A 55,261-nucleotide genomic window follows, 5' to 3' on the forward strand; every position below is an offset into this window, starting at 1 on the left:
CGGGGCCTGGGAGGCGCCCGCCCCCGGGGCGCCGGGGGCGGCGGGCTTGTCGCCGGCCACGCCGGTGAACGAGGTGCCGAGGATGACGACCACGTGGTCGGCGCCGGTGGAGGCCGACTCGGTGGCGGTCACGCCGTAGCGGGCCGCGATCTGCTCGGCCGCGTCCTTGCCGCCCTTGCCGTAGGTCACCGTGGTGGTCTTCGGCTTCGAGGCCGCCGAACCGGCCTTGCCCTCCTTGAAGCCCATCGCCGCGAGGGCCTTGGCCTCGGTGGCGGCGGCGCCCTCGACCTTGGAGGCGTTGTAGACGTCCACGGTGGCGGGCGTGGCGGCCTTGGCGGGGGGAGGAGTCGTCGGCGCCTGCGTCGGGGCGGGGGCCTCGGTGGTGGGCGCGTCGGCCGGGGCGGGCGCGGGCGCCGAGGCGTCGGCGTAGCCGAACACCTGCTTGACCACCTTCTGGATCTTGGACGGGGTGACGAGGTTGACGTCCTGCCCGTTCTTCTTGCCGAAGCCGTCGAAGGTGAGGGTGTTGAACTCGACGTTGCCGCCGGTCAGGGCCGGGGCCTGCTGGGCGAAGTCGAGGACGTTCCACTGGTTGTCGATGACCAGGTCCTTCTGCACGACACCGAACAGGTCCTTCAGCTTGCCGATGTCGCTGAGGATGCCGTCCTGCTTAAGCTTGTGCGTGACGGACGAGATGAAGGCCTGCTGGCGGTGGGTGCGGGCGAAGTCGCCGCTGTTCCCGTCCGGGCCGTCCAGGTTGTGGCGCTGGCGGACGAAGGACAGCGCCTGGGAGGCGTTGAGCTTGTTGATGCCCTTGTGGAAGTCGGCGCCCGAGCCCTGGCCCTCCATGGCCGGGTCCTTGGTGTCGTGGGTGAGGCAGACCTCGATCGGCTCGACCGCCTTGGCGATGTCGTAGAAGCCCATCAGGTTGACCTCGGCCACGTGGTCGATCGGCTGGTCGACGAAGGTCTGGACGGTGCGGATGGTGGCGGCGCGGCCGGCGTCGCGGCCGGCCTTCTCCAGGTCGGCGCCCTTGAGGCCCTTGGCCTGGAGGGCCGGGGTGGCCTTCTCCTTGGCGTTGCCGTAGGCCTCCTTGATCTTGGCCATGCCCATCTGGGTGCCGTCGCCCTTGAACGTCATGACGTAGTCGTCGCGGGGGATCGAGATGGCCTGCACCTTGCCGCCGTTGGCGGGTATGTGCAGCAGGATCAGGGAGTTGGTGTTGTAGCCGCCGACCTCGGAGCTGTGGCCGGCGTGCAGCTCGTCCTGGATGAACTGCCCGGGCAGGTCCGTGCCGTCCATGGCCTTGCGGCTGTCGAGGCCGATCAGCAGCAGGTTGACCGAGTTGTCCAGGTGCTTGGGCGCGTCCTTCTTCGTCTCGGCGATGGCGTTGGACGTCGTCATGCCGTCGGTGAGGGACGTGTACTCGTACCAGACCACCCCGCTCGACACGAACACCGCGAGCGCCAGCGAGACGGCCACCGTGCGGCCGGCGATGAGCAGGGGCGAGCGGCGCGCGGCCGGCGTCTGCGGCGCCTGCGCGGCGCGGCGGGCGGCGGCGCGGCCCTCGCCGCCGGCGGGGTTGTCAGCCATGCTGCTTCCTCCTGTCCAGGACCACTCGGACCACGATCACGAACACGGCCGCACCCGCGGCCGCGGCCATCACGGGAAAGCCGTGGACGACCCACTTCGCGGAGCCGGTCGCCAGGAGCTTGCCCTTGTACGCGTCGCCGTTGGCCACCAGTTCGGCGGCGGCCGTCACGCCGAGGACGACCAGCGGCGAGGCGCACAGCACCCACCACCAGCCGCTGCGGGTGCTCAGCGCCGCCGCCAGGCCCGTCCCAAGGACGGCGCCGGCCGCGAACGCGAAGCCCATGCCGGGGCCGGAGAGCTCGTCGACGCCCGCGCCCAGCAGGGGCAGGACGAGTGCCAGGGCGGCGGGCAGCAGGGCGCCGCCGGGGCGGCGGCTCGGCGCGGGTGCGGTGCCGCGCCCGGACGACGCGGACCGCCCGGACGACGCGGACCGCCCGGACGATGCGGACCGCTCGGGCGCCGCGGACGGCGCGGCTGCCGCGGACCGTCCGGGCTGCCGTTCCGGCTCCTGGGCGGAGGACGTCCGTCCTCGTCTTCCAGCCACGCACTCACCCCCGGGTGTCTTCCGCGTCCGTGCGCTACGGCGGCGGCCTCACCCGTTCCTCGGCGGGACGGCGTCGTGGTCGCTGTCGATGACTGGACGTCGGCGTTCGGCCGGCCGGTTCCCGCTGTCGGTCGGGGGCAGGCGCGCATACAGGTTGCTCTACAAGGGTGTAGAGATCGAGCGCAGCATATAGCACCCCTGTTCGGCGCAGGTTTCGGACCGGCGCCGCCCCGCGGTTTCCTCGTGGCTTCCTTACCCGGCGCTGGGGGTGTGCGGCCGATTGTCGCGGATGAGAAGGCGATGAGAAAAGCCTTCCCGAAAAGATGCCCCTGACCTGCGACGACGCCGGGCTTGCGAGGTCGTTCGGGGGCGTTCGCGGGCACGGCGGACGGCGGGCTCAGGAGTTGTTGAAATCCGGACCGCACAATAGCGCTCCCCACGGCACCCGGAGGCGAGAGGAGGGCGCGTGATGGTCGCCACCGTCACACCGGCGCCGCCCGCGGCGGTCCGGCACCGGCTCCCGGAGGGCCTCGTCCCCGGCGCGGTGCTCGCCGCCGTCGCCGCCGGCACGCTCCTGCTGCTCGCCACCGGCGCCGTCTCGGCCCGCGCGGCCCGCCGCCGGCTCGGCTACGACGCCTGGTACTACCTGCACCTCGTCACCTACCTCGCCGTCGCGCTCGCCTTCGGCCACCAGCTCACCACCGGCGCCGACCGCGCAGGCCTCGGACACCTCGGGCACCCGCGCGGTCACCGGCGACCCCGTCGACACCCGGTACGGGCCGGTGCAGGTCAAGGTGACGCTCGCGGGCAAGAAGATCACGAAGATCGACGTGGTCAGGTACCCGGCCGAGAGCGGGCGGGACCGTTCCATCAACAGCTACGCCCTGCCGGTGCTCAACCAGGAGGCCATCGCGGCCCAGAGCGCCGCGATCGACGTCGTCTCCGGCGCCACCTACACCAGCGACGGCTACACGCGCTCGTTGCAGAGCGCGCTCGACAAGGCGGGCGCATGAGCGAGCGGAGCGAGCGAATCATCATGAGGTGCGTATGGGCGAATGCCCCTGCCGAGCGAAGCGAGGCGGGCGCATGAGTTCCGGCGTGCGCAGGCATTCCGAGCACGTCATGGGGACGGTCTTCTCCTTCGCCGTCCACGGCGGCGGACGGGCGCTGGAGGACCTGCTCGCCCGGATCGTCGTGCGGCTGCACCGGATCGACGAGGTGTTCTCCCCCTACCGGGAGGACAGCGACATCAGCCGGTTCGAGCGCGGGGAGATCGGCCTCGCCGCGTGCGACCCGGAGGTTGCGGAGGTGCTGGCCCGCTGCCGCGAGGTGGCGGCGCGGACGGACGGCTTCTTCACCATGCGGCCCGGCGGGGTGCTCGACCCGAGCGGCTGGGTCAAGGGCTGGGCGGTCGAGGAGGCCTCGCGGGAGCTGCGGGAGGCCGGCTACGAGCGGCACTGCGTGAGCGGCGGCGGCGACGTCCAGACGGCGGGCGGGCCCTGGCGGGTCGGCATCGCGGACCCGCTGCGGCCGGGGGAGGTGGTCGCCGTGGTCACCGGGCGCGACCTCGCGGTGGCGACCTCGGGCGTCGCCGAGCGCGGCGCCCACATCATCGACCCGTACCGGGGCAAGCCGGCGGAGGGCCTGGCCTCGCTGACGCTGGTCGGCGACCGCCTGGCGACCGTGGACGCGTGGACGACGGCCGCCTTCGCGATGGGCCCCGACCGGGGCCTGGCCTGGGCGGCGGCCCAGCCGGGAATCGAGGCACTGGCCGTCCTGCCGAGCGGAGCCACCCGGTGGACACCGGGCTTCCCGGCCCACACGGACGCGGCTCGGCCGGTCGGATAAGGGAAGGACGAGGGGAAAGCGGCTCCGCCTCGGCCGGCCGTCGACTGCTATACCCTGCACCGGCTGGTTTCCAACTCAGGACAGGAGTCGCCGTGGCGGTGACGAGCGGCGCGGGCCGGCCCGAGAAGCGGGTGGCCATCACGCGGGCCGCGACGGCGGTGTTCGGGCGCGAGGGGTACGTCCGCGCGAGCATGGACGCCATCGCCGCGGAGGCCGGCGTCTCGAAGCGCACGGTGTACAACCACTTCGTCGACAAGGAGACGCTCTTCCTGACGGTCGCCCTGGAGAGCTCCGGCGAACTGGCGTGCAAGATCCGTGAGTTGGTCGACCGTCACCTCGGCGAGATCGTCGACCTGCGGCAGGACCTCACCGACTTCGCCGTCGACCGCGCGCACGCCGTCCTGTCCGCCGGTGACCACGGCGCGCTGGGCCGCGCCATCCGCGCCGAGGTGGCCAACATCCCGGCGGACGTCCTGGAGGCGTGGCTGGAGGCGGGCCCGGTCGCCTCGCTGCGCGACCTCGCGGAGAAGTTCGCGGCCCTGGCCGAGCGCGGCCTGCTGGCGGTCGACGATCCGGCGCTCACCGCCGAGCACTTCACGCTGCTGACCTTCCACGGCGTGGCCGACCGCTCCTTCTGGGGCGCGCTGCCGGTGCCGGAGCAGGAGGTCGAGCGGATCGCCGCCGCCGGGGTCGACGCGTTCCTGACGGTCTACGGAGCCTGACGGTCGACGGGGCCTGACGGTCGACGGAGCCTGAAGGTCCACGGGGTGCCCGCGGGCACCCCGTGGACCCGGGGCGTCACTTCCAGACGACGCCCTTGCCGATGGTGTACGGCTCGGCCGAGTACTCGGCGCCCGCGACCTTGGAGGCCGACGGCGCGAGCGACACGAAGCAGCCCTCGGCGGACTGGCCGTTGGTGAAGCCCGGGGGCATCGGCTTGGCCGTGCACTTCGGGAAGGACGTGAAGATCGCGACGCCCTGCGCCCCGGAGCCGTCCGCCAGGATGCCCCTGAGGTGGGTCAGGGTGGTGTTGGACAGGTCGGTGGTGCCGACGTTGGTGAACTTGTAGCGGATGTAGTACGGCACCATGCCCGCGGCCTTGTCGCCGAGCTTGAGGCTGTCGAGGTCGGCCTGGGTGCCCTGGTCGATCGCGGTGACGGTCATGCTGATGGTGCCCTTGGTGCTGCCGGAGCTGAACGGCACCTGGAGGGTGTCGCCGATCTTGGCGGTGGTCCCGGCCGGGGCGTCCGCGCCGGCGGCGGCACCCGCGCCGGCCGCCGGGGCGGAGCTGGTGGGCGCGGCCGCCGGGGTGCTGGGCGCGGCGGCGCTCGGGGTGGCGGACGGCACGGCCGCGGTGGTCGCCGGGGCCGCGGTCGTCGGGGCGGCCGGAGCCGCGGTCTTCGTCTTGTCGGACGACGAGCTGTCGTCGTTGCAGGCGGTCAGCGTCAGCACGCCGACGACGGCGAGGCCGGCGAGCGCGCGCAGGCTCGTTCTGGAGGTGAAGCTGTTCACGTGACGTTCCCCCGTGCTCGTGGACCGTCGGACGGCGGTCCTCTCGGTGAACGTTGATAGCGCACGCCGGGGCGCCAACACCACGGCTTTGACGGCCTTTTGACCCTGCCGTGACAGGCCGGGGACGCGGCCGGGACACCGCCGGCCGGGGGAGCGGAGCGGTGAACGCCCCGCTCCCGGCGGCCGGTTACGGCAGCGCGGCGTGTTCGGCCCGGCTGGCCGCGAGCCGCTGCCTGGCGAGCGCGCCGGACCGCCCGCGGTCGCCCCCGGTGAGCCGGGCGAGGATCGCCGCGAGGGGCCTGACCTGCCCGGCGGTGCCCCAGTGGCCCTCGGGGACCTCGGTGGGGAACACCCAGACCCGGCCGGGGTCGCGCGGCCAGGCGCCGTCCTCCGCGTCGAGGATCGCCTCGGTGACGTCGGCGATGACCCCGGCGCGGATCTCGGGGTCGAACTGCCCCTCGGGCACCGACGGGACGACCTTGTAGCGCGGCGCGTCGGCGGGCTTCCCGCCGACGTACACGGCGGCCGGCCGGTGCAGGAACAGCCAGGACACTTCGCGCACGGTCGGGTCGTCGGGGTCGAAGCCCTCGTGGCGGATCAGGATCGTGGTGATCCGGTCGAGCAGGGTGGCCTCGGCCTCGGGCCGCAGCGCGCCCTCGGGGATGTGGACGTCGAGCAGGGGCATGGTGGAGCTCCTCCTGACTTTATTTTCTCAACTCAGGTCGGGGAAGAGCCTGCCGGGGCTGGGTTCGGATTGTCAACCCAGGTCGGGCTATCATCGGATCCATGGACGAGAAGCGGCGGCTGGACCCGGCGAACTGCTCGGTGGCGCGCTCGCTCGCGGTGGTCGGTGAGCGCTGGTCGCTGCTGATCGTGCGCGAGGCCGTCGACGGCGCGCGCCGCTTCGGCGAGTTCCGCTCCCGGCTCGGCATCGCCAGCAACCTGCTGTCCGCGCGGCTGGACTCCCTCGTCGCGGCGGGCGTCCTGGACCGCGTCCCGTACCAGGAGCCCGGCGACCGGCAGCGCTTCGAGTACCGGCTGACGCCGAAGGGCACGGACCTGCGGCCCACGCTGCTCGCGCTGCTGGAGTGGGGCGACAAGTACCTCGCCGACGAGGAGGGCCCGGGGATCGTCGTCCGGCACACGGCCACGGACGAGGACGAGCCGTGCGACGAGCCGGTCTCGATCGTCCTCGAATGCGCCGCCGGCCACACCCACCTGCGCTCCGGCGAGGTCTACCGGGCCCCGGGCCCGGGGGCGCGCTTCCTCCCGGCCTGACGTCCTGGCCTGATGTCCCGGTGGCCGCGGCGGACGCCGAGTTGGGCCCCGCCCTGCTGGACGGGCACCTGTGGCTCCTGGTAGCCGGGCACTCCGTACCGTCAGTCCGTATCCTCACCGAGTGCCCCTCATCAGCCTGCACGACCGGTCCGCGCTCGCCGCCCGCCTCCTGGCGGACCCGGCGCTCCACCTCTTCGAACTCGGCGACCTCGACGACACGTTGTGGCCCAACACCACCTGGTACACGACCGGCGGCCCGGTGGCCCTGCTCTACACGGGCGGGGCCGTCCCGGTCCTGCTCGCCTTCGCCCGCCCAGCCGACGTCCCGGCGCTGGAGGCGCTCCTGGGCGAGCTGCGCCCGTTCCTGCCACGCCGCTTCATGGCGATGCTGCCGGTGGGGGCCCACCTCGCGCTGGAGCCCGACTACGGCGTCCGGCACCGCGCCACGCTGCTCCGCATGATGCTCCCGGCCGAGCCCGTGCTGCCCGAAGTCCCCGGCGAACCCGTGCCGTTGACCGGCGACGACATCCCGGACCTCCGCACGCTCCTCGCCGAGGCCTACCCCGAGTCCTGGTTCGACGAGCGGCTCGTGCTCGGCGGCGGCTACGTCGGCCTCCGTGGCACGGACGGCCGACTGCTCGCCACGGCCGGCGTGCACGTCCACTCCGCCGCGTACGGCGTCGCCGTCCTCGGCAACGTGACCACCCACCCCGACGCGCGCGGGCAGGGCCTCGCGCGGGCCTGCGTCACCGCGCTGTGCCGCCGGCTCGCGAAGACGACCGCCCACATCGGCCTGAACGTGCGGACGGACAACGCCCCGGCCATCCACCTCTACGAGCAGCTCGGATTCACCCCGATCGCCACGTTCGAGGAGCTGATGATCGAGGCGCGCTGAGCTGCGGGGGTGTGGGCATCGTCACCGTTACGGCCGGCTGATTGCGCGCCTACGATCGCGAGCGTGAACGACAGCTACTTCGAGCGCACCGGCGAGCGTCGCTTCAAGCCCACCGTCCACGCGGGCGGCGCCTGGAACGACGACGAACTGCACTTCAGCCCGGTGGGCGGCCTCGTCGTCCACGCGATCGAACGCCACCGGGCGGAGACGGGCGCGGCGGGCGGACTGGCGATGGCCCGGATCGGCTTCGACATCCTGGGCCGGATCGCCGTCGACGAGTGCGAGATCACCGTCGAGACCATTCGGCCGGGGAGGACGGTCGAGCTGGTGGAGGCGGTCCTGGTCATAGGCGGGCGGGCGGTGATCCGCGCCCGCGCTTGGTACCTGGCGACCGCCGACACGTCGGCCGTGGCGGGCAGCCCGCTCGAACCCCTGGCCGGGCCCGATGAGTTCGAGCCGTGGCCGATGAGCGAGCTGTGGGACGGCGGCTACATCGCGTCGATCGACGTCCGGCGGCGGGAGCTCGCGCAGGGCCGGGCCCAGGCCTGGATCAGCGGCGGCGTCGAGCTGGTGGCGGGGGAGGAGATCGGCCCGCTCGCGTCGTTCGTCGCCCTGGTCGACACGGCGAACGGCATCGCCGTGCGGGAGGACCCCACGGAGTGGATGTTCCCGAACGTGGACCTCACCATCCACCTGCACCGGCAGCCCGAGGGCTCGTGGACGGGGATGGACACGACGGTGACGTTCGGCCCGTCGGGCCATGGCCTCACCAGCACCGTCCTGCACGACGTCCACGGCCCGGTGGGCTCCGCGCAGCAGGCGCTCACCGTGCGGTCGCTGGGGGCGTAGAAATCGGCTGGGCAGCTGTCCGGCGGCGACCTACCATCGCGCGAATGATCACTCATGAAGCGATACTCGACGCCGCCCTCGCCCGAATCACCGCAGGCTACGTGTTCCCGGACAAGACGGCCGCGATCGAGACGGCGATCCGCGGCCGGCTGGCCGAAGGCGCCTACGAGGGCCTGGCGGAGCGGGAGCTGTGCGAGCGGGTCACCGAGGACCTGCAAGCGGTGTGTCCGGACAAGCACCTGAGGCTGCTGTGGAGCGAGGAGCCGCAGTCGATGGAGGAGGAGCCGGAGTCCGTCGCCCGCGAGCGGTTCGACCGGTACGCGCGGGCGAACAACTACGGCGTCCGGCGCGTGGAGCAGCTCGACGGCAACATCGGCTACCTCGACCTGCGGATGATCGCCCCGGCGGAGCTGGGAGGTCCGGCGTACGCGGCGGCGATGCAACTGGTGGCCCCGACGGACGCGTTGATCATCGACCTGCGCGAGTGCGCCGGCGGTTCGCCGGAGGGCGTGCAGCTGTGGTGCAGCTACCTCTTCGCGAACGACGAGGTGCACCTGAACGACATCTACGAGCGGAAGACGGGTGCCACGCGCCAGTACTGGACGCTGGGCCACCTCGCGGCGCCGCGCTACCTGGACCGCCGGGTGGCGGTGCTGACCAGCGGTTTCACGTTCTCGGGCGGTGAGGAACTGGCCTACAACCTGAAGGCGTTGAAGCGCGCCACGCTGGTGGGCGAGACCACGAGGGGCGGCGCCCACCCCACGGCCCGTATCCCGGTGGCCCCGCACGCGACGGTGACCGTCCCGACGGCCCGCGCGATCAACCCGGTGACGGGCACGAACTGGGAGGCCGTCGGAGTGGAGCCCGACGTGAAGGTCCCCGCCCAGGACGCCCTGACGGCCGCGCTGGATCTTCTGCGTTGAGCTCCCGCGCCCCGGCCGTTGGCTCGCCGCCGACCGCCGGGGCGTAGCGTTCACCGGCACCGCATTGCAACGATCGTTGCGTTACTCTCCAGGGCTCTGCAACGATTTAGATGCTCTGACCTGCTGTGATGTCAATTTCGCGCAACGAAGGTGTTGCCGAGAGTTGGAAAGCAACGTAGCTTTTCCATCGTCAGAAACGACGAGGGCAACCAGGCCCCCGCCGCTGATCGAAGGAGAAGACGATGCAGAAGTTCACCACCACCGCCCCGATCGCCGCCCTTCTCGACGTCCCCGCGGGCCTCATCCGGTTCATCGCGGCCGACCGCGCCGAGACCACCGTCGAGGTCCGGCCGGCCAACGCCGCCAAGGGCCGTGACGTGAAGGCGGCCGAGCGGATCGAGGTCGGGTACGCCGACGGTGTCCTGCGGATCGTGGCCCGGGAGGCGGAGAGCCGGATGCTCGGCAACTCCGGCGCGGTCGAGGTCACCGTCCAGCTGCCGTCCGGTTCCCGCGTCGAGGCGAAGGCGGCCGACGCCGAACTGCGGGGCGCGGGCCGGCTCGGTGATGTCGTGTTCGACGGCGCACGGGCCACGGTGGAGCTCGCCGAGGCCACGGAGGCCCGCATCACCGTCCAGGCCGGCGACGTCACGGTCGGCCGTCTGAACGGTCCGGCCACGGTGACCGTCCAGCAGGGCGACATCCGCATCGCCGAGGCGGTGCACGGAGAGGTCATGCTGACCACGCAGTCCGGGGACATCACGGTCGGCGCCGCCCGTGGGGTGTCCGCCTCGCTGGACGCCGGCACCTCCTACGGCCGGATCCAGAACTCGCTCCGGAACACCGAGGGCGCCGCCGACCTGCGCATCCGGGCCACCACCTCCTACGGCGACATCACCGCCCGCAGCATCTGAACCGCACCCGCCCACCCCGATCACGTCCGAACTCCCTGGAGAGAAGCACACCATGAGCATCAACCACGCTGCTTGGACCGGCATGGTGCAGGTCGAGGACACCGCCCTGGCCGTCACCGACACCGGCGGGTCCGGCACCCCGGTGGTCTACCTGAACGGCTCCTACGCGGACCAGTCGCACTGGCGGCGCGTGATCGCCGAACTCGGCCCCGGCTACCGGCACATCACCTTCGACGAGCGCGCCCGCGGCAAGTCGGGGAAGTCGGCGGACTACTCCTTCGAGGCGTGCCTGCGCGACGTCGACGCCGTCCTGGCGGCGCGGGGCGTCGAGCGCCCGATCCTGGTGGGCTGGTCCTACGGCGCGCTGATCGCCGTGAACTGGGCCGCCCGCAACCCCGAGCGCGTGGCCGGCGTGGTCGCGGTGGACGGCGCCATGCCCAGCCCGAGCGACTGGCTCGACGACGCGCAGCGGGCCAAGATCCGCAAGCTGTTCCGCCGCCTCAGCCCGCTCTTCCCGATCTGCCGCCCGCTCGGCATGGCCGCCCGGATGAACGCCGCCCAGCACGCCGACATCAACTTCCAGGCCATCGAACTCTGCGCGCCCACCGCCCTCGAACCGGCCCTCGACCGGCTCACCGCACCGACCCGCTACGTGGTCGCCACCGGCGGCAACCTCGGCGCCAAGGAGAAGGACATCGAGCAGTTCCGCGCCAACCTCGAACCGGTCCTCGCCCGCAACCCGAACATCAAGGTCAGCGCCAAGGTCCCGAGCAACCACTCCAAGATCCTGCGCAAGGACTTCCGCGCCGTCGCCGCCGCGACCCGCGAGCTCGCCACCACGTCCGCGGGACAGGCCGGTTGAGCCGGTGGCGCAGCCAGGCAAGCCCGTGTCGGCCCAGCGCATCCGCCCTGCTGTGGAGGGGGAGCCGGAGCCGATGGACGAGGAGCCCCGGCTGTCGGCGTCGAGCCGACAGCCGGGGAACCCGGTGGGGTTACTTCTTCACCGCCACCAGCGCGTTGGGCAGCCTGCGCTCGTACGGGTTCTTCTGGTCCGGGGTGCCCCAGTCGTCCATAGGGTTGTTGTAGAGGACGCCGTTCATGATCAGGCCGGTGTCGCCGCCGCAGCCCATCGAGAGGGCCTGCTTGGCGCCCAGCCACTTCATCAGCCGGGCCGTCTCCAGGATGGACATGCCGATGCTGGTGCTCGCGTCGCGGCCGTCCACGGTGACCATCTGGATCTTGCCCTTGTCCGTGATGCCGACCATCGTCCGGGCGTAGCGCTCGGCCGCCCAGTTGTTGAGGACGCCGCCCTTGTTGAAGATGCCGTCGGCCTTCATGGTGAGGTAGACCTCGCCGTCCCGCAGGAGGGACGGGCCGCAGCCGCCGGCGACGACCCCCAGGTCGGCACTGGTGATGGACTTCCCGGTCGGGGTGTCCAGGATGTCCCCGGCCGGCTTGAGCGCGGTGCCGGCCTGCTGGTACTTCTTCAGCCAGTCCGCGCTGGTGCCGATGCCCTGCAGCACGATCTGCCCCGGCTCGATCTTGTCACCGGGCTTGTGGACGTCCTTGACCACCCAGTTGGCATCCAGCAGGAGCTCGAAGGGTTCGTCCTTGAGCTGCGCCTTGATCTCCGGTGCGACCACCGGTGTGTTGGTGCCCCACTCCGACCTGATGACCGTGAGGTCGTTCAGGTTCTTGCAGGGGTAGTAGCGCAGCGCCGTCGTCACCTCGGTCGCGGCGCTCCCGCAGCCGACGACGTAGCCCGCCGGACGGTTCACGCCGAAGATCGTGCGCTGGTCGGGCTGGTGGGTGACGGGGTCGGTCGCGGTCACCTTGATCGTGGTGGAGACCTGGCCGATTCGGGCGGGGACGATCGCGCCGTTCGGATCCGCCGGGTCCCTGCCGTTCAGCACCAGGGCGCTGCGGCCGTCGGTGGCCTCGCTGTAGATGCCGTCGTTCCGCACCTGGACGCCCTGGACGTCACCGGTGTAGACGTCCGGGGCCGGCACACCCGGCTCGTACTTGCCGGGCACGCCTTCGGACGCGTTGACCCCGACCACGGCGCCGCTCGCCTTGACCAGCTCACGCACCGTGTCCGGGTTGGCTATGGTCCCGCCGAACGTGGTCTGCACGTTGTACTTCGCCGGGTCGATGGTGACCACCCGGACCGTCCACGGGCCGGTCGTCGGGCGCCCGTCGAGGGCGTCGTAGAGCACCCGGGCGGTGTAGCGGACCGGCTTTCCGTCCTTCATGACCGGCTTTCCGTCCTTGTCGAGGACGTAGCCCAGCTTGCCGTCATTGAGGAAGGCAGCAGCGTCGGCCTTCGTGTCGAAGCGGCCGACCCGGACGGCCCAGCCCACGGCGTCGGAGGCGGCTGGCACGTCCGCGTTCCAGCCGCTCGTGGGGGCGTAGATCGGCTCGGTGCGGGCCTGGCCCGCCAGCCCGGGCACGTCGTGGACAAGGTTGGCGAGCAGATTCTCCGCATCCGACTTGCTCATCCTCAGGACGTCGGCTGCCTTCCCCGCGGGGTCGTAGAAGACCGACAGCGTCCAGTGATCACCGGCTGCCTCGCCGTGCGGCGTGCTTGAGGGGAAGCCCTGGCTGTACGCCCGGTAGGTGAGGGCGTCGCCGTCGATCTTCTGCGGCCCGTCCTTCGGCCAGGCCACGGTCCAGGTCTTCGGGTCGGCCGGGTCGTACTGACCGATCGGCATCTGACTCAGTGGCAGGGAGGCAGACGGGGCGTCGGCGGCGAAGGAGCTGGACGGCACCGCGATCGGCACCAGTCCGAGCACCAGGAGCGCCGGCAGAAGGGAGCGGGTCTTGCGCATGTCACCCTTTGTGATTCGAAGGAGAGGAGAAGAGCCGGCCACATTGGTTCGTGGCCAGCGGAAATCCTCCCAGCTCCTTGGGCGCAGGGCGACGCGATATTCGGATCAGGCGGTGGTGCGGCTGGACCACCAGACGGAGCCGAAGAGGAGGACGCCGGGGAGGATCCCGGCGACGGTGGAGACGGCGGCTGCGGGGGCGCCGAGGAAGGCCAGGGCCACGCCGGCGGCGCCGCAGGCCGCCATGGAGCCGCCGAGGACACGGAGTTGGGGGCGGCTCCAGGCGGTCGCGAGGCCGAAGAAGTGGACGCCGACGACGAAGGCGATCCAGCCGACGGTGGCGGTGGGGGTGTGGAGGACGCTGTTGATGACGGCGAGGCCGACGGCTATGCCCACCACTTCGGCGGTGACGACCAGCCAGTAGCGGCCACCGAAGCGGGGGGTGGGGGCGGTGGTCGTCTCGGGTGCGGGGCGGCGGTTGAAGACCCCGAGGACGAGGAAGGCCGCGATAGAGGCGACGCGGAGGGGGATGGAGACGGGGGTCGGGAGGGCGGCGGCGTTGGCCTGGACGAAGACGAGCCCGAAGCTCGATCCGATGAGCCTGGAGGCTCGGACTCTGTTCATGATCGGAAGATACCGCCCGGTTGGACGAGGTGGTCGAACTCGCCGGTCTTGGCACCGAGGATGAGGGTTCGGAGCTTGGCGGTGGAAGTGGTGATGACGATCTCGGGGTCGTTGGACTCGCGGAGGTAGCGGACCTCATCGGTGCTGCTTGCCAGTTCTAGGCACATGCTGCCGTCATCTCCGCCGCTGAACGATGACTTCTGCCAGGAGACCTTAGGCACTAGTGGCGCCTCTCATGCTCGGAGTGGGAAGAGGAGGTATTGAAGAAGCCCCCAGGAGTCCTGAGACTCCTGTCGGCACGAGGTTGCAGCGTCGATAGCAGGCAAGGCGATCTCGCTCAGCTGTCGGAACTTCCTCTGATACGCCGCAATGTTCTCAGGAGTGCCATGGTGCCAAGCTCGTCCGGGCCCATCCAGAACGATTGTTGAGAGTTCTGCGCAGCCGGGATTGCACATGAGGAAGCCGCTTGGATGCGAGGGGTGCGTGGTCGCAGCGAACGGGAGGATCTGAATATCCACATTGGGGTGTTCGGCCATGTCAAGCAGACGGGTCAGCTGTGCTCTCATGGTTTCTTTGCCGGCAAACATCATCCGCAGTGCAGCTTCGTGGATAACGAACCGAAACTTTCGTTGGTCGTCATCCAAGATCTGTTGGCGATCCATGCGGAACTCGACTGCAGTTGCCAGATCCCATCGACCGTTGCGATAGGCATCCATGTAGATCGCCTCGGCGTACGCAGGCAGTTGAAGCAGCCCAGGGATGTAGAGCGTCTCGTAGGTTTCGAGCTGGACCGTGCGATCTTCCAGTTCTGCTAGATCGAGCGAGAGACCCGGAACCTTGCCCTCGTACTCGCTCCACCATCCCTTGCCTGTGCTTCGGCCCATCTCCGCAAGAACCTTGCGATAGGTCGGATCCGTGCATCCGTAGGCATCGAGCCAGACTTCGAGGCGCTCGGGGTTGAGCGTGATCCGGCCCGCCTCGGTGTGGCTCACCGCTGGGACCTTCATGCCGACCAGGGCGCCCGCCTCGGCGGACGAGAGGCCGGCTGCCGTCCGCAGGCGCTGGAGCTCTTCGCCGAATCGGCGCTGTCGCTGGCTGATTGGTCCCTTGTATCCCACGATCGTCCTTCCCTTCGGCGCAGTCTCGCGCACAACCCATGCGGAACGCCACCAACGAGTGATGGCGAGCATGAGGGCTTGCAAGTTTGTCAGGCATCCCCCTACTCTCAGTGTTGCACCGATCACATGACGGAGTGTCAGTAACGCCTGTTCTGGCTCACGGCGACGACTCCGTACCTCCTCCCCCCGCGAGGTCTCTCATGCGTGCCCTCAACCCTCCCGACTGGACCACCGCTCGCACCGAACTCCGTGAGCTCCTCCTCTCCTCCGGCTGGCCGCCCTCCACCACCGCCGACGCCGAACTCGCGCTCCACGAGCTGATCGTCAACGCCTGGATGCATGCGGGAAACCCCGCCCCCCTCGTCGTCCTCGCCCTCCGCCCCACCCGGCTCCGGGTCACCGTCTGCGACGAGAGCCCGACCATCCCCGAGCCCCGTCTCGCCCCCGACTTCGCCGAATCCGGCCGAGGCCTCCACCTCGTCCGCTCCCTCACCCACCGCTTCGGCGCCGACCCGCGCAAGCAGGGCAAAGCCGTCTGGTTCGAGATGGATGCCGCATGAACAACCGCCACCCCATGAAGCCCACCGACCCCCGCGTCCGGGACTACACCGAGTCCCAGGTCCGCACCCTCATCGCCGAAGTCCACGAGCGCGGAAAGAAGTTCGGCCTCGTCTGGCCCTCCGCCACCACCGACACCACCCTCGACGGCCGTGTCCTCGTCCGCTTCAACACGGCTCCCGTCACGACTCTCCTCAACCTCCTCAACCTCCTCCTCGACGCCGAACGCGACGACGACCAGTGCGTTTCCTGATCGCCGCCGCGTTCGCCGTCCTCCTCGCCCTCGCGATCGCCACCGTCGCCCTCGGGGTGATCACCGCTCTCAACATTGCAAAGCCCGACGAAGAGGAGTCCCGCGAAGATGCCTGACCCCCAGCCCCTCCCCAACGCCCTCGCCGCGGCCAACTACGCCGTCGCCGCCGCCTTCAACGCCCTCAGCCCCGGCTTCGTCGCCCCTGCTCCGCCCGACGACTTCGACTGGCCCGCACTCGAAGGCTTCGTCTACCAGCTCGGCTTCGCCGCCGACCACTCCGAGCTGGCCCTCAACCTCTACCGGCTCCTCACGGCCGTCCAGCGCATCGCCTACCGCGAGGGCGGCGGCCGGAACCTCTGGTCCCCGGCCCGCATCAACCCCCGCCCCAGACAAGCCGGCTGAAACGCAGGAAGTCGGCCCATCCGACTTCCTGCGTCACCGAAGCCGGGACGGATGCGGGAGCCGGTGGGATTCGAACCCACGGGCAGACTCGGAGCAGGGCCGCTCCTCCTCCGCCGATCGATGCGCGGGGTTCCTCCGGCGCATCGATTGCAATTGGCCGCTCTGCCACGGTCCGCATCCTGCGGGATTGCGCGGTCCCGCTGTCCGTGATCCTACGAAGTGCCGCATCGGCCGCGCGACCCGGTTTGCCGCCATGGCCGGGATGAGTCGCCGGATCACACGTCGCGGGCCGTCGTCCCCCTCGCCTCCAGGTTCCAGGTGATCACCCGCCGAGGGTGCACCCGGATGATGTCCTTGCTGAAGGTGTCCGGCGCGACCGGCGGCACGTCGACCGCCAGCACCTCCGCCCACCCCCGGATCTCGACGCCCCGCCCCCAACCGCCCGCCACCGGATCGTCGGCCGGCGCCAAGTCGTCGACCAGCACGGCGACGTCCGGCCGGGCTTCCGCATTGCGGTACTTCCGGCTGCGGGCGTTGTTAGGCCCGCCGATGTCGATCGTCCCGTCCGCGTTGAGCCGGAAGCCCACCGGGCGGATCTGCGGGGCGCCGTCGGGGCCCGTGGTGGCGAGGCGGGCCAGCGGTTGTGAGGCGAGGTACTCGCGCTCCCTCTCGGTGAAGGTCATACGGCCGACGCTAGAACCTCAAGTGCCCTTGATATCAAGGCCGAAGGCCCCGGCACCGCACGGGAAGTCGGCCCGCCCGACTTCCTGCGCAATCAGTCTCCCGTGAGCTGCTGGTGGACGCACTGCCGGTACTCGGCGAAGCTGTCGGGCCGGTAGCACGGCTGCGTGTGGTCGGCGTACCAGACGAAGGCGGATGCGGCGAGGACGGACACCACGATCGCGGCGAGGGACATCGCCGCGCCGGCGATGGCGGCGCCCCGGCCGATGCCGGTCCGCCCGGCCGTCCGCAGGGCAACGGCGCCGACGACCAGGCCGATGAGGCCGAGCAGCCCGCCGAAGACGACGACCGAGGTGACCAGACCGACGACGCCCAGCACCAGCGCGGCCGTGGCCGTCCGGTTGGTACCGGTGGGCGGCCGGAAGGTGGCGGCGTCCCGGGGCGGCGTCTTCGTCCCCTGTGCATGCATCGGCGGTGTTCCCCTCGACTCGGTAGCTACACGATCGTGCCGCCCGGGGCCCGGGGCGCACATCCCGGAAAGGCGGGAGAAGGGGCTCCCCCGATCGGGGGAGGTCGTGGCCGAACCATCCGGTCATACTGGCGGTCATGATCAGGGGAATCCGGCCGCTCCTGCGCGGCTCCACGTACACGGGGGCGCTGTTCGCCTGTTCCGGCGCCTTGGCGAGCCTTCCGCTGCTGCCGTTCGCCATGCTGCCGGCGCTGGCGTGGAGTTCCGGTCCGTACGGGGTGCATGCCGCGGTGACGCTCCTGGTCTGGGCTGTGCTGATCGGTGCGATCGGACTGGCCCGCACGACGCGGCGGGCGCTGGTCGTGGCCGCCCGCCGCCTGCTCGGGGTGCCGCTGCCGGATCCGGCCGCCCGTCGGTGGCCCGCGAACGCCGCAGCTCCCGCGAACGCCGCCGCTCCCGACGGCACCGACCGCTGGCGGACCCCGCTCTGGCTGGTGCTGCACGTGGCACTGGGGTGGACGGCGGCGCTCGGCGGCGGCGTGCTGCTCCTCATGGGGGTGTCGCTGCCCGGGAACTGGCTGGACACCGAGCTGCGGTTGAGCCTGTTCGGCCACGCGGTCGAGGTGACGGATGGGTGGAGCTGGGTGGCGGCGCCCGTGTGCGTGCTGATGGCGGCGGTCGTGGCCGTGGCGGTGACGGGCGCCCTGCGGTGGCTGGCGCCGAGGCTGCTGGGGCCGTCGTCGGCCGAGCGGCTCGCGCTCGCCGCCGAACGGGAGCTCCGGCTGGCCGAGCGCAACCGGCTGGCACACGAGCTGCACGACTCGATCGGGCACACGCTGACGGCGGCGACGATCCAGGCGGCGGTGGCCGGCGAGGTGCTCTCCGCCGACCCGGTGGCGGCGCGGGCCGCCATGCGCAGCATCGAGGAGTCGGCGCGGGCCGCGCTGGAGGACCTGGACTACGTCCTGGGCGTGCTGCGCGAGGAGCAGGCGGGCACGGCGCCGACCCGGACCCTGGCCGATCTGCCCGAGCTGCTGGACCGGTTGCGACACGCGGGCGCGGTGGTCGAGCCGGAGCTGCTCGGCGAACCGGCGCAGGTGCAGGGCACACTCTCCCGGGCGGCGTACCGGATCCTCCAGGAAGGGCTGACGAACGCGCTGCGGCACGGGGCCGGCGGTCCGATCACGGTCCGGGTGGTGGCAGGGGCGGACGGTCTGGAGCTTGGTGTGGTCAACCGGATCGCGGCGGTCGGCGGCCCGGGGCGTGCGTTCCCGACGTCCGGGCACGGTCTTCCCGGGCTGGCCGAGCGCGTGCGGCTGCTGCACGGTGAGATCGAGGCCGGCCCGGACGGCACGCAGCACTGGCGGCTGGCGGTCCGGCTGCCGGTACGGTCGTCCGCATGACCGAGCCCGCCGGCTGCCCCGCCCCCGCCGCCCCCGTCACCCCCGTCACCGTCCTGATCGCGGACGACGACGAGGTGACGCGCAGCGGGCTGCGCACGCTGCTCGCGCTGCAACCGGGCATCGCGGTGGTCGGGGAGGCCGCCGACGGGATCGAGGCGGTCGAGCAGGCGCGGCGGCTGCGGCCGGACGTGGTGCTGATGGACGTGCGGATGCCGCGGTGCAACGGGATCGAGGCGACCCGGCGCCTGCTGGCCACGTCAGCCGAACCCACTGGAGCAGCCGAACCGCCGAAGGTCGTGGTGATCACCACCTTCGAGAACGACGACTACGTCACGGCCGCGCTCGGCGCCGGAGCCGCCGGGTTCGTGCTCAAGCGGCGCCCGGTCCGGCAGATCGCCGAGGCGGTGCGGGTGGTGGCCGAGGGGGAGGCGATCCTCTTCCCGGCGGCGCTGCGCCGGATGGTCACCGCCCGCCCGTCGGCCTCGGCCGTGGCCCTGCCGCAGGCGGCGCTGACGGGTCGGGAGGAGGAAGTGCTCCGGCTGATGGCCACCGGACTGTCCAATCCGGAGATCGCGGAGTCGCTCGTGGTGAGCCAGGAGACGGTGAAGACGCACGTCGGGAACGTCCTGCTCAAGCTCGGTGCGCAGAACCGCACGCACGCGGTGGTGATCGCGTACGAGTCCGGCCTGGTGGTGCCGGGGTTCGCGGGCTGAAACCCACGAGGCTGAAACCCTCGCGGGCTGAAACCCACGAGAATGCAACCCTCGCGGGCTGAAACCGCTGAGCCGCTACACCGCCCGCAGCAGCAGGTGCCCGCGCCGGAAGCGCTCGTTCTCGCCCGGCTGCCGCAGCATACGGCCGACCTCCGCGAACCCGGCCCCGCCCGCGAGCCGCGCGAGCTCGTCGACCGGCCACCGGTAGGCCGTCGTGACCTTGTGGTCGAACGGCGTCACCGGCTCGCCCTCGGCCTCGAAGAAGCCGATCAGGAGGTGCCCGCCGGCCGCCACCACCCGCCTGAACTCGCCCAGGTAGGACGGGATGTGGGCGGGCGGCGTGTGGATCAGCGAGTACCAGGAGACGGCCCCGGCCAGCGACCCGTCCGCCGCCTCCAGCGCGTCCATCGACCCGACGTCGAACCGGATGCCGGGGTACGTCTCGCGGGCGATCCCGACGAGCGCGGGGGAGAGGTCGACGCCGAAGACGTCGATGCCGTGCCCGCGCAGGAACGCGGACACGTACCCCGGCCCGCAGCCGAGGTCCGCGACCGGGCCGGGAACGCCGGAGGACCGCACGACGTCCGCGAAGGCGGTGACGAACGAGCGGTCCAGCGGGAGGTGCGCGAGCCCGTCCCGGACAAGGTCGGCGTAGCGGGCGGCGACGGCGTCGTACGCGCCGGCGGTGGTCTGGTGATGTGACGAGAGTTCAGGCACGGTCGACGACCTTACGACCTTACGACCTCACGACCTCACGATCCCGGCGCCGGGTCGATCATCATGTCGTCGTATGCACGAGATAGCCTCGTCCGCGCGAATGCGGAGCACAGGCACGACGGGGGATCGGACCATGGAACGCAAGGGCGACGGCGACGAACGCCTGGCAGCCGAGGGTGAAGTGGCGGTCGCCCGCCTGGCGATCGACTCCGGGGACCTCCCGCACGCCGCCGACCACCTCGCCGACGCGATGATCACCGATCCCCAACTGCCCGAGCTGCACGAGGCCCTGGCCGAGCTGTGCGCCGCCGCCGGGGGGCCGGCCGCCGCCCGCGAGCTGTTCCCGCTCGACGGCCAGGTCTTCCTCGGCACGGTCGTCTGCCGCGCCCACGTCGAGGCGGCGGCCGGCGACTGGGACGCCGCGATCGGCATGCTCGCCTCCGCCGTCCAGTTCGAGCCCGGCAGACCCTGGGCGCACACGGCCTGGCTGGCCCGCGAGGACCTGCCGGGGCTGGTCGACCCGGACGCCGTCGCCCAGGCCGTCGCCCGCGCCGCCGGTGGGCTGCCCGACCCGCTGCCCGCCGAACTCGCCGACGCCGTCCGCCCGTTCGACGTCTTCGTGCGGGCCGTCGTGGACCGCCACCCGGACCACCCGCTGCTGCTCGCGATGGCCTCCGGCCTGACCCGCCGCCTCGGCACCACCGCCCGCGCCGTCGAACTCGCCGAGCACGCCCACCGCCTGGCCCCCGGCTACATGCCGTCCGTCATGCTCGGCAACGCCCTGCGCGCGCACGGCCGCCCGGAGCAGGCACTCGCCGTGTGGGAGGCCGAACTGCGCCGCGTCGCACCGGCCGAGGACAACTCCAGCAGCTACCTCGCCGTCGACGTCGCCGAGCTGTACGGTGCGCTCGGCCGCCCCGCCGACGGGCTGCCCTGGCTGGAGCGCGTCCTCGCGGCCGACCCGGACCACCCCAAGGCCGCCCCGGCGATCCACGGGCTGCGCCACGCCGTCGACGGCGACGCCGCCCACCTGCTCGCGCTCGCCGACCACCACCGCGCGCACCCCGACCACGAGTACGCCCAGGACCTCCTGGAACGGCTCGGCCACCGCGTGCCCTGGCTCGGCCTCGTCCCCGGCGCCACCGAGGCCACCGTCAACGTGCTCCACCAAGTGCTGGAGGCGCCCGGCACCACGCGCGACACCGAGATCGACTGCGTGGCCTCCACGGTCGAGCCGCCCAGCTCGCTGTTGGCCGTCCAGCTCGCGTTGCCGCGCACCACCGTCGGCTACCAGTCCGTCGGCACCCCGGACCCGCGCCTGCCGCTGGTCGCGCCCACCACCACCCTGTGGATCTGGGACGGCACCGACCCGCACCCCGCCGTCGCCCCGCCCGCCGCCGCGAGCGCCGAACTCGTCCGGGCCACCGCCGAACTCGTCTGGCCGACCGTCCCCGCCGTCTACGACCACGCCGTCCGGCTCGCCGGGCTGCCGCTCGACGACCTTGTCGGCGTGCTCGCGCACCCGCCCGCGCCGCGCGAGGACGAGCTCGGGCAGGCGCTGCTCGCCCACCAGCCCGAACTGTGGGTGCGCGCCGTCCAGACCTTCGCGTGCCTGGGCATCGCCCACCACCGCACCGACCAGCCGTGGGCCCGGTCCGACCGCCGTCGCGTCCTGCTCGACCTGCTGCTCGGACCGGAGGACTGGGTCGTCGAGGCGGCCGGCTTCGCACTCGTCGCGATCGGCTGGACGCACCCCGACACGCGCGCCGACATCGCCGCCCAGCTCGGCCGACGGCTGCGCTACTGCGCGGAGGCGGACCGCACGCGGGTGGTGACGATCCTGCGGTCGATCGGCCAACTGGCGCTCGCGGCGCCGTGGTTGCCGACGGAGGAGCTCGACCGGGCGCGCCGCTTCGTCGCCGCCGGCGAGACGGCTGAGGCGCCCGAACCGGCCGCACCTCAGGAGCCGCAACCCCGGCCGGGCTTCCTCCGGCGCCTCTTCGGCCGGAACTGAGGCGGGCTCAGGCGCACTGAGGCGCACTGAGGTCCGTTCAGGCGCGCGGCCGCTCCAGGCACACGTGCGCGTCGGGCGCGTCGAACCTCCAGTACGCCGCCGAGCCGCACACCTCGGCCGTCCCCGGCGTCGTGCCCTCCGCCGCCTGGCCGTCGACCGGCACGACCTTGGCGATCACCAGCTCCTCTGCGGCAGCGGTGGCGGACGCCCCGCAGGAGTGCGGCTGCCACATGTCCTCCGGGCGCACGGGCCCCGGCACCGCCCCGGCGGCGGCACCCGGCACGCACTCGCCCGACCGGAACTGCCGCCGGACACACAGGAAGAGCCGGTCGTCGGCCCGCTCGCTGCCGTTGGACCAGGTCTCCTCGCCCGCGCCCGCATCGCACACGCTCTCGTCGGTGGTGCGGTTCTGGACGACGAGGTAGGCCTCGTCCGCGCCGCAGTCCACCTGCTGCGGGACGGCCGGGCTGAACCCGTCCGGCCCGAGCACCGCGTCGACGCAGTCGCCCTTGCCGAGCCCGCGGAACGCGGCGTCGGTGGCCGGATCGGCGGCCTCGGCGACGTGCACGCTGTTCGGCGGGACGACGAGGAGGGCGGCCGCGGCGACGGCGAGCGCGACGACCAGGCCGCGCAGCACGGCCCGTCGGCGAGCCGGCCGGGCCGACGAGGGCCCTGAAGTCGCGGGCAGGACGGTCGTCTTGAGCTCGGACCCCGCAGGCAGGATAGCCGTCCCGAGCTCCGACCCCGCAGGCAGGACGGTCGTCCTGAGCTCCGACCCCGCAGGCAGCACGCGCGTCGACTGCTCCGACGACGGAACCGCAGCCGGAACCGCAGCCGCCGACACCTCGGGCACGGCGTGGGCGCGCTCCTCGTACGCCCGGATCAGCGCCGTCCACGCCTCCGGCAGCGGCACGCCCTCCGGCTCTCCCGAGGCGGGTGCGACGTGCGCCAGCAGCGCCTCCGGCGTCGGCCGCTCCGCCGGGTCGAGCGCCAGGCAGGCGCGGACCAGCCCGTCGAGCTCGGGCGGCAGCCCGGCCAGGTCCAGCTCCCCGCGCTGCACCTGGCCGAGCAGGCGCAGGGTGTCGGAGGTGTCGGCGTACGGCGGGCGGCCGACGGCGAGGTGGAAGAGCGTCGCGCCGGCCGAGTACACGTCGGAGGCGCCCGACGAGGCCTCGCCGCGGGCCTGTTCGGGGGAGGTGTAGGCGATCGTGCCGAGGGTGAGGGAGGTGCGGGTGAGGTCGGCGGCGTGCGAGATGCCGAAGTCGATCAGCCGCGGGCCGCTCGGCGGCAGCAGGACGTTGGCGGGCTTCACGTCGCGGTGGACGACGCCCGCGCGGTGCAGGTCGGCGAGGGCCTCGGCGATCCCGGCGGCGATCCGCAGCACGGCGGCCGGCGGGTGCAACGGCCCGGCCTTCTTGACGAGTTCGTTGAGCGAGGGCGCGGGGACGTACTCGGTGGCCATCCAGGGCAGCGGCGCCTCGGCGTCGGCGTCGACGACCGCGACGGTGTACAGGCCGGTCACCCGGCGGGCCAGCGCGACCTCCCGGGCGAAGCGCCGCCGGTCCTCGTCGGAGACCGTGCCGTCGGCGAGCAGCGTCTTGACGGCCACCAGCCGCCCGCCCGCCGTCCGGCCGAGGTAGACCTGCCCCATCCCGCCGGCGCCGATCCGCCCCACCAGCCGGTACGCGCCGACCTGCCGCGGATCGTCGCCCCGCAGCTCCCGCACCCCGCCCACCCTGGCCTCCCGCCCGTGCCCCACGGAGCGACCGTACGCGATCCCGGCGACCCGCAGGTGAACTACCGGGCCCGACTACACCCCTGGGAGCGGATCCTGGTCGACGTCGTGCCGCGGGACGCGCTCGGCGGGGTCGCGGCACTCGGGGCCGAGCCGCAGGATGCGGGACTCCGGGTCGTGCAGCGGCCGGTGGCAGCGGCGGCAGGTGACGCGGTGGCGGACGGCCTCCGGGGTGTCCGTCCCGGGCAGCGGATCGGGCTTTCGGCTGGGGGCGCTCATGGTGAGACCGTAACGAAGCGGGCGCCGTGAAAGGATCCTCCCCATGGCCACCGACCGCACCAGCGCAGGAGACCCGGCGCGCACCCTCGCCCTCCTGTGGGGCCTGACCGCCGAGGAGAAGCCCGGCCGCCGCGGCCCCCGGCAGGCCCGCTCGACCGGCGAGATCGCGGCGGCGGCCATCGTGCTCGCCGACGCGGAGGGCGTGGACGCGGTCACCATGCGGCGCATGGCGCAGGAGCTCGGCCTGTCCCCGATGGCGCTCTACACGTACGTGCCCGGCAAGGCCGAACTGCTCGACCTGATGCTCGACACCATCTACGCCGGGATGCCCCGCACCGCCCCCGCCGACGACGGCTGGCGCGCCCGCGTGACGGCCGTCGCCGACGACAACCGGGCGCTGCACCGGGCCCACCCGTGGATCGCGGCCGTCGCCACCAGCCGCCCGCCGCTGGGCCCGGGCCTGATGGCCAAGTACGAGTACGAGCTGCGCGCCTTCGAGGGCACCGGCCTGCCGGACGTCGAACTGGACGCGGCCCTGACCCACGTGCTCGGCTTCGTCCAGACCTGCGCCCGGATGGCCGCCGACGAGCGGGCCGCGCAGCAGGACAGCGCGCTGACGGACGAGCAGTGGTGGGCCGCCAACGCCGGCCTGCTGGCCCGGGTCTTCGACGCGGAGCGCTACCCGGTGGCGGCCCGCGTCGGCGCCGCCGCGGGCGCGGCGCACGGCGGCGCCTACGACCCGGACCACGCCTACGCGTTCGGCCTCGCCCGCGTGCTGGACGGCCTGGCGGCGCTGATCACGAAGCGGCGCTGATCATGCAGCGGTGCTGATCACGAAGCGGTAGGCCGCCCGTCGTACTCCTCGCGGGCGGCCATCACCTCGGGCACCCGCCGCTCCGACCACAGCGCGAGCCCCGCGACCAGCTCGGCGGCCTCGTGCCCGAGCGGCGTGAGGCTGTAGTCGACCCGGGGCGGGATCACCGGGTGCGCCTCGCGGAGCACGAAGCCGTCGCGCTCCAGCGTCTGGAGGGTCTGGGCGAGCATCTTCTCGCTGACCCCGGTGACCCGGCGGCGCAGCTCGCTGAAGCGGTACCCGCGCTCGCGCAGCGCCCACAGGACGAGCACGCCCCACCGGCTGGTGACGTGCTCCAGCACGCCCCGCGACGGGCACATGCGGTCGAAGACGTCGGCCGGGGGGAGCTTCTCGATTACCTTCACGTCAGTACCCTACTTTGAAGTGCGTACTTTCGAAAGGTTAGTGCCATCCCTAGGGTGAGTTTCGAGGTAGACAACCCGAATCCCACGGTAGGAGCACACCCCATGTACGTCGTCACCGGTGCCACCGGCCAGCTCGGCCGCCTCGTCGTCGAGGGCCTGCTGGCCGCCGTCCCCGCGGCCGAGGTGGCGGTCGCCGTCCGCTCGGCCGAGAAGGCCGCCGACCTGGCCGCGCGCGGTGTGGCCGTCCGGGTGGTCGACTACGACCGGCCGGAGACGCTGGCCGGCGCCTTCGCGGCCGGCGACCGGGTGCTGCTGATCTCGGGCAGCGAGGTCGGCCGCCGGATCCCGCAGCACCGCGCCGTGATCGAGGCCGCGAAGGCGGCGGGGGTCGCGCTGTTCGCCTACACGAGCGCGCCGGGCGCGGCCACCTTCCGCCTGGTCGACGAGCACCGGGCGACGGAGGAGCTGATCGCGGCGTCCGGCCTGCCGTCCGTCCTGCTGCGCAACGGCTGGTACACCGAGAACTACCTGGGCGACGCGGCCGGCACGGTGGCCCGCGGCGTCGTGCTCGGCAGCGCGGGCGAGGGCCGGGTGGCCTCCGCCCCGCGCAAGGACTACGCGGACGCGGCCGTCGCCGTCCTGCTCGGCGAGGGCCACGAGGGCCGGGTGTACGAGCTGAGCGGCGACACCGCGTGGAGCCTGCCCGAGCTGGCCGCCGAGCTGGCCGCGGCCTCCGGCGCGCCGGTCGAGCACCGCGACGTGACCCCGGCCGCGCACCGCGACGTGCTGATCGGCGCGGGCCTGCCGGAGGGCTTCGCCGAGGTGCTGGTGGACGTCGACGCGGGCATCGCGCGCGGCGAGCTGGCCGGCACCCCGGGCGACCTCGCCCGGCTGATCGGCCGCCCGACCGTCCCGCTCGCCGAGTCCGTCCGCGAGGCGCTCAAGGCCTGACCCGCACCGGCCCTGACCTCGGGGTTCTCGCCCCTCGGGCAGTGTCATGACCAAAATCCGGAAACGGAGATGACAGCCTGCCCTCCCGCCCGCTACCGTCACCTCGACATACGCGCGCGCGGAGGGCAGGCGGCAGATGCCGGACACAACGAAGCAGGAGAGCGGCCACGGCATCTGGTACGGAGCCGCGGCCTACGGCATCTGGGGGCTCTTCCCGCTCTTCTGGCCGCTCCTGGAGCCCGCCGCCGCCGACGAGATCGTGGCCAACCGCATGGTCTGGTCCCTCGTCGCGGTCGCGCTGCTGCTGACCGTCCAGCGGCACTGGGGCTGGATACGCCCGCTGCTGCGCCAGCCCCGCAAGCTGGCGATGCTCGCCGGCGCTGCCACCGTGATCTCGGTCAACTGGGGCGTCTACATCTGGGCGGTCAACAGCGGCCACGTCGTCGAGACCAGCCTCGGCTACTTCATCAACCCGCTCGTGACGATCGGCTTCGGCGTGCTCGTCCTCAAGGAGCGGCTGCGCGTCGCGCAGTGGACGGCGGTCGGCATCGGCGCGGGGGCGGTCGCGGTGCTCACCGTCGCGTTCGGGCAGCTGCCCTGGATCGCGCTGACCCTGGCGCTGTCCTTCGCGACCTACGGCCTGCTGAAGAAGACGGTCGGGCTGAGCGGCGTGCAGAGCCTCGCGGCGGAGAGCGCCTTCATGTTCCCGTTCGCCCTGGCCTACCTGGTGTACCTGGAGATCCACGGCCGCGGCACCTTCGGCCACACGGTGGCCGGCTCGTACGGCTGGGGCCACTCCGGCCTGCTGGTGCTCAGCGGTGTCATCACCGCGATCCCGCTGCTGTGCTTCGGCGCGGCGGCCGTGCGGGTGCCGCTGACGGTGCTCGGACTGCTCCAGTACCTGGCGCCGGTGTTCCAGTTCCTCATCGGCGTCGCGGTGTTCCACGAGTCGATGCCGACCGCGCGCTGGGCCGGCTTCGCCCTGGTGTGGGCGGCGCTCGCGGTCCTCACGTGGGACGCGCTGCGCCGGGTGCGGGCCGACCGCGCGGAGCGGGCGGCCGCGGCACGGACGCCGCAACCGGCCCCCGCCCCGGCGGCCACCCGCTAGTCGGAACCTCTACGCGCTGATGTCCCGGCTGGAGAACCGCGCCCAGGCCGCCGAGCCGAACACGGCGACGTAGCCGGCCTGCAGGGCGAGGTTCTTCAGCACGCCGTCCCAGTACATCGGCTCGCGCAGGAGGTCCGCGAAGCTGAGCCAGTAGTGGGTGAACAGGAACGGCCGGATCGCGTCCAGCTGCGGGAAGCTGTCGAGGATCTGGACGGTGATCACCAGCACCACCGTGGCGGCCATCGCCGCGATGCCGCTGCCGGTGAGCGTCGAGACGAACAGCCCGATCGCCACCAGCCCGGCCAGCGAGAGCGCCACCACCGCGGCCACCAGCAGCGCCCGCGGCAGCGCGTCGCCGAGGCCGATGGTGTCGCCGGACAGCAGCGTCACCTTGCCGAGCGGGAACAGCGCGGCGCCGGTGGCCAGGGCGGTCAGCGCGACGGCCGCGGTGGCCGCCAGGCAGAAGACGAGCCCGGCGGTGAACTTGGCGGCCAGCAGCCTCGTCCGCCCGGCCGGCGCGACCAGCAGGTAGCGCAGCGTCCCGGTGGCGGCCTCGCCGGCCACCGAGTCCCCGGCGACGACGCCGACCGTCATCGGCAGGAAGACCGGCAGCGCCACGGCGAGCGCGGTGAACACCAGGAACAGGCCGTTCTGGGTGGTCTGCGCGATGAAGCTCGGACCGCCGCCGTCGTGCGGGCTGTCCGTGTTGACCTTGATGACCACGCCGATCAGGATCGGCAGCGCCGCCAGGATCGCCAGCAGGACCAGGGTCCGCATCCGGCGGAACGTCAGGTGCAGCTCGTTGCGGAACAGCGCCAGGAACCCGGACACCGTCTGCGGCCGCCGCCCGGCGGCCTCCTTCCCGACGCTGGGCGCCACCGCCACCGCCTCAGCCCGCGACATCGAAGCCCTCCCCGGTCAGCGCCACGAAGGCGTCCTCCAACGTGCCCCGCTCCAGGCCGAACCCCTGCACCCGCACGCCGGCCTCGACCAGCGCCGCGCACAGCTTGGGCAGCACCGAGTCGTCGACGGCCGCGAGCTCGCCGTCCACCCGGTCCTCGCCGCGCACGACGTCCGCGACCTGGTGGGCCGCGAGCACCTCGGCGGCCCGGGCGGCGTCCGGCGTGCGGACCACCAGCCGGCCCTGCGCCCGGGCGGCCAGCTCGGCGACGGTGCCCTGCACCACCAGCCGGCCGCGGGACATCACCGCCGCGTGCGTGCAGACGTGCTCGATCTCGTCCAGCAGGTGCGAGGAGAGGAACACCGTGGTGCCCTCCGCCGCGACCTCCCGTACCAGCGTCCGGATCTCCCGCATGCCCTGCGGGTCCAGGCCGTTGGTCGGCTCGTCCAGCACCAGCAGCTCGCGCGGCTGCAGCAGCGCCGAGGCCAGGCCGAGCCGCTGCTTCATGCCGAGCGAGTACGCGCGCGCCTTCTTGCCCGCCGCCGCGGTGAGCCCGACCCGCTCCAGCGCCTCGTCGACGCGGCGGGCGCGGGTGCGCGGGTCGGCCGTCGGGTCGGCGGCGTCGAACCGGGCGAGGTTGTCGCGGCCGGAGAGGAAGCCGTACAGCGCGGGGCCCTCGATCAGCGCGCCCACCCGGGGCAGCACGCTCGCGACGGACTGCGGCATCGGCTCGTCGAGGACGGTCGCCACGCCGGAGGTCGGGGAGATCAGGCCCATCAGCATGCGGATGGTGGTCGTCTTGCCGGAGCCGTTGGGGCCGAGGAAGCCGAAGACCGAGCCGCGCGGGACGGCCAGGTCCAGCCCGTCGACGGCGAGCTGGCCGCCGCGGAAGCGCTTGGTGAGGCCGCGCGTGCGGATCACGTCGTCGGAGGACGAGGGGGCGGTGGCGGGAACGGGGGCCGGGCGCGCCTCGGCGCCCCGGACCCCGGCCGACTCCGTAACGTCCCCCGTTACGGGAGTCTTCGTCACCCCTACTTCACCCCGGCCGCGTTCTGCAGGACGGACTCCGTCACCGCGCCGGCGAACACCCGGCCGTCGTCGGTGATCAGGACGTTGACCACCTTGGTGCTGAGCAGCGTGCCGCCGGCGACCGGCTTGCCGAGCGACTTCACCAGGGCCGTCGGGTCCTGGAAGGCGCCGTGGCCGCCGTGCTTGCCGCCCTCGGCGCCGCCCGTGGGCGTGCCCGCCGGCGCGCTCGGCAGGTGCGCGGTGATCACCGACGTCCAGCCCTCGCCGATCACGTTCGGCTGCTCGGCCGGGCCGCTCTCCTTCTTGCCGTCCGCGCCGCGCTTCGCGTCCGCCCCGGCGCCCGCTCCGGCGCCCGCCCACTTCTCGTCGGCCTGCTTCTCGTCCGCCTTGTGCTCCGTCACCTTGGCGCCCTTGGGCACGGTGAAGTCGAAGGTCTTGGCGGCCGGCTTGGCGAAGGAGACGTCGGTGAAGCGGACGTTCAGCACGGTGCTGCCGTCGGTGCTCAGCACCTTGACCGCGAGCGGGACGCCGTTGCCGGCGGCCACCGCGATGCGGACCTCGGCGATCGTCGAGCCGGACTGCGTCGGCTTGACGCTCAGCTGGTAGGCGTCCTGCCCGGCCACCTTGGCGGTGCCGGACACGGTGACGGAGGTGGTGCCCGCGCTCTCCGTCAGGAACTGCCTGGCGGCCTCCTGCGGCGTCGTCGGCACGCCCGTCAGCGGCGCCTTCGGGTGCTCGGCGCCCTGGTGCTTGGCGGCCTGACCGGTCAGGTGCACGGCCTGGTTGGTCGAGCTGTCCCAGGCCCAGCCCTGGTCGCCGTTGTGGATCAGGGTGTAGCCGGCCATGTTCTCCAGCAGGTCGAGCCGCTGGCGGTCCGGCCCGTCCACCGCGACCCGCAGGGCCTGGTCACCGCCCAGCAGACCGAGCAGCTTGGCCTGCGGATCGGCGGCCGAGCCGCCCCCGTCCTGCCCGCCGCCGCCGCGACCGGCCGCGGCGCCGAGGCCGCCGGCCGCCGCACCGAGCAGCTGGCTCGGCACGCCGAGGTCGGTGGAGAGCGTGACCGTCCCGGAAAGGGTCTGGGTGTCCGAGGCGAGTGCCTTGGCGACCACCTGCTCCGCCGTCAGCGTGGGGAGGTCCGGCGGGGAGTCGGCGGCCAGCGCGGGCACCAGCCCGACACCCGTGGCGATCGCCGCGGCCACCGCTATCGGCACGCCCGCCCGCATCAGGGTGCGCCGCCGCGAGCGGTACGGCGCGCCGCCGTCCACGTTCTCCCCCGCCGCCGTCTCGTTCGTCATGGCGTCATCAACTCCTCTGCCTACCAGCCCGATTGCCTTGCCCTTCCATTAGAGGCCCGCCCCGCACGCGCGTCATCGCCCTGTGGGGCCACTTCGGGGTAGACCCGCCGGGTACATCGACCCTGAGACGTCCTCAGGGTTGGCTCCTCCCGGTGTACGACTCCTGGCGTAGTGTCGCGGCATGGACGCAACCGCCGACGACCGCACCGACTCCCCGGCCCCGCAGCCTCCCGCCGTCAACGCCATGCGCCGCGCCCTGCGCCGCGCGCGGGACGGCGTCACGCTCGACGCCGCCGAGGCGGCCGTGCTGCTGCAGGCCAGAGGCGAGGACCTGCGGGACCTCTGTGCGAGCGCCGCCCGGGTGCGGGACGCCGGCCTGGAGGCCGCCGGCCGGCCCGGCGTCATCACCTACTCCAAGAGCGTCTTCATCCCGCTCACCCGGCTGTGCCGCGACAAGTGCCACTACTGCACCTTCGCGACCGTCCCCGGCAAGCTGCGCCGGGCCGGCCACGGGATGTACATGTCGCCGGACGAGGTCCTCGCGGTCGCCCGCCGCGGCGCCGAACTCGGCTGCAAGGAAGCCCTGATCACGCTCGGCGACAAGCCCGAGGACCGCTGGCCCGAGGCCCGCGAGTGGCTCGACGCGCACGGCTACGACGACACCATCGCCTACGTCCGCGCGATGTCGATCCGCATCCTGGAGGAGACCGGCCTCCTCCCGCACCTCAACCCCGGCGTGCTGAGCTGGACGGACTTCCAGCGCCTCAAGCCCGTCTCCGCGTCCATGGGCATGATGCTGGAGACCACCGCCACCCGCCTGTGGAGCGAGCCCGGCGGCCCCCACCACGGCTCCCCGGACAAGGAACCCGCCGTCCGGCTGCGGGTCCTGGAGGACGCGGGCCGCAGCTCCGTCCCCTTCACCAGCGGCCTGCTGATCGGCATCGGCGAGACGTACGAGGAGCGCGCCGAGTCGCTGTTCGCGCTGCGCAAGGTCTCCCGGGCCTACCACGGGATCCAGGAGCTGATCCTGCAGAACTTCCGCGCCAAGCCGGACACCGCGATGCGCGGCATGCCGGACGCCGAACTCGACGAGCTGGTAGCCACGGTGGCCGTCGCCCGGCACGTCCTCGGCCCGGCCGCGTGCCTCCAGGCGCCGCCCAACCTGGTGGACGGCGAGTACGAGCGGCTGATCGGCGCCGGCATCGACGACTGGGGCGGCGTCTCCCCGCTCACCCCCGACCACGTCAACCCCGAGCGCCCCTGGCCGCAGATCGAGCGCCTCGCCGAGCGCTCCGCGGCGGCCGGCTTCGAGCTGCGCGAGCGCCTGGCCGTCTACCCCGAGTACGTGCGGCGCGGCGAGCCCTGGCTGGACCCGCGCGTCCTGCCGCACGTGCGCGCTCTGGCCGACCCCGCGACCGGCCTCGCCGACCCGAACGCGCCGGTCGTGGGCCTGCTCTGGCAGGAGCCCGAGGACCTCCCGGAGTCGTACGGGCGGACCGACCTGCACGCCACCATCGACACCGAGGGCCGCACCGGCGACCGCCGGGCCGACTTCGAGGACGTCTACGGCGACTGGGAGGTGCTGCGCGAGCAGGTGCTCGCCGAAGGCGCCCCGCAGCGGCTCGCCGGCGACCTCCGCGAGGCGCTCGCGGTCGCCGCCGACGACCCGACGAGGCTCACCGACGACCAGGCCCTCGCCCTGTTCCACGCCGACGGCCCCGCCCTGGACGCGCTCGGCCGGATCGCCGACGACGTCCGCCGCGACGCCGTCGGCGACGACGTCACCTACTGCGTCACCCGGAACATCAACTTCACCAACGTCTGCTACACCGGCTGCCGGTTCTGCGCCTTCGCCCAGCGCCGCACCGACGCCGACGCCTACACGCTCTCGCTCCGGCAGGTCGCCGACCGGGCCGCGCAGGCCTGGGACGTCGGCGCCACCGAGGTCTGCATGCAGGGCGGCATCCACCCGGACCTCCCCGGCACCGCCTACTTCGACATCGCCCGCGCGGTGAAGGAGCGCGTGCCCGGCATCCACGTGCACGCCTTCTCGCCGATGGAGGTCGTCAACGGCGCCACCAGGACCGGGCTCTCGATCCGCGACTGGCTCCAGCAGGCGAAGGAGGCGGGCCTCGACACCATCCCGGGCACGGCCGCCGAGATCCTCGACGACGAGGTCCGCTGGGTGCTCACCAAGGGCAAACTGCCCGCCGCCACCTGGGTCGAGGTCGTCACCACCGCGCACGAGCTGGGCATCCGCTCCTCGTCCACCATGATGTACGGGCACGTGGACACCCCGGCGCACTGGCTCGGGCACCTGCGGCTGCTCGCCGGGATCCAGCAGCGGACGGGCGGCTTCACGGAGTTCGTCACCCTGCCGTTCGTCCACACCAACGCGCCGGTCTACCTCGCCGGCATCGCCCGGCCGGGCCCCACCGCCCGCGACAACCGCGCGGTGGTCGCGATGGCCCGGCTGCTGCTGCACCCGCACATCCCCAACATCCAGACCAGCTGGGTCAAGCTGGGCGCCGAGGGCGCGGCCGAGATGCTGCGCTCGGGCGCCAACGACCTCGGCGGCACGCTGATGGAGGAGACCATCTCGCGCATGGCCGGTTCGGCGTACGGGAGTTACAAGTCGGTGCGCGACCTCCAGGCGATCGCCGAGGCCGCGGGCCGTCCACACCGCCAGCGCACCACCACCTACGGCGAGGTGCCCGCCGAGCGCCGGGCCGCCGCGCTCGCCTCCGACGGCCACCTGCCGCAGCTGCTGCCCGTCCTGGACTGACCCGGCCCGGACCGAGCCGGCCTGGACTGACCCGTCCCGGACCGAGCCGGCCTGGACTGACCCGGCCTGGACTGAGCCGTCCTGGACTGAGCCGGCCGGAGGTCCGGCCGCCGTGCTGCCGGCGGCCGGACCCGGCGGGGGCACCGGCGGGGATACCGGTGTGCGATGGGTCCCATTGATTCGCGCGGGTCTTCGCATAAGGTGCCAGGGCGCGCGACCGGCCCGAGCGTCGCGCCGCCCCGAAACCCGCCGAATCCGGACGAAAGGCGCACCCGTCGTGATGCCACTGTGGTCACGCGCACAGCAGCAGGACTTCCGCAGCCGGGTGCGGGGCTGTCTGCTCGGCGGCGCGATCGGGGACGCGCTGGGCGCCGCCGTCGAGTTCGAGGCGCTGGACAAGATCCTCGACCGGTACGGCCCGCACGGCGTCACCGGCTACCTCCCCGCGTACGGGCGGACCGGCGCGATCACCGACGACACCCAGCTCACGCTCTTCACCGTCGACGGCCTGATCCGCGCCCACATCCGCCGGGACACCGGCAGCTGGCACCCGCCCACCGACCTCCACCTCGCGTACCTGCGCTGGGCCGCCACGCAGCGCGACTGGGGCCCGGACGAGCGCCGCCCCGACCTCGGCTGGCTCGGCCGCGAGGAGTGGCTGTACGCCCAGCGCGCCCCCGGCCAGGGCAGCCTCACCGGCCTGAGCGGGCCCGACGGCGCACGCCTCGGCACCCTGGAGCACCCGAAGAACCCGCACTCCAAGGCCTGCGGCACGGTGGTGCGGGCGGCGCCGTTCGGGCTGCTCACCACCTGGGAGCCGGGCCTGGTGTTCCAGCTCGCGGTGGAGTGCTCGGTGCTCACCCACGGCCACCCGACGGGCTACCTCGCGGCCGGCGCGTTCGCCGTGATCGTCCAGAGCATCGCCCGCGGCGGCACCCTGGAGGAGGGTGTCCACCTCGCGCTGGCGCTGCTCTCCGAGCGGCAGTCGCACGACGAGACGACCGCCGCGCTGCGGGCCGCTCTGGACGCCGTCCGGGCGGGCGAGCCGTCCGCGGCCCGGGTCGAGGCGCTGGGGGAGGGCTGGGTCGCCGAGGAGGCGCTGGCGATCGCGGTGTACTGCGCGCTGGTCGCCCACGACGTCCGCTCGGGCCTGCTGCTCGCCGTCAACCACTCCGGGGACAGCGACTCCACCGGCGCGATCTGCGGGAGCCTGCTCGGGGCGCTGCACGGCGACACCGCGCTGCCGCCGCCGCTGGTGGCGGGCCTGGAGGGGCGCGGCGCGATCCTCGAACTCGCCGACGACTTCGTGCTGGAGCTGGTGCACGGCGCCGAACTGCACGGCCCGGACACCCCGGAGGGCGCCGCGTGGGCCGTCCGGTACCCGGTGGTGGGCTGAGGCGTCCAAGGCACGAGGCGTCCAAGGCACGAGGCGTCCAAGGCGCTTGGCGTCCAGGGCGCGATGCGTCCAAGGAACGCCCCGGGAAGCACAGTTGCCCGTAGCCATGTCCGCCGCCGAGGTGGCGACGGGCACCGCTACGGGCAACTGGGCCGAGAGCGGCCCGGGTTCAGGCTGTGCCGAGTCCCGCCGGTCCGAACGCCCCCGGTCCGAACGCCCCCGCTCCGGCGGCGGCGGCGAACGCGTTCCAGGCCTCGGCGGAGAAGCGCAGTTGTGGGCCGTGCGGGTCCTTGGAGTCCCGGACGGCGACGGCCCCCGCGGCCGGCACGGCGATCTCCACACAGGCGCCGTTGCCACCGCTGTGACTGCTCTTCCGCCAGAGTGCGCCGCTCTCGATGGTGGTGCTCATGGGTGGAATCCCTCTTCAATCTCTGCTATCAGCGTCCGGCTCTCCGCCACACCGAGCGCCGCCGCCCTCAGGTGGTCGTAGAGACTGGTATAGCGGCGCACGTCGGTCTCCTTCTCCAGGTAAAGATCACTCGTCACCCCTTCGAAGTAGACAACCGTGGAATCGGCTGACTCGGGGAACTCGAGCAGGGAGAATGTCCCGGTCATACCGGGGTGGGCGCCCGCGGAGAACGGGATCACCTGGATCGTGATGTTCGGCCGCTGGCTCAGCTCCAGCATGTGCTTGAGCTGGTGGGCCATCACCTCGCGGCTGCCGACCTCGCGGCGCAGCACCGCCTCGTCTATGACGGTCCACAGGCTGCCCAGCTGGTGCTCGCCGTGGATCCGGTCCTGGCGCTTCATCCGCACCTGCACCCGGCGCTGGACGGCGAGCGCGTCGGTGTCCGGCTGGGTGCCCTCGACGACGGCCTGGGCGTACTGCTCGGTCTGCAGCAGGCCGGGGACGAAGGAGGACTCGTAGGCGCGGATCGAGGAGGCCTCGGCCTCCAGGCCGATGTAGACGCTGTAGGGCGTCGGCATGTCGTTGAAGTCGTGCCACCAGCCGCGCTGGCGGGACTCCTTGGCCATCTCCATGAGGCTGTTGCGCATCTGTTCGTCGGACACGTTGTACACGTCGCAGAGGTCGCGGACGTCCCGCTGGCTGATGCTGCGCCGGCCGTTCTCCAGTCGGCTGATCTTCGACTGGGAGACCATCAGCCGGCCGGCCACCTCCTCCGCGGTCATCCCGAGGCCCTCGCGGAGCTTGCGCAGCTCCGAGCCCAGGCGCCGTCGGCGCACGGTGGGATTGATGTTGGCGGACACGTCGACCTCCGGCCGGACCTCTGGTGATCGTTGGAACGGCAGTCCTCGGAACACTTCGGACATTGGGACCAACCCCCCTGACTCGGAGCAGCATGTCACCTTGGGCGAGGTCGGCGCCGGGGAATCACAGCAGCGCAATAGAACGGATCATCGGATTAGCGCTTCTGCGAGACGGCGGAGCCCTCCAGGTGGTAATGCGGCTCAGCGGCTCGAACCGGTACTGCTACCGGCGCTGGTTCGTGCGGGCTCCCGGCGGTGCACGTGCTGGTGGCACATGCTGCGGCAGGCTCCGCCGGACCGTCCCCGGACGACCCGGGGGGTCCTCGGGGACGGCAGAGGGGCGGTCGCCGGGCGACTTCCGTCGCGGGCGACCGCCCCTCCTCGCTCCTGGTACTGCTGGTGGTGCGGGTACCGCTGGTGGTGCGTCGGGTCGTTCGGCGCTCACGGACGGCGCGAACGCGGTGGCGTGCGCCGTCGGATGTGCCGCCGGGTCTGCCGTCGGGTTTGCCGTCGGGTGCGAAGCCGGACGGCTCGTCGGACGACCCGCCCGTCGTTCCCGGGCGCGCCCCCGGACCCCGGACCGGGCGTCAGCGGACGCCGACCCGGGAGGCGGCCACCCGGCCGCCGGTGCCCCGGCCCGCCGCGCGGGCGCCGGAGGAGCCGGCGGACCGGCTCGTGCCCGCCGTCCCGGACGACCCCTGGGCCGAACGGTTCTGCTGTGCCGGCAGGCCGTTCTGCACGTCCATCACGGCGTGCGCGACCATCCCGCCGAGCGGGTCGTACCGGATCAGGTCGCGCAGCCGCGACCGCGAGGACCGGCCCTCGTTGCCCGGGTACAGGTGCTTGCCCAGGCCCACCGAGTGGGCCAGCGCGGCGAGCGCGGCCGTCCGCGGGTCCGGCGGCACACCGGTGCGGATCGCGGTGTCCAGCCGTTGCTTGATCGCGGCGTTGGTGCAGTCGTCGGACGCCTGGTAGCGCGTCGTCGGCAGCACCCCGCACACCTGGCCCGGCACGGCGGTCACCATGCCGCAGCGCTCCAGGTGCGCCAGGTAGGTCTGGCGCAGCCCCAGCCGGGGCCCGCCGATCCAGTGCGCCGCGCGGACCGGACTGCCGCGACGGCGCAGCAGTTCCAGTGCGTGGTCCAGGGTCGGGTCGCCGGTCGGCCGTGCGAGCACGACGGCGATCCGGTCTCCCTCCGGTACGATCCGTCCGGCCAGGGACAGCTCGACGAGCTGCGCCCCGGCGAGTCCGAGGTCGAGGGTCTGCGGCTGCGCCGTGGTACCCGTGGTCGGGTCCAAAGCGAGCAGCAAGAGTTCCTCGGGAACAGTTCTGCGGCTCTTGCCCATCCAAGCCTCCCCGCGTGGATGAGAGACAGGGTGACGCCTCTCACACGGGCTTGTCGAGTACGCCTCCGAATCGTGACCTTGCGGTGAAGGCCTGGAACCGGGGGGCGCGGGCCGGGCGTCTGTTCGGTGAACGGACCGCGATACGGCCGTGTGACGGCAATAAGGGCCGGTCGGGCGGGGTGTGCGCGGCCGGATCGCCCATCGGTGGCGGAGACTGTACAGGTACACGGGGCGGGGCGTCGGCTTCCCGAAATCGGGTCTGCCGGTGCCCCGCCGGGCGTTGAGGAGGCTGGGTTACGTGGGCGAGTCCCCCGACAGGGTGCTGCGGGACGGCGGGCGCGAGCAGGACCGGGAGCGCGGACGGACCGGATCGACCGCCGTCGGAACGGCCGCTGACGGCGCCTCCGCCTCCGCTTCCGGCTCTTCTTCTGCTTCTGCTTTTTCTGCTTCCGATTCCGCTTCCGGTGCTGCCGCTGCCGCCGACGCGACCGGCGACGCGACCGGCGACGCGCCGAAGGCGGGGGCCAAGGGCGGCTCGACCGTGCAGCTCCGCGTCCGGGATGTGGACACCAAGACCACGATGCTGCGGCTGCCGGTGGACAACCGCACCACGGCGCTGCGGCTGCCCGACGAGCTCGTGAAGCCGTCCGGCGCCGGGAGTTCCGAGGGTGGGGCGCCGGAGGCACCGGACGACGCGTCGGATGCCACGCGGGGCGAGGCCGCGGAGCCGTCGGCCCGGCCGTCGGGCGCCGATCCCCGTCTCGGCATGCGGACGGCCGCGACGGAGCCGGAGGACGAGGCCGGCGAGGCCGACGACGCTCCGGCGGAGGACGACACGCCCGGGGCCGACGTCCCGGTGGAAGCCGCCGACGCGGATGCCGCAGATGCCGCGGAGGACACTCCCGAGGCCGACGCTCCCGTCGTGGCGGTGCGGCTGACCAAGCCCCCGACGCCCGCGCCCGCAGAGGACGCCGAGAAGCCCGCGCCCGTCGAGAACCCGGCCGGTGCCGAGAGCGCCGAGGAGCCCGCAGCAGCGAAGGCCCCGGCGCGGGTGACGTCCGAGAAGCTGGAGAAGCCGCGCCCCACCCCGCTCAAGGCCGCCTCCGGCACCGTCCCCGAGCCGCCGGCGCCCGCGCCCCTGCCCGAACCCGAGCCGCAGCCCGGCCCCGAGCCGCTGCCGAAGCCGGCCCCCGTCCCGGAGCCCGGCCCGACCCCGGCGCCCGAGCCGCTGCCCACGCCGGACCCGCGGCCGGTGCCGCCCGTCCCGCCGCTGCCGAAGCCCGAGCCGCTGCCCCTCCCCGAGCCGCTGCCCGTCCCCGAGTCGCTGCCCTCGCCGGAGAACACCGCCGAGGCGATGGAGGTCCTGGCGGCCCTCAACGCCCGCCCGGTCTCGCCGCTGCGGCGCGCGCTCAAGCGGATCACCATCTGGACGGTCTTCCTCGCCGTGGTGCTCGGCGCGGTCGTCGTGGCCCAGCTGCTGCGCCCGCTGCCGGACGCGAAGGTGCGGATGTCCGCCGCCGGCAGCTACAACTTCCCGGGCGACCCGCTCGACCTCGCGTGGCCGGCCAAGGGCCAGTCCGCGGCCGAGGTGGTCGGCGTCGGCAGCCTCGGCAGCTCCGGCCCGGAGACGCCGGCCTCGATCGCGAGCGTCACCAAGGTGATGAACGCCTACCTGATCCTGCAGAAGTACCCCCTGAAGAAGGGGGAGAGTGGCCCCAAGATCACCGTCGACAAGCAGGCCGCCCAGGAGTCCGGCAACAGCGACGAATCGAGGGTCACGCTCACCGAGGGCCAGGTGCTCACCGAGTACCAGGCGCTGGAGCTGCTCATGCTGCCGTCGGCCAACAACGTGGCCCGGCTGCTCGCCCGCTTCCACTCCAACGGCTCCGAGGCTGACTTCGTCAAGCTGATGAACGACACCGCGGCCAAGTTCGGCATGACCAACACCACCTACGCCGACCCGGCGGGCTACAACGCGGAGACCAAGAGCACCGCCAAGGACCAGCTGAAGCTGGCCGAGCAGGTCATGCAGGACGAGATCTTCCGGCAGATCGTGTCCAGCCCGGACACCACCTTCAACAACCAGAAGATCTCCAACACCAACAACCTGATCAACCCGAAGACCGGGGTCATCGGCGTCAAGACCGGCTCCAGCACCCCGGCCGGCGGCTGCCTGATGTGGGCCGCGTACAAGGAGATCGCCGGCGTGAAGCGGCTGATCCTCGGCGTCACGCTCGGCCAGCAGGCCACCTCGGCCAACCCCGGCGACGGCATCCTGCCGACGGTGCTGAAGGTCAGCGGCAAGCAGATCCAGGCCGCGCAGAACGGCGTGACCGGCCAGACCGTCGTCAAGAAGGGCGACGTCGTCGGCTACGTCGACAACGGGCTCGGCGGCAAGGTCCCGGTCGTCGCGACCAAGGACCTCGTCGTGGCCGGCTTCCCCGGCATCGGCGGCACCGTGACCCTGGACGCCGGCAAGGTCGCCCACCACGCCGCGGCGGGCACCGAGATCGGCACGCTGCGCGTCGGCGAGGGCGACACCAAGAGCGAGGTGCGGGTGGCCCTCCAGTCGGACCTCAACCCGCCGTCCATCCAGTCCCGGCTGACCCGGACGCTCTGAGCCCGGGCCGTTGAAGGGGGAGCCGGATCGCCGGCTCCCCCTTCACTGCGTTCCAGGCCTCACTGCGTTCCAGGCCCCGCCGCGTTCGGGGCCTCACCGCGTTCCGGCCCGAGCAGGCGGGCGAGCGGCTCCTCCTCCGCCAGCACCCGCCCTAGCGCCAGCGCCAGCGTGTACCCGGTGAAGGTCGCGATCAGCCACGACAGCCCGGTGAACACCACCCCGTACGTCCCGAACCGCGCCACGCTGTGCGCCATCGCGCGCGGCAGGTAGATCCGCCCGGCCACCCCCAGGCCGACCACCGCCACCCCGCACAGCAGCGCCCCCGGCAGCAGCGGCGGCCAGCGCACCCGGGCGCCCAGCAGCAGGTGCTGCGTCCACCACCAGAGCGCCGTCGAGCCCGCGAAGGTCATCGGCAGCCCCAGCCATCGGCCCGCCCCGAAGCCGTCCCACAGCGGTGCCTGGAAGACCAGCCAGACCAGCCACACCAGCAGCCACACCAGCCAGCGCCAGGCCGCCAGCCGGGCCGCCGCCCGCGGCAGCTCCCAGCAGCGCTCGCACACCCGCTGGATCGCGCGGCTCAGCGTCGTCGCCGACAGGACGGTGAACAGCGCGCCGAGCGCCCCGAAACCGGCCTCGCCCCGCCCGTTCGCCAGCACCTGCTCGACCGACTGCTCCGCCGCGCCCCGGATCCCCAGCTCGTTGTGCAGCGAGTGCACGACGTGGTCGCGGAAGGACACCGGGGCGAACACCGCCACCACGAACAGCGCCGGCAGCGCGCTGAGGAAGGCCTGCGCGGCCAGCCGGGTGGCGCAGTCCAGCAGGTTCACCCGGACCAGCTGGCGCACCGCCCGTCCGACCAGCGGCACCTGGTCGGGCAGCCCGCGCGCGTACCGGGCCGCCCCGGCGCCGCGCTCCCTGAGCCGGGCCGTCCGTCCACCGCGGCGGCCCCCGGTGGGCGGGCCGGTCGGCCGGTCGGTCACGGGCGCTCCTCGGTCACGAGGCTCCATGGTCGCCCGGGCCCGGTGCGGCCGCATCCGGGGCTGTGCGGGCCGGCTCCGGCGGGGTTCACGTCCGGCCGGCTTTACGTCCGGCCGGGGTCAGCTCCGGCTCAGGTCCGGCCGGGTCGGCTCCGGCCGGCTTTACGCCCGACCGGGTCGGCTCCGGCTCAGGTCCGTCGGTCGAGCAGCGCCAGGGTGGCCCCGTCCAGCGGCGTGATGTGCGTGGGGGCGCCGTAGCGGCTCCGGAGCGCCTGGGCGTCATTCGGGTCCATGGCCGAGAGCGGGTCCGTGGTCTCCCCGAGGACGACCAGCCAGATCCGCTCGCCCTGCCCCAGGCACTCGGCCGGGACGGTGCACGCCGTCGGCGACAGGTCCGCCGCCTCGACCGCGCCGCGCGCGACGAACACCGGGTAGGGGCGGACGTCCGCCGGCAGGTAGTAGGTGACGCCGGGGCCGATCATGGCCCAGCTCTGGTCACCCAGGGGGACGGCGAGTCCGTCCCCGGGCCGGTAGCCGGCGGCGATCAGTCCGGCGGCCGCGCGGAACGGCTCGTGCGAGTGCGCCGACTCGTAGCGCACCGTGGCCTGGCTCGGCAGTGCCGCCCAGGCGGGCACCGCGAGCAGCGCCAGGACCAGCAGCATCCCGGCCGCGCGCAGCCGCGTCCGGCGCGGGCCGCGCCGGGCCAGGCCGGTCAGCGCCTTGTACACCGCCGCCACGCCGCCCCCGCCGAGCGCCGCCCAGGCGGGCACGGTGAACAGCAGGTACCGGTCCACGAAGTACGACGTGCCGCCCTGCGACACCAGCCAGACGCCGACCACCGGCACGACCGCCAGCAGCAGTGCCTGCAAGGCCTGCACCCGCCGGCCCGGCAGCACCACGGCCGGGACCGCCAGCAGGACGACGGCGATGAAGACGTCCGGCGCCCCGGCCAGGCTCTCGCCGAAGTGCCACAGCGCGTCCACCGAGGGCGTCCCTATCCACCCCAGCTGCCGCGACGACTGCCGGGCGCCCAGCACCACCACCGGCAGCAGCGGCAGTGCCGCCACCAGCACGGCCGCCGGGTACTGCCAGAGCAGCCGCCGGTCCGCCGCCCCGCGCGTGCGCCACAGGTGCAGCAGCACCACGGCGGCCTGCCCGGCCACGGTGCTGTACGACACCAGGTGCAGGATCCCCGCCGCCGCCATCGCCAGGCAGTACGGCGCCCAGCGCCGCCACCCGGGCCGCTCCAGCGCCCGCAGCAGGAACCAGGTCGCGGCCGCGATCGCGCAGGTGACCAGGGCGTAGGCGCGCGCCTCTTGGGCGAAGCGCGAGACCTGCGGCACGGCGCAGAACAGCAGCCCCGAGCCGACCGCCGTCACCCGCCCGCCGAACAGCCGCTCGGCGGAGAGCCCGACGAACGCCGCCGCCCCGGCCATCGCCAGCACCGACGGCAGCCGCAGCGAGTCCGTCGAGTCCCCGAACACCGTCGTCCAGGCGTGCATCAGCAGGTAGTACGCGCCGTTGCTGGCGTCCACGTGCTGGAGCAGCCGCACCAGGTCCGGCAGGGACCGCGTCGCCACCGTCCACGTCGCGACCTCGTCCCGCCACAGCACCGGTGTCCCCAGCCGGAACAGCCCGACCCCGAGCATCACCACCGCCGGCCACAGCCACACGGACCGCAGGAGTCGGCCGACGCGGTGCACAGCAGGGCTCATCGGGACCTTCGATCGGAAATTCGAGACTCGAACACGTTCCTTGAAGGCTACGCGGCCCACTCTGACACCCCGTCGGCACCCGGAGCCTCCGCCGTCGCCTCCGCCCCCACCCCCGATCCGGTACGCTGTGGACGGCTTCGTGACCACACGGCCCGCCTCAGTAGCTCAGGGGATAGAGCACGGCTCTCCTAAAGCCGGTGTCGCAGGTTCGAATCCTGCCTGGGGCACACAGTGCCGAGAGGCCCCCGACCCGTGCGGTCGGGGGCCTCTCGGCGTTCCGGGGCGCTCGTGCGGGCGCGCTCGCGGCGCTCCGGCGGCTGAGGCGGGATCAGGCGAGGACGTGCTCGGCGCGGGGGACGGGCGTGGGGTGGGCGGCCAGGTCGGCGAGCAGGGGCTCGGTCTCCCGGGTGGTGCGCAGGACGGCGGGGTCGAGGTCGGCGAGGACGATCTCGCGGCGGTCCTCGCCGGCCTCGGCGATCAGGCGGCCGTCGGGGCCCCAGACCGCACTGCCGCCGCAGGTGTGCCAGCCGCCGGTGGTGCCGATGTGGTTGGCGAGCACCGTGTAGAGGGTGTTGTCGAGCGCGCGGGCCGGGAACCAGGTGCGGGACTCGTGGTGGCCGTGCCCCACGCTGAAGAGGGCGCCGACCAGGTAGGCGTGGCAGCCGTCCAGCGCGGCGGAGCGGGCGTGCTCGGGGAAGCCGGAGTCGTAGCAGATGCCGAGGCCGAGCCGCCAGCCGTCGAGCTCCAGGCTGCAACCGACCGTCCCCGGGCGGTAGTAGCCCTGCTCGGACTTGAACAGGTGCTGCTTGTCGTAGCGGGTGACGACCGTGCCGTCCGGGCCGAACACGAACGCGGAGACGAGCAGGTCCGACCCGTCCTGCGCGGCGGTGCCGACCACCGCCGCGGTGCCGGTCTCGCGGCACGCCTCGGCGATCGGCGCGAGGCGCGGATCGCCGGGCTGCACTGCGCACTTGAGCGGATCGGCACTGATCAGCTCGGGCTCGTAGCCGGCGAGGAACTTCTCCGCGAAGAGCACCAGCCGGGCACCGGAGGCGGCGGCCTCGCGGATGAGTTCGGCGGCGGTGGCCGCGTTGGCGGGGATGTCGCCGGCGACGGCCTGGGCCTGGACGGTGGCGATCCGCAACGGACGCTCCGGGTAACGGGCGTGGGCCGCGGGCGCGTGAAGGGCTTCCTGGGTACGGGACATGCCCGTCACGCTACCGAGGGCGGTCAGCCGACGGCTCGGTCGGGGTGATCGGCGCCGTCGCCGGGGCGGTCGCCGCGGGCGGGGCGGAACGAGGGCACGACGACGCGCTGAACCCTCGGCCGCGTACGCCAGTTGACCCGCCGGATGTCGCGCGCGAGGGCGCCGGGGCACCAGAGCTCGACCGCCGCGGTGACGGTGCCCAGGACGAAGCCGGCCGCCAGCCAGCCGCCCAGGACGTCGCTCGGCCAGTGCACGCCGAGGGCGATCCTGGTCCAGCCGACGGTCAGCACGGCCGCCACGGCCACCGCGCAGGCGGCGATCCGCCCGGAGCGGCCGGCCCGGGGCCAGAACAGGCCGACCAGCACCGCGCAGGTGATCGCCGAGGCCATCGCGTGCCCGGAGGGGAAGGCCGGGCCGCCCGCGTGCGAGACCGGGTCGGTGAAGGACGGCCGCTGGCGGCCGAAGGCGAACTTCAGCCCCCACTGGGTGGCCCACCCGACCAGCGCCTGGGCGACCGCCCACCCGGCGAGCGTCCGGGCGCCGATCAGCCAGAGCCAGCAGGCCGCGATGCCCAGCAGGGCACGCATCGTCACCGTGCCGCCGATGTCGGTGAGCGTCTGCACCGCGGCCGTCCAGGCGCGGTGCCCCCGGGCGTAGGAGTGCGTGTCCGCGATCCAGTCGTGGTCGAACCGGTCGAGGGGCTGCCAGTGCCGGGTCACCAGGACGGCCAGCAGGCCGAACAGCAGGGCGCAGCCCGTCGCCAGCGCCGTGCCCCGGAGGAGCCGGCGGTGACGCACGGTGGCGGCAGGCGCGCTGTTGGTCAGGTGCATGCCTGACACCTTCCCAGTGTCCTGCGCCGATCGGACGCTCCGGTGATAGCGATTCCGCATCTTTTGTGCGGAGGACCTGCGTGCGCCGGGGTGTGGGAGCGGGCGGAAAGCCGGGCGTGCGGGAACGCGCGGTGCGCGCGAGGGGTTCACCGCTATATCCGCTCCGGAGCGGTCGCGCGGCGCGCACCCGACGTGCCCGGCCGATCACCCTGTGTCCAGAACCGGGGTGAAAACCGGCAGGATACTGCATCACTGGGAAGAATCTGAGCGACTTGGGAATGTTGTCCGGAATCTGTTCGTTGGATCGTTACGTGTGTGAGCCCCCTGGGGCCCGCATTCTTGCCCTCTCGGGGCAGGCAGGCATTCCTCGGCAACACCAGCAAAGGGAGCAAGCATGGCCACCCGTGCCGTCGTTCGCGACAGGGCCGACCGGACTCGCGCGGCCCGCCCGACCAACCTTGAGGCCGACCGTGACCTGGTCGGCATGTACCTCGACGAGATCGCCAGGACGCCCCTGCTCGATGCCGCCGAGGAGGTCGAGCTCTCGCTGCGGATCGAGGCCGGCGTGTACGCCCAGCACCTGCTGGACGAGGGCGGGCTCCCCGAGGGCGCCACGCGCGAGGAGCTGGAGGCGATAGCCGACGACGCCGAGCGCGCCAAGGACGTCTTCATCCGCTCCAACCTCCGGCTCGTGGTGGCGGTCGCCCGCCGGTACCCGCGCAGTGGCCTGCCCCTGCTGGACCTCATCCAGGAGGGCAACGCGGGCCTCGTGCGGGCGGTCGAGAAGTTCGACTACGCCAAGGGCTTCAAGTTCTCCACCTACGCGACGTGGTGGATCCGGCAGGCGATCACCAGGTCGATCGCCGACCAGTCCCGCACCATCCGGCTGCCCGTCCACCTGGTCGAGGAGCTGGGGCGGATCCGGCGGGTGCAGCGTGAGAAGTCCAAGGAGCTGGGCCGCGAGGCCGAGCCGGCCGAGATCGCGGCCGAGCTGGACACCACCGAGGCCCGGATCAAGGACGTGCTGGACTGGGCGCGCGACCCGGTCAGCCTGAACATGTCGGTCGACGACGAGGGCGAGACCCAGTTCGGCGACCTGGTCGAGGACACCGGGGCGACGTCCCCCGAGGACGCCGTGATGGTCATGCTCCGCCGCGAGGAGCTGGACGACCTGATCGGGCGGCTGGACGACCGGACGGCCTCGATCATCCGCTCCCGCTACGGGATGGAGGACGGCCGCGAGCGCACCCTCACCGAGGTGGGCAAGCAGCACGGCCTCACCCGCGAGCGGATCCGGCAGATCGAGAAGCACGCGCTGGCCGAGCTGAAGAAGATCGCCGACCACGCCGGCTTCGAGGCGGCGTAAGGGATCCCGGGCGGGGCCGACCGAGGATCCCCCGCAGGAGAACCGAGCCCTGCCCGGGCCCGGGTGCGGAGCGCTCCGCACCCGGGCCCGTGGCGTGTCACGGGCTCTTAGGCTTGAGGGACAGGACGACCGGGGGCGAGCAGCGGGGTGAACAGGGTGAGCGAGCAGGGACCGGAACAGGTGGAGGGGCAGGAGCAGGTGGCACAGGAGCCGACGGTGCAGCAGCGGGAGGCCGCCGAGAAGGCCCGGACGAAGGCGCGCCTCGTCTTTGGGGACCCGCTGGACCGGCTGTCCCGGGACGACACCGACTCCGGCTGGGGCGACCGCCCCGGGGCCGGGAGCGGGCGGGGGCTGGACTGGTACCTGAGCCAGCGCCCGCCGCACCACGGCGACTGAACGGGACAAGGGGCGGGACAGAGGGCGGAACGGGGGGCGGAAACCGCGCTCAGCGCAGCGGGGAGACCAGCGCGTCGCGGATCTCGGTGAGCAGTTGGACCTCCTTGGCCTCGGCCTCCGCGACCTCCTCGGCGAGGCTCTTGCGCCGGGCGGCCATGCGGTTCATCGGCACGATCAGGACGAAGTAGACGACGGCGGCCGTGATCAGGAACTGGAGCACGGCGCTGAGCACCGAGCCCCACAGGATGAGGATCCCGGACACGGCCTCGCCGGTGGGGGAAACCTCGCAGGGCCCCTTGAGGCAGGAACTGTAGGACGCCAGATCCTTCGTCCCGAAAACACCGACGATCGGATTGATCACGCCCTTGACGAAGGCGTTGACGATGTTGGTGAAGGCCGCACCGATGACGACGGCGACGGCGAGCTCGACGACATTTCCACGCAGCAGGAATTCCTTGAAGCCCTTCATGCCGCCTCGAACGACGAAGTCGTCGACCGGTTACGGGTGATCACCCGAAGTGCCGGATTGACAACCCGCGCGGCCCAGCGCGCCACCCGTCGGTGGCGTCAGCCCGGCCCGCGCGGGCCCGAACGCGAGCGCCGCGGCCACCGCGAGCAGCACCAGCGCCGGCACCCCGCCCCGTCGCCGGACGGCGTGCCACCAGCGGTGCCGCCGGCCGGCCCCGCGCCTGATCGGCCGGAAGCTCGGCACCGCCCGCCGGGGCGGGACGGTGGGCGCGGGCGGCGGGACGGCGTGGCTGAGGGCGTTCATCGGGAACCACCTCCGGGGTCGGTCGGCCTCTGGTGACCCCACGATGAGCGCCCGCGCCGCAAGCCGGAAGACGTTATCCGCAGCCTGTGGACAAACCCGGCCCTGTGGACAATTTCGTACACCCGCACGAGTGGTCCGGGCCCGTCCGGATTGACCCACGACTGCCGGACCAGGACTGCCGGACGACCCAGGGACGACTCGGGGACGCCTCAGGACTGCCGGATCGACGCCGGACGGCTCCGGGAACGGCAAAAAGGCCCGCCGCCACCGCGTGAGCGGGGCAGCGGGCCTTCGCCGCGTGCTGGTGTCAGCCGGCGGCCGGAGCCGGGGAGGACGAGCCCGAGGACGACGACGTCGAGGTCGAGGACGTCGAGGACGACGACGTCGACGAGCTGGAGGACGTGGAGCTCACCGAGCTGCTCGACGACGAGCGGCTGTCGGTCCGGTAGAAGCCGGAGCCCTTGAAGACCACTCCCACGGCCGAGAAGACCTTGCGCAGCTTCCCCTGGCAGTCGGGGCAGGTGGTCAGCGCGTCGTCGGTGAACTTCTGCACCGCCTCCAGGCCGTTGCCGCACTCGGTGCACTGGTACTGGTACGTGGGCACTTGTCTTCCTCCTGGCACTCGCGCCTGATGAGTGCTAACGATGGTCAATGATGCGGTATTCCGCTGGATGAGTCCAGCGACTCCGGTGTGACGTGGGCCCGGTCCGGGCGGCGTCACCCCTTGGCGGCGCCCACCAGCTCCCGCTCGCCGGTACCCGAGACGGCACCAGAGACGGCACCCGAGACGGCATCCGAACCGACACCCGAGACGTCACCCGGGACGACATCCGAAGCCGCGCCCGAGGCACCGCCCGCGACCACCGTGCTCGCCCCGCCCGACGGCACCAGCAGGTGCCGCAGCGAGACCAGCGCGGCCAGCCCGAGCCCGGCGCCGATGGCCGGCACCAGGAACCCGGCCGACGGCCCGTGGCCGTCGATCAGCTGCCCGGCCACCATCGAGCCGACCGCCAGGCCGAGGCCGATGGCACCGGTCAGCCAGGTGAACGCCTCGGTCTTGGCGCCGTCCGCGACCAGCGTCTCGACCAGCGTGTAGCCGCTGATCAGGGTCGGCGCGATGGCCAGGCCGCAGACCAGCCCGGCGATCGAGAGGGTGACCAGGTTGGGCATCGCCCACAGCGTCGAGCAGCCCAGCACCAGCAGGGTGTAGCTGGTGATCATGCGCTGCTGGACCGAGCGCCGCCAGGCGATCATGCCGTAGAGCACACCGGCCACCATCGAGCCGCCGGCGAAGATCCCGTACACCGTGCCGGCCGCGGCGTGCTGCCCGACCGAGTCGGCGAAGGCGTTGACCGAGACCTGCATGCCGCCGAACACGGCGCCGACGCCGAGGATGACGCCGGCCAGCAGCCGGACGCCGGGCGAGGCGAGCGCGGAGACGCGCTGCGCCCCGGGCTGCGGCACGACCCGGGCCGGCGCGGTGCGGCGCTGGGCGGCGAAGGCCAGGCCGCCGACGAAGGTCAGCGCGGCCTCCGCGATCAGGCTGGCGGAGGGGCTGACCGAGGTCGCGATCTTGGCGGCCAGGATCGGGCCGACGACGAAGGTGAACTCGTCCGTGACGGACTCGAACGCGAACGCGGTGCTGACCTTGGCGGCGGAGGTGGCCGAGGCGCCCTCGGCGCTGAGCTTGGCCACCCAGCGGGCGCGGACCATCGCGCCGATCTGCGGCACGCTCGCACCGGCCGGGACGGCGGCCAGGCACAGGCTCCAGGCCGGCGCGTGGCCGTTCGCCAGCACGATCAGCGCGGCGACCGAGGCGGCGTGCACGAAGACGGTGGGGACGAGGACGGTGGCCTGCCCGTACCGGTCGGCGAGCCGGCCGGTCTGCGGGCCGATCAGGGCCTGGGCGACGGCGGAGACCGCCGTGACGGTGCCGGCCGTGCCCCAGGAGCCGCCGGTGCCCGTGACGAGCATCAGGATGCCCATGCCGAGCATCGCGTAGGGCAGCCGCGCGACGAACGCGGGTGCAAGGAACGTCCAGGCACCCGGCGTGCGCAGCAGCGCGCCGTACCCGACGCGCGCGGGAGCGGCGTCCTGGGTGGCGAGGGTGTCCGTGGCGTTGTCGACCGTTCGGCGGGCCGTCACGGTCGTCCTTCCTGCTGCCTGGTAGCGCGGCAAGGGCATGGGGTGGCCCCGACGGCGCCGAGAGTCGTCCTCTCGTGCGTCGACCGGGGTAGATACCGGGCCGCTCCGGCGTGGTTGCCGAGAGCCGGGCCGCAGCCGCCGAGCGGTCGCGCCAACTCTGCATCAGGCAGATGCTGGGTTGGTCAAAAGCGGTGTTCTTCCAGCATACAGTTACGCGCGTAGATGGCGCTAGATCCCAACGGATCGAAGCCGGAACGGGCTCCCGGACCCCGAAAGGCCCGGTGCCCCACCACTGTACGGCTCACTTCCCGTACAGCCACCCCGCGAGCTTGCCGCCCTTGTCCACGGCCCGCAGCCGCTTCTCCGCCGCCTCGCCGACCTCGTCCGTCGTGACCACCAGCAGCTCGTCGCCGCCGCGCAGCACCGTCGCCCGGTCCGGCACGAAGGAGTTCCCCTCCCGGACCACCAGGGTGACCGCCGCCCCCTTGGGCAGCCGCAGCTCGCCGACCTCCACCCCGGACATCCGGGACGCGGGGGAGAGCGCGACGGACAGCAGGTGCCCGTGCAGCTTCTCCAGCGGCGCGGACTCGATGTCGAGGTCCTGGCCCATCGCGCCCTCGCCGATCCTCAGCTGCCTGGCCACCCACGGCAGGGTCGGGCCCTGGAGCAGGGTGAAGACGACGACCAGGATGAAGACGATGTTGAACACGTCCTCGGCCTCGTGCGCGCCGGAGACCACCGGGATGGTGGCGAGCACGATGGGCACCGCCCCGCGCAGCCCGGCCCAGCTCAGCAGGGCCTGCTCCTTGCCCGGCACCCGGAACGGCGTCAGCGTGAGCACCACCGACAGCGGTCGCGCGAGGAAGACCAGCACCCCGCCGATGACCAGGGCCGGGATCACCGCGTCGCCCATCGTCTCGGGTGTGCACAGCAGGCCGAGCAGGACGAACATCCCGATCTGCCCGATCCAGGCCAGGCCGTCCGCGAAGCCGCGCACCGCGGGGCCGTGCGGCAGCTTGGCGTTGCCGAGGATCACCGCGCTGATGTAGACGGCGAGGAAGCCGGAGCCGTGCAGCAGCGCGCCGCCCGCGTAGGCGAGCACGGTGAGCGCCATGACGGCGATCGGGTAGAGGCCGGAGGACGGCAGGGCGACGTGCTTGATCCCGAACGCGCCGAGCTTGCCGACCGCGAAGCCGATCGCCGCGCCGATCGCGAGCTCGGCGAGGATCGTGCCGAGCAGGACGTACCAGGAGTCCAGCTCGCCGGTGGTGGCGAAGGCGACGACCAGGATGACGACGGGTGCGTCGTTGAAGCCGGACTCGGCCTCCAGCAGGCCGGTGAGCCGGTGCGGCAGCGGGACCATCCGCAGGACGGAGAAGACGGCGGCGGCGTCGGTGGAGGAGACGATCGCGCCGAGCAGCATCGAGGTGCGCCAGTCCAGGCCGACCAGCCAGTGCGCGCCGGCGGCGGTGACGAACACGCTCACCCCGACGCCGACGGTGGCGAGCACGGTCGCCGCCGGCATCACCGGCCTGACCTCCTTCCAGCTGGTCTTCAGACCGCCTTCGGCGAGGATCACGACGAGGGCCGCGTAGCCGATCACCTGGGTGAGCTCGGCGTTGTTGAAGGTGACGCCGATGCCGTTCTGGCCGAGGGCGACGCCGATCCCGAGGTAGATCAGGAGGCTGGGTAGCCCTGAGCGGGTCGATATCCGCACGGCGACCACCGCGACCAGGAGGATCACGGAGAACTCGAGAAGCAGCTGGTTCAGGTGGTCGACGTTCACGCAGGGGCACCTCGTGCAGGCATGGGGGCGGGCGGGGTGTCTCTCGGTGGTGCGGGGTGTCTCTCTCGGTGGTGCTTCGGTCGTGCGGGTACGAGCTGATGACCCGTTAAGAAGCCGTCAATACTCCTCTTGCGGATCGTTACTCATTCTAACATTTTGCCATATCTTTAGTTGGGCTCCTCACACAGGCCCCGTTCCAGGCCGTCCCCGTTCACGCCGCCGCGCGGACTCGGCCTAATGTGGTGCCCTGTCACGGCCGCAGGCCCTGGACACGCCCGCCCGCCCCGAAGTCGAGGACCGCAAGGACCCAGATGCCCCGCTCGAAGAAGTTCCGGCGCGCCCGTCTGATCGTGATCGTGCTGGTCGTGCTGCTGGTGGCCGGCGTCGGCTACGGCGGCTACCGCGGGGTCACCGCGGTCCGCGCGTCCTTCCCGACGGTCGACGGCACCGTGAAGGTGGCGGGCCTGACCGCCCCGGTCGACGTCAAGCGGGACGCCAACGGCATCCCGCAGCTCTACGCCGACACCGCCGAGGACCTCTTCCGCGCCCAGGGCTACGTCCAGGCGCAGGACCGTTTCTGGGAGATGGACGTCCGACGGCACATCACCGCCGGCCGCCTCTCCGAGATGTTCGGCGACTCCCAGGTCGACACCGACTCCTTCATCCGCACCATGGGCTGGCGCCAGGTGGCCGAGCAGGAGTTCAAGACCAAGCTGTCGCCGGAGACGAAGAAGTACCTCCAGGCGTACTCGGAGGGTGTCAACGCCTGGCTGGCCGAGCACCCGGGCGGCGAGAAGGCCTCGCTGGAGTACGCGATGCTCGGCGTCGTCAACAGCGGCTACCAGCCCGAGCAGTGGACCCCGGTGGACTCGGTGGCCTGGCTCAAGGCGATGGCCTGGAACCTCTCGGGCAACCTCCAGGAGGAGATCGACCGCTCGCTGCTGGCCCAGGACTTCACCCCGGACAAGATCGCCGAGCTGTACCCGGACTACCCGTACGCCCGCAACGGCACGATCGTGAAGACCGGCACGGTCGCGGGCGACGCCTACCGCCCGGCCGACGGCTCCGCCCAGCCGGGCACCGGCAACGCCGCCGCCCCCACCGCGCAGGGCGCGGCCGCCACCAAGGCGCTCCTCCAGGGCCTCACCGACCGGGTCGACGCGATGCCGCAGCTGCTCGGCCGCCCGGGCCAGGGCATCGGCTCCAACTCCTGGGTGGTGGCCGGCACCCACACCACGACCGGCAAGCCGCTGCTGGCCAACGACCCGCACCTCGGCCCCGGCCTGCCCTCGGTCTGGTACCAGATGGGCCTGCACTGCCGCACCGCCTCGCCGGCCTGCCAGTTCGACACCACCGGCTTCACCTTCGCGGGCATGCCCGGCGTCGTGATCGGCCACAACAAGGACATCGCCTGGGGCTTCACCAACCTCGGCGCCGACGTCACCGACCTCTACCTGGAGAAGGTCACCGGACCGGACACCTACCAGGTGGACGGCAAGGACGTGAAGTTCGACCTCCGCAAGGAGACCATCAAGGTCGCCGGCGGCGACGACCGCGTCATCACCGTCCGCACCACCCAGACCGGCGCCCCGCTCATCTCCGACCAGAGCACCGAGCAGCAGAACGTCGGCAAGTACGCCCCCAACGGCAGCGCCGCCCCCGACCGCGGCACCGGCGGCTACGGCGTCGCCCTGCAGTGGACGGCGCTGAACCCCGGCAAGACGATGGACGCCGTCTTCGAGCTGGACAAGGCCAGGAACTGGGACGACTTCCGCAACGCCGCCAAGGACTTCGCCGTCCCCGCGCAGAACCTCGTCTACGCCGACGCGAAGAACATCGGCTACCAGGCCCCGGGCGACATCCCCGTCCGCGGCAAGGGCGACGGCACGCTCCCGGCCCCCGGCTGGGACTCCGCCTACCAGTGGAAGGGCTCGATCCCCTTCACCGCCCTGCCGTACAGCTTCAACCCGTCCTCGGGCTACATCGTCACCGCCAACCAGGCCGTGGTGGACCCGACGTACAAGTACGGCCTGACCAAGGACTGGGAGTACGGCACCCGGGCCAAGGAGATCACCGACCAGATCGAGGGTCTGCTCAAGAACAACGGCAGGATCTCGCCGGACGACATGCAGACCCTGCAGCTGGACAACACCAGCGTCATGGCCAAGACGCTCGTCCCGCTGCTGCTCAAGCAGCAGATCGACGACCCGTACGTGCGCGAGGCCCAGGACCTCCTGAAGGACTGGAACTACCACCAGGACGCCTCCTCGGCCGCCGCCGCGTACTACAACGCGGTCTGGCGCCAGCTGCTCACCCTCGCGTTCGGCCAGAAGTTCCCGGCCGACATCCGCGCCAAGGGCAACTGCCTGCTGGTGCGCCAGCAGGACGACCCGACCAAGCCGGACAGCTCCAGCAAGATCGTCACCGAGTGCGGCACCCGCGACCCGGACAAGGCCCAGCCCGACGGCGGCGACCGCTGGACCGAGGTCGTGCGCCAGCAGCTGGACAAGCCCGAGAGCACCTGGTGGACGTACATCGACTCGCAGCACAAGGAGCAGAAGGGCCTGGACAACCTGCTCCAGGAGGCGATGAAGAACGCCCGCCAGGAGCTGACCTCGCTGCTCAGCAAGGACGTCTCCACCTGGAACTGGGGCCGCCTGCACAAGCTGACGCTGCGCGAGCAGACCCTCGGCACCGACGACTCGTCGATCGCCTCCGGCCTCGTCCACAAGCTGCTCAACCGTGGCCCCTACCGCCTCTCCGGCGGCACGGCGGCGGTCGACGCGGCTGGCTGGAACGCGGCGGCCGGCTACCAGGTGGACTGGATCCCGTCGATGCGCATGGTCGTCGACCTGAGCGACCTCGACTCCTCGCGCTGGGTCAACGTCGGCGGCGCCTCCGGCCACGCCTTCCACGACAACTACAACGACCAGACCGACCTCTGGCTCAACGGCAAGCTGCTGACCTGGGCCTACACGCCGGACGCGGTCGAGAAGGCGACCAAGCACAAGCTGGTCCTGACCAACGGCTGACGCCCGGACGCACCGGTGGCCCCGCTCGACCGCGAGCGGGGCCACCGCCGTTTCCGGGCGTTCCGGGGCTCACCCGAGCACGTGCCGCCCCGACGGCGTGACCGCCACGTCCACGGGACGGTCGTGCGGCTCGGCCGGCACCTCCGCCAGCAGCTCGTGCTCGTACAGCAGCACCGCCAGCACCGGCCGCGCCCCGGCCCGCTCCAGCCGGGCCAGCACCCGGTCGTAGCTGCCGCCGCCGCGGCCCAGCCGCAGCCCGCGCCGGTCCACCGCCAGCCCCGGCAGCAGCACCACCGACGCCCCCACGACGGCCTCCGGCCCCAGCCGCGGCCCGACCGGCTCCAGCAGCCCCCGCGCGGCCGGGGCCAGCGCGTCCACCCCCTCGTACGGCGCCCAGTCCAGGTCGTTGTCGGCCAGCAGGACGGGCAGCAGCACCCGCACACCGTGCGCCCTCAGCTCGTCGAGCAGCGGACCGGTCCCGGGCTCGGCTCCGACCGAGACGTACGCGGCGACGGTGGCACCCGGCGCCGCCAGCTCCCCGGCGTGCGCGGCCAGTGCACGCGCCGCCTCCGCGCGCTGGTCCCCGGTGAGTGCACGGCGATCGGCCAGCAGCCGTGTCCTCAGCCCGTTCTTCTCGTTGTGCATGGGATCTCCTCGGATCTCCTCGAACTCGGCCCGACGGGCCGAGCCTGACACGCGAAAGGGCACCCCCATTGCCCACCCCGCTGCTGGTCCACGCCCTGGCCGCGCTGAGCGTCCCCGCGCTGGCCGGCACCACCGTGCTCGGCCTGCGGCTGCGCCGGGCGCACGGCGAGGCCGCCGACCGGGAGGCGCTGCTGCACGAGCGGGTCGCCGAGCTGGAGGGCCGCTGCGCCGAACTGGAGCGCACCGCCTCCTGCGACCCGCTCACCGGCGTGTGGAACTACCGCCACCTCCAGCTCACCCTCGACCGCGAGATCGAGCGCGCCCGCCG

The 55,261-nt window shown here is 72.8% G+C and carries 56 protein-coding genes, 2 tRNA genes and 1 pseudogene (1 of these 59 cut by a window edge); 28 read left to right on the forward strand and 31 right to left on the reverse strand.

All coding sequences use genetic code 11. From position 1 onward, the window contains the following. The coding region (locus AB0O00_RS00005; protein ID WP_363647348.1) for an LCP family protein at positions 1-1,593 on the reverse strand (1,593 nt) is incomplete at its 3' end. After that, positions 1,586-2,137, reverse strand: coding sequence for a DUF6542 domain-containing protein (locus AB0O00_RS00010; RefSeq protein ID WP_363647350.1), 552 nt, complete (start codon positions 2,135-2,137; stop codon positions 1,586-1,588). The genes AB0O00_RS00010 and AB0O00_RS00005, both read right to left, overlap by 8 nt. A gap of 562 nt (positions 2,138-2,699) precedes the next feature. Between AB0O00_RS00010 and AB0O00_RS00015 the strand changes: the two are divergent. From AB0O00_RS00015 to AB0O00_RS00030, 4 genes and pseudogenes are all read left to right on the forward strand, one after another. Then, positions 2,700-2,849 (forward strand): annotated as a pseudogene (locus AB0O00_RS00015) (ferric reductase); the annotation flags it as partial. A gap of 70 nt (positions 2,850-2,919) precedes the next feature. Beyond that, entirely contained in the window at positions 2,920-3,150 is a 231-nt protein-coding gene (locus tag AB0O00_RS00020) for an FMN-binding protein (RefSeq protein WP_363647352.1), read from the forward strand. Between the two features lie 73 nt (positions 3,151-3,223). After that, positions 3,224-3,985, forward strand: a complete 762-nt coding sequence (locus AB0O00_RS00025; RefSeq protein WP_363647354.1) for an FAD:protein FMN transferase — start codon at positions 3,224-3,226, stop codon at positions 3,983-3,985. Positions 3,986-4,077: 92 nt separating this feature from the next. Continuing rightward, positions 4,078-4,707, forward strand: coding sequence for a TetR/AcrR family transcriptional regulator (locus AB0O00_RS00030; protein WP_363647356.1), 630 nt, complete (start codon positions 4,078-4,080; stop codon positions 4,705-4,707). A gap of 76 nt (positions 4,708-4,783) precedes the next feature. Here the strand turns inward: AB0O00_RS00030 and AB0O00_RS00035 are convergent, their stop codons facing one another. Both AB0O00_RS00035 and AB0O00_RS00040 read right to left on the reverse strand, forming a co-directional pair. Next, a complete protein-coding gene (locus AB0O00_RS00035; RefSeq protein ID WP_363647358.1) occupies positions 4,784-5,497 on the reverse strand; it encodes a hypothetical protein in 714 nt (237 codons plus the stop codon). A gap of 187 nt (positions 5,498-5,684) precedes the next feature. Then, a complete protein-coding gene (locus tag AB0O00_RS00040) occupies positions 5,685-6,182 on the reverse strand; it encodes a hypothetical protein (RefSeq protein WP_363647360.1) in 498 nt (165 codons plus the stop codon). A gap of 101 nt (positions 6,183-6,283) precedes the next feature. Between AB0O00_RS00040 and AB0O00_RS00045 the strand changes: the two genes are divergently transcribed. The 6 genes from AB0O00_RS00045 (at position 6,284) to AB0O00_RS00070 (ending at position 11,215) form a co-directional block, all read left to right on the forward strand. After that, positions 6,284-6,775 carry a helix-turn-helix domain-containing protein gene (locus AB0O00_RS00045; RefSeq protein WP_363647362.1) on the forward strand — a complete coding sequence of 164 codons (492 nt, stop codon included), beginning with the start codon at positions 6,284-6,286 and terminating at the stop codon, positions 6,773-6,775. Between the two features lie 121 nt (positions 6,776-6,896). Then, complete coding sequence (locus AB0O00_RS00050; RefSeq protein ID WP_363647364.1) at positions 6,897-7,670, forward strand: GNAT family N-acetyltransferase; 774 nt, start codon at positions 6,897-6,899, stop codon at positions 7,668-7,670. Positions 7,671-7,733: 63 nt separating this feature from the next. Then, positions 7,734-8,519, forward strand: a complete 786-nt coding sequence (locus tag AB0O00_RS00055) for a thioesterase family protein (RefSeq protein WP_363647369.1) — start codon at positions 7,734-7,736, stop codon at positions 8,517-8,519. Positions 8,520-8,563: 44 nt separating this feature from the next. After that, positions 8,564-9,442 carry a S41 family peptidase gene (locus AB0O00_RS00060; RefSeq protein WP_363647371.1) on the forward strand — a complete coding sequence of 293 codons (879 nt, stop codon included), beginning with the start codon at positions 8,564-8,566 and terminating at the stop codon, positions 9,440-9,442. 242 nt (positions 9,443-9,684) lie between these two features. Continuing rightward, the gene (locus AB0O00_RS00065) at positions 9,685-10,353 is read left to right on the forward strand and encodes a DUF4097 family beta strand repeat-containing protein (protein WP_363647373.1); all 669 of its coding nucleotides are present in this window, start codon (positions 9,685-9,687) and stop codon (positions 10,351-10,353) included. A gap of 52 nt (positions 10,354-10,405) precedes the next feature. Further along, on the forward strand, positions 10,406-11,215 hold the full coding sequence (locus AB0O00_RS00070; RefSeq protein ID WP_363647375.1) for an alpha/beta hydrolase: 810 nt from the start codon (positions 10,406-10,408) through the stop codon (positions 11,213-11,215). Positions 11,216-11,345: 130 nt separating this feature from the next. On the opposite strand, the gene AB0O00_RS00075 is transcribed toward AB0O00_RS00070, so the two are convergent. The 4 genes from AB0O00_RS00075 to AB0O00_RS00090 form a co-directional block, all read right to left on the reverse strand. After that, positions 11,346-13,181, reverse strand: a complete 1,836-nt coding sequence (locus AB0O00_RS00075; protein WP_363647377.1) for a phosphodiester glycosidase family protein — start codon at positions 13,179-13,181, stop codon at positions 11,346-11,348. 105 nt (positions 13,182-13,286) lie between these two features. Further along, complete coding sequence (locus AB0O00_RS00080; protein ID WP_363647379.1) at positions 13,287-13,802, reverse strand: hypothetical protein; 516 nt, start codon at positions 13,800-13,802, stop codon at positions 13,287-13,289. Then, complete coding sequence (locus tag AB0O00_RS00085) at positions 13,799-14,023, reverse strand: DUF397 domain-containing protein (protein WP_363647381.1); 225 nt, start codon at positions 14,021-14,023, stop codon at positions 13,799-13,801. The genes AB0O00_RS00080 and AB0O00_RS00085 overlap by 4 nt, the downstream gene beginning before the upstream one ends. A 12-nt stretch (positions 14,024-14,035) precedes the next feature. After that, entirely contained in the window at positions 14,036-14,920 is an 885-nt protein-coding gene (locus AB0O00_RS00090) for a helix-turn-helix transcriptional regulator (RefSeq protein ID WP_363647383.1), read from the reverse strand. A 200-nt stretch (positions 14,921-15,120) separates the two neighbouring features. Between AB0O00_RS00090 and AB0O00_RS00095 the strand changes: the two genes are divergently transcribed. Genes AB0O00_RS00095 through AB0O00_RS00110 form a run of 4 tightly spaced genes read left to right on the forward strand, consistent with a single transcriptional unit; the run spans position 15,121 to position 16,133 of the window. Then, positions 15,121-15,480 carry an ATP-binding protein gene (locus AB0O00_RS00095; protein ID WP_363647385.1) on the forward strand — a complete coding sequence of 120 codons (360 nt, stop codon included), beginning with the start codon at positions 15,121-15,123 and terminating at the stop codon, positions 15,478-15,480. Next, complete coding sequence (locus tag AB0O00_RS00100; protein WP_363647387.1) at positions 15,477-15,731, forward strand: hypothetical protein; 255 nt, start codon at positions 15,477-15,479, stop codon at positions 15,729-15,731. Before AB0O00_RS00095 ends, AB0O00_RS00100 begins: the two co-directional genes overlap by 4 nt. Further along, positions 15,719-15,847 carry a hypothetical protein gene (locus tag AB0O00_RS00105; RefSeq protein ID WP_363647389.1) on the forward strand — a complete coding sequence of 43 codons (129 nt, stop codon included), beginning with the start codon at positions 15,719-15,721 and terminating at the stop codon, positions 15,845-15,847. The genes AB0O00_RS00100 and AB0O00_RS00105 overlap by 13 nt, the downstream gene beginning before the upstream one ends. Continuing rightward, positions 15,840-16,133, forward strand: a complete 294-nt coding sequence (locus tag AB0O00_RS00110; protein WP_363647391.1) for a hypothetical protein — start codon at positions 15,840-15,842, stop codon at positions 16,131-16,133. The genes AB0O00_RS00105 and AB0O00_RS00110 overlap by 8 nt, the downstream gene beginning before the upstream one ends. Before the next feature lie 55 nt (positions 16,134-16,188). Here the strand turns inward: AB0O00_RS00110 and AB0O00_RS00115 are convergent. The 3 genes from AB0O00_RS00115 to AB0O00_RS00125 all read right to left on the reverse strand — a co-directional run bounded on the left by AB0O00_RS00115 (position 16,189) and on the right by AB0O00_RS00125 (position 17,283). Next, a tRNA-OTHER gene (locus tag AB0O00_RS00115) sits at positions 16,189-16,307 on the reverse strand. A 101-nt stretch (positions 16,308-16,408) separates the two neighbouring features. Next, entirely contained in the window at positions 16,409-16,816 is a 408-nt protein-coding gene (locus tag AB0O00_RS00120) for a PPOX class F420-dependent oxidoreductase (RefSeq protein WP_363647393.1), read from the reverse strand. A gap of 92 nt (positions 16,817-16,908) precedes the next feature. Then, positions 16,909-17,283 (reverse strand): DUF4190 domain-containing protein, encoded by a 375-nt coding sequence (locus tag AB0O00_RS00125; RefSeq protein WP_363647395.1) that lies wholly within the window; start codon positions 17,281-17,283, stop codon positions 16,909-16,911. A 137-nt stretch (positions 17,284-17,420) separates the two neighbouring features. Between AB0O00_RS00125 and AB0O00_RS00130 the strand changes: the two genes are divergently transcribed. Together AB0O00_RS00130 and AB0O00_RS00135 are read left to right on the forward strand one after the other, a co-directional pair. Beyond that, complete coding sequence (locus AB0O00_RS00130; protein ID WP_363647397.1) at positions 17,421-18,686, forward strand: histidine kinase; 1,266 nt, start codon at positions 17,421-17,423, stop codon at positions 18,684-18,686. After that, on the forward strand, positions 18,683-19,399 hold the full coding sequence (locus AB0O00_RS00135; protein ID WP_363647399.1) for a response regulator transcription factor: 717 nt from the start codon (positions 18,683-18,685) through the stop codon (positions 19,397-19,399). Before AB0O00_RS00130 ends, AB0O00_RS00135 begins: the two co-directional genes overlap by 4 nt. Positions 19,400-19,474: 75 nt before the next feature. Here the strand turns inward: AB0O00_RS00135 and AB0O00_RS00140 are convergent, their stop codons facing one another. Further along, positions 19,475-20,116 (reverse strand): class I SAM-dependent methyltransferase, encoded by a 642-nt coding sequence (locus tag AB0O00_RS00140; RefSeq protein WP_363647401.1) that lies wholly within the window; start codon positions 20,114-20,116, stop codon positions 19,475-19,477. A 133-nt stretch (positions 20,117-20,249) separates the two neighbouring features. Here AB0O00_RS00140 and AB0O00_RS00145 point away from each other — a divergent pair, with 133 nt between their 5' ends. Further along, positions 20,250-22,130 (forward strand): tetratricopeptide repeat protein, encoded by a 1,881-nt coding sequence (locus AB0O00_RS00145; RefSeq protein WP_363647403.1) that lies wholly within the window; start codon positions 20,250-20,252, stop codon positions 22,128-22,130. 37 nt (positions 22,131-22,167) lie between these two features. Here AB0O00_RS00145 and AB0O00_RS00150 read toward each other — a convergent pair whose 3' ends face one another. Both AB0O00_RS00150 and AB0O00_RS00155 read right to left on the reverse strand, forming a co-directional pair. Next, positions 22,168-23,889, reverse strand: coding sequence for a serine/threonine-protein kinase (locus AB0O00_RS00150; RefSeq protein ID WP_363647405.1), 1,722 nt, complete (start codon positions 23,887-23,889; stop codon positions 22,168-22,170). A gap of 51 nt (positions 23,890-23,940) precedes the next feature. Continuing rightward, positions 23,941-24,144 carry a DUF6011 domain-containing protein gene (locus AB0O00_RS00155; RefSeq protein ID WP_363647407.1) on the reverse strand — a complete coding sequence of 68 codons (204 nt, stop codon included), beginning with the start codon at positions 24,142-24,144 and terminating at the stop codon, positions 23,941-23,943. Positions 24,145-24,187: 43 nt separating this feature from the next. Here AB0O00_RS00155 and AB0O00_RS00160 point away from each other — a divergent pair, with 43 nt between their 5' ends. Next, positions 24,188-24,958, forward strand: coding sequence for a TetR/AcrR family transcriptional regulator C-terminal domain-containing protein (locus tag AB0O00_RS00160; RefSeq protein ID WP_363647409.1), 771 nt, complete (start codon positions 24,188-24,190; stop codon positions 24,956-24,958). Between the two features lie 17 nt (positions 24,959-24,975). Here the strand turns inward: AB0O00_RS00160 and AB0O00_RS00165 are convergent, their stop codons facing one another. After that, entirely contained in the window at positions 24,976-25,317 is a 342-nt protein-coding gene (locus AB0O00_RS00165; protein WP_363647490.1) for a helix-turn-helix domain-containing protein, read from the reverse strand. A gap of 147 nt (positions 25,318-25,464) precedes the next feature. On the opposite strand from AB0O00_RS00165, the gene AB0O00_RS00170 reads away from it, so the two are divergent. Both AB0O00_RS00170 and rarD read left to right on the forward strand, forming a co-directional pair. Further along, positions 25,465-26,313, forward strand: coding sequence for an SDR family oxidoreductase (locus AB0O00_RS00170; protein ID WP_363647411.1), 849 nt, complete (start codon positions 25,465-25,467; stop codon positions 26,311-26,313). 136 nt (positions 26,314-26,449) lie between these two features. Then, a complete protein-coding gene (gene rarD, locus AB0O00_RS00175) occupies positions 26,450-27,421 on the forward strand; it encodes an EamA family transporter RarD (protein ID WP_363647413.1) in 972 nt (323 codons plus the stop codon). 9 nt (positions 27,422-27,430) lie between these two features. On the opposite strand, the gene AB0O00_RS00180 is transcribed toward rarD, so the two are convergent. The 3 genes from AB0O00_RS00180 to AB0O00_RS00190 form a co-directional block, all read right to left on the reverse strand. Then, positions 27,431-28,324 (reverse strand): ABC transporter permease, encoded by an 894-nt coding sequence (locus AB0O00_RS00180; protein ID WP_363647415.1) that lies wholly within the window; start codon positions 28,322-28,324, stop codon positions 27,431-27,433. Next, positions 28,311-29,243 carry an ABC transporter ATP-binding protein gene (locus AB0O00_RS00185; protein ID WP_363647417.1) on the reverse strand — a complete coding sequence of 311 codons (933 nt, stop codon included), beginning with the start codon at positions 29,241-29,243 and terminating at the stop codon, positions 28,311-28,313. Before AB0O00_RS00185 ends, AB0O00_RS00180 begins: the two co-directional genes overlap by 14 nt. Positions 29,244-29,353: 110 nt before the next feature. Further along, on the reverse strand, positions 29,354-30,646 hold the full coding sequence (locus AB0O00_RS00190) for a DUF2092 domain-containing protein (protein ID WP_363647419.1): 1,293 nt from the start codon (positions 30,644-30,646) through the stop codon (positions 29,354-29,356). A gap of 181 nt (positions 30,647-30,827) precedes the next feature. Here AB0O00_RS00190 and AB0O00_RS00195 point away from each other — a divergent pair, with 181 nt between their 5' ends. Then, complete coding sequence (locus tag AB0O00_RS00195; RefSeq protein ID WP_363647421.1) at positions 30,828-33,431, forward strand: bifunctional FO biosynthesis protein CofGH; 2,604 nt, start codon at positions 30,828-30,830, stop codon at positions 33,429-33,431. Between the two features lie 280 nt (positions 33,432-33,711). Further along, positions 33,712-34,827: an ADP-ribosylglycohydrolase family protein gene (locus AB0O00_RS00200; RefSeq protein WP_363647423.1), complete on the forward strand. Its 1,116-nt coding sequence runs from the start codon at positions 33,712-33,714 to the stop codon at positions 34,825-34,827. Between the two features lie 169 nt (positions 34,828-34,996). Here AB0O00_RS00200 and AB0O00_RS00205 read toward each other — a convergent pair whose 3' ends face one another. The 3 genes from AB0O00_RS00205 to AB0O00_RS00215 form a co-directional block, all read right to left on the reverse strand. Beyond that, on the reverse strand, positions 34,997-35,236 hold the full coding sequence (locus AB0O00_RS00205) for a DUF397 domain-containing protein (RefSeq protein ID WP_363647425.1): 240 nt from the start codon (positions 35,234-35,236) through the stop codon (positions 34,997-34,999). After that, positions 35,233-36,096, reverse strand: a complete 864-nt coding sequence (locus AB0O00_RS00210) for a helix-turn-helix transcriptional regulator (RefSeq protein ID WP_363647427.1) — start codon at positions 36,094-36,096, stop codon at positions 35,233-35,235. The genes AB0O00_RS00205 and AB0O00_RS00210 overlap by 4 nt, the downstream gene beginning before the upstream one ends. Before the next feature lie 587 nt (positions 36,097-36,683). Further along, the gene (locus tag AB0O00_RS00215) at positions 36,684-37,442 is read right to left on the reverse strand and encodes a GPP34 family phosphoprotein (protein ID WP_363647429.1); all 759 of its coding nucleotides are present in this window, start codon (positions 37,440-37,442) and stop codon (positions 36,684-36,686) included. A gap of 298 nt (positions 37,443-37,740) precedes the next feature. Here AB0O00_RS00215 and AB0O00_RS00220 point away from each other — a divergent pair, with 298 nt between their 5' ends. Then, positions 37,741-40,062: a D-alanyl-D-alanine carboxypeptidase gene (locus tag AB0O00_RS00220; protein WP_363647431.1), complete on the forward strand. Its 2,322-nt coding sequence runs from the start codon at positions 37,741-37,743 to the stop codon at positions 40,060-40,062. A gap of 59 nt (positions 40,063-40,121) precedes the next feature. Here AB0O00_RS00220 and AB0O00_RS00225 read toward each other — a convergent pair whose 3' ends face one another. Together AB0O00_RS00225 and AB0O00_RS00230 are read right to left on the reverse strand one after the other, a co-directional pair. Further along, a complete protein-coding gene (locus AB0O00_RS00225; protein ID WP_363647433.1) occupies positions 40,122-41,042 on the reverse strand; it encodes a ribonuclease BN in 921 nt (306 codons plus the stop codon). Positions 41,043-41,227: 185 nt separating this feature from the next. Beyond that, positions 41,228-42,754 carry a glycosyltransferase family 39 protein gene (locus AB0O00_RS00230; protein WP_363647435.1) on the reverse strand — a complete coding sequence of 509 codons (1,527 nt, stop codon included), beginning with the start codon at positions 42,752-42,754 and terminating at the stop codon, positions 41,228-41,230. A gap of 154 nt (positions 42,755-42,908) precedes the next feature. On the opposite strand from AB0O00_RS00230, the gene AB0O00_RS00235 reads away from it, so the two are divergent. Continuing rightward, positions 42,909-42,981 (forward strand) — tRNA-Arg (locus AB0O00_RS00235). Between the two features lie 101 nt (positions 42,982-43,082). Here the strand turns inward: AB0O00_RS00235 and AB0O00_RS00240 are convergent. Beyond that, the gene (locus tag AB0O00_RS00240; RefSeq protein ID WP_363647437.1) at positions 43,083-43,961 is read right to left on the reverse strand and encodes a carbon-nitrogen hydrolase family protein; all 879 of its coding nucleotides are present in this window, start codon (positions 43,959-43,961) and stop codon (positions 43,083-43,085) included. A gap of 23 nt (positions 43,962-43,984) precedes the next feature. Beyond that, positions 43,985-44,791 (reverse strand): phosphatase PAP2 family protein, encoded by an 807-nt coding sequence (locus tag AB0O00_RS00245; RefSeq protein ID WP_363647439.1) that lies wholly within the window; start codon positions 44,789-44,791, stop codon positions 43,985-43,987. 394 nt (positions 44,792-45,185) lie between these two features. Between AB0O00_RS00245 and AB0O00_RS00250 the strand changes: the two genes are divergently transcribed. Together AB0O00_RS00250 and AB0O00_RS00255 are read left to right on the forward strand one after the other, a co-directional pair. After that, a complete protein-coding gene (locus AB0O00_RS00250) occupies positions 45,186-46,157 on the forward strand; it encodes a sigma-70 family RNA polymerase sigma factor (protein ID WP_329932124.1) in 972 nt (323 codons plus the stop codon). A gap of 156 nt (positions 46,158-46,313) precedes the next feature. Further along, complete coding sequence (locus tag AB0O00_RS00255; RefSeq protein ID WP_363647442.1) at positions 46,314-46,553, forward strand: hypothetical protein; 240 nt, start codon at positions 46,314-46,316, stop codon at positions 46,551-46,553. Between the two features lie 49 nt (positions 46,554-46,602). On the opposite strand, the gene mscL is transcribed toward AB0O00_RS00255, so the two are convergent. The 5 genes from mscL to AB0O00_RS00280 all read right to left on the reverse strand — a co-directional run bounded on the left by mscL (position 46,603) and on the right by AB0O00_RS00280 (position 51,256). Further along, positions 46,603-47,022 carry a large conductance mechanosensitive channel protein MscL gene (gene mscL, locus AB0O00_RS00260; RefSeq protein ID WP_363647444.1) on the reverse strand — a complete coding sequence of 140 codons (420 nt, stop codon included), beginning with the start codon at positions 47,020-47,022 and terminating at the stop codon, positions 46,603-46,605. Between the two features lie 30 nt (positions 47,023-47,052). Further along, positions 47,053-47,325: a hypothetical protein gene (locus AB0O00_RS00265; RefSeq protein WP_363647446.1), complete on the reverse strand. Its 273-nt coding sequence runs from the start codon at positions 47,323-47,325 to the stop codon at positions 47,053-47,055. A gap of 307 nt (positions 47,326-47,632) precedes the next feature. Continuing rightward, entirely contained in the window at positions 47,633-47,929 is a 297-nt protein-coding gene (locus AB0O00_RS00270; RefSeq protein ID WP_363647448.1) for an FmdB family zinc ribbon protein, read from the reverse strand. A gap of 113 nt (positions 47,930-48,042) precedes the next feature. Then, positions 48,043-49,470: an MFS transporter gene (locus AB0O00_RS00275; RefSeq protein WP_363647450.1), complete on the reverse strand. Its 1,428-nt coding sequence runs from the start codon at positions 49,468-49,470 to the stop codon at positions 48,043-48,045. A gap of 301 nt (positions 49,471-49,771) precedes the next feature. Next, complete coding sequence (locus AB0O00_RS00280; protein ID WP_363647452.1) at positions 49,772-51,256, reverse strand: potassium/proton antiporter; 1,485 nt, start codon at positions 51,254-51,256, stop codon at positions 49,772-49,774. Positions 51,257-51,567: 311 nt separating this feature from the next. Here AB0O00_RS00280 and AB0O00_RS00285 point away from each other — a divergent pair, with 311 nt between their 5' ends. After that, positions 51,568-54,288 (forward strand): penicillin acylase family protein, encoded by a 2,721-nt coding sequence (locus AB0O00_RS00285; protein WP_363647454.1) that lies wholly within the window; start codon positions 51,568-51,570, stop codon positions 54,286-54,288. A 69-nt stretch (positions 54,289-54,357) separates the two neighbouring features. Here AB0O00_RS00285 and AB0O00_RS00290 read toward each other — a convergent pair whose 3' ends face one another. After that, positions 54,358-54,933 carry a 5-formyltetrahydrofolate cyclo-ligase gene (locus tag AB0O00_RS00290; protein WP_363647456.1) on the reverse strand — a complete coding sequence of 192 codons (576 nt, stop codon included), beginning with the start codon at positions 54,931-54,933 and terminating at the stop codon, positions 54,358-54,360. 68 nt (positions 54,934-55,001) lie between these two features. Between AB0O00_RS00290 and AB0O00_RS00295 the strand changes: the two genes are divergently transcribed. Next, on the forward strand, positions 55,002-55,261 hold the 5' portion of the coding sequence (locus AB0O00_RS00295; RefSeq protein WP_363647458.1) for a GGDEF domain-containing protein. 634 nt of this gene lie beyond the right edge of the window; the window shows 260 of its 894 coding nt (coding positions 1-260); it begins with the start codon at positions 55,002-55,004; its stop codon lies off the right edge, out of view.

It is taken from the genome of Kitasatospora sp. NPDC093558 (genome assembly GCF_040683475.1).
Taxonomy (GTDB): domain Bacteria; phylum Actinomycetota; class Actinomycetes; order Streptomycetales; family Streptomycetaceae; genus Kitasatospora.

Excerpts from the sequence above, each read along its gene's own strand:
- AB0O00_RS00025 (WP_363647354.1), top strand. The coding sequence starts at position 3,224 with ATGAGTTCCGGCGTGCGCAGGCATTCCGAGCACGTCATGGGGACGGTC.
- AB0O00_RS00040 (WP_363647360.1), bottom strand. The coding sequence starts at position 6,182 with ATGCCCCTGCTCGACGTCCACATCCCCGAGGGCGCGCTGCGGCCCGAG.
- AB0O00_RS00045 (WP_363647362.1), top strand. The coding sequence starts at position 6,284 with ATGGACGAGAAGCGGCGGCTGGACCCGGCGAACTGCTCGGTGGCGCGC.
- AB0O00_RS00060 (WP_363647371.1), top strand. The coding sequence starts at position 8,564 with ATGATCACTCATGAAGCGATACTCGACGCCGCCCTCGCCCGAATCACC.
- AB0O00_RS00065 (WP_363647373.1), top strand. The coding sequence starts at position 9,685 with ATGCAGAAGTTCACCACCACCGCCCCGATCGCCGCCCTTCTCGACGTC.
- AB0O00_RS00070 (WP_363647375.1), top strand. The coding sequence starts at position 10,406 with ATGAGCATCAACCACGCTGCTTGGACCGGCATGGTGCAGGTCGAGGAC.
- AB0O00_RS00075 (WP_363647377.1), bottom strand. The coding sequence starts at position 13,181 with ATGCGCAAGACCCGCTCCCTTCTGCCGGCGCTCCTGGTGCTCGGACTG.
- AB0O00_RS00080 (WP_363647379.1), bottom strand. The coding sequence starts at position 13,802 with ATGAACAGAGTCCGAGCCTCCAGGCTCATCGGATCGAGCTTCGGGCTC.
- AB0O00_RS00095 (WP_363647385.1), top strand. The coding sequence starts at position 15,121 with ATGCGTGCCCTCAACCCTCCCGACTGGACCACCGCTCGCACCGAACTC.
- AB0O00_RS00100 (WP_363647387.1), top strand. The coding sequence starts at position 15,477 with ATGAACAACCGCCACCCCATGAAGCCCACCGACCCCCGCGTCCGGGAC.
- AB0O00_RS00110 (WP_363647391.1), top strand. The coding sequence starts at position 15,840 with ATGCCTGACCCCCAGCCCCTCCCCAACGCCCTCGCCGCGGCCAACTAC.
- AB0O00_RS00120 (WP_363647393.1), bottom strand. The coding sequence starts at position 16,816 with ATGACCTTCACCGAGAGGGAGCGCGAGTACCTCGCCTCACAACCGCTG.
- AB0O00_RS00125 (WP_363647395.1), bottom strand. The coding sequence starts at position 17,283 with ATGCATGCACAGGGGACGAAGACGCCGCCCCGGGACGCCGCCACCTTC.
- AB0O00_RS00130 (WP_363647397.1), top strand. The coding sequence starts at position 17,421 with ATGATCAGGGGAATCCGGCCGCTCCTGCGCGGCTCCACGTACACGGGG.
- AB0O00_RS00135 (WP_363647399.1), top strand. The coding sequence starts at position 18,683 with ATGACCGAGCCCGCCGGCTGCCCCGCCCCCGCCGCCCCCGTCACCCCC.
- AB0O00_RS00145 (WP_363647403.1), top strand. The coding sequence starts at position 20,250 with ATGGAACGCAAGGGCGACGGCGACGAACGCCTGGCAGCCGAGGGTGAA.
- AB0O00_RS00155 (WP_363647407.1), bottom strand. The coding sequence starts at position 24,144 with ATGAGCGCCCCCAGCCGAAAGCCCGATCCGCTGCCCGGGACGGACACC.
- AB0O00_RS00160 (WP_363647409.1), top strand. The coding sequence starts at position 24,188 with ATGGCCACCGACCGCACCAGCGCAGGAGACCCGGCGCGCACCCTCGCC.
- AB0O00_RS00165 (WP_363647490.1), bottom strand. The coding sequence starts at position 25,317 with ATGTGCCCGTCGCGGGGCGTGCTGGAGCACGTCACCAGCCGGTGGGGC.
- AB0O00_RS00170 (WP_363647411.1), top strand. The coding sequence starts at position 25,465 with ATGTACGTCGTCACCGGTGCCACCGGCCAGCTCGGCCGCCTCGTCGTC.
- rarD (WP_363647413.1), top strand. The coding sequence starts at position 26,450 with ATGCCGGACACAACGAAGCAGGAGAGCGGCCACGGCATCTGGTACGGA.
- AB0O00_RS00180 (WP_363647415.1), bottom strand. The coding sequence starts at position 28,324 with ATGTCGCGGGCTGAGGCGGTGGCGGTGGCGCCCAGCGTCGGGAAGGAG.
- AB0O00_RS00190 (WP_363647419.1), bottom strand. The coding sequence starts at position 30,646 with ATGACGAACGAGACGGCGGCGGGGGAGAACGTGGACGGCGGCGCGCCG.
- AB0O00_RS00195 (WP_363647421.1), top strand. The coding sequence starts at position 30,828 with ATGGACGCAACCGCCGACGACCGCACCGACTCCCCGGCCCCGCAGCCT.
- AB0O00_RS00200 (WP_363647423.1), top strand. The coding sequence starts at position 33,712 with ATGCCACTGTGGTCACGCGCACAGCAGCAGGACTTCCGCAGCCGGGTG.
- AB0O00_RS00205 (WP_363647425.1), bottom strand. The coding sequence starts at position 35,236 with ATGAGCACCACCATCGAGAGCGGCGCACTCTGGCGGAAGAGCAGTCAC.
- AB0O00_RS00215 (WP_363647429.1), bottom strand. The coding sequence starts at position 37,442 with ATGGGCAAGAGCCGCAGAACTGTTCCCGAGGAACTCTTGCTGCTCGCT.
- AB0O00_RS00230 (WP_363647435.1), bottom strand. The coding sequence starts at position 42,754 with ATGAGCCCTGCTGTGCACCGCGTCGGCCGACTCCTGCGGTCCGTGTGG.
- AB0O00_RS00240 (WP_363647437.1), bottom strand. The coding sequence starts at position 43,961 with ATGTCCCGTACCCAGGAAGCCCTTCACGCGCCCGCGGCCCACGCCCGT.
- AB0O00_RS00245 (WP_363647439.1), bottom strand. The coding sequence starts at position 44,791 with ATGCACCTGACCAACAGCGCGCCTGCCGCCACCGTGCGTCACCGCCGG.
- AB0O00_RS00250 (WP_329932124.1), top strand. The coding sequence starts at position 45,186 with ATGGCCACCCGTGCCGTCGTTCGCGACAGGGCCGACCGGACTCGCGCG.
- mscL (WP_363647444.1), bottom strand. The coding sequence starts at position 47,022 with ATGAAGGGCTTCAAGGAATTCCTGCTGCGTGGAAATGTCGTCGAGCTC.
- AB0O00_RS00265 (WP_363647446.1), bottom strand. The coding sequence starts at position 47,325 with ATGAACGCCCTCAGCCACGCCGTCCCGCCGCCCGCGCCCACCGTCCCG.
- AB0O00_RS00285 (WP_363647454.1), top strand. The coding sequence starts at position 51,568 with ATGCCCCGCTCGAAGAAGTTCCGGCGCGCCCGTCTGATCGTGATCGTG.
- AB0O00_RS00290 (WP_363647456.1), bottom strand. The coding sequence starts at position 54,933 with ATGCACAACGAGAAGAACGGGCTGAGGACACGGCTGCTGGCCGATCGC.